The 57,671-nt window shown below is 27.8% G+C and carries 51 protein-coding genes (2 of these 51 only partly in view); 27 read left to right on the forward strand and 24 right to left on the reverse strand.

Going from position 1 to position 57,671, the window contains the following annotated elements; translation table 11 throughout:
- From I1A51_RS10045 to I1A51_RS10105, 14 genes are all read left to right on the forward strand, one after another.
- On the forward strand, positions 1-784 hold the 3' portion of the coding sequence (locus I1A51_RS10045) for an AAA family ATPase (RefSeq protein ID WP_196893502.1). The gene continues 737 nt to the left of window position 1, outside the view; 784 of the gene's 1,521 nt are visible here — the last part of the coding sequence; its start codon lies off the left edge, out of view; the stop codon is at positions 782-784.
- Positions 774-2,015: an McrC family protein gene (locus I1A51_RS10050; RefSeq protein WP_196893504.1), complete on the forward strand. Its 1,242-nt coding sequence runs from the start codon at positions 774-776 to the stop codon at positions 2,013-2,015. Before I1A51_RS10045 ends, I1A51_RS10050 begins: the two co-directional genes overlap by 11 nt.
- A 153-nt stretch (positions 2,016-2,168) precedes the next feature.
- Entirely contained in the window at positions 2,169-3,797 is a 1,629-nt protein-coding gene (locus I1A51_RS10055; RefSeq protein WP_196893506.1) for a DUF4836 family protein, read from the forward strand.
- 8 nt (positions 3,798-3,805) lie between these two features.
- Positions 3,806-4,438: an ATP-binding cassette domain-containing protein gene (locus I1A51_RS10060; RefSeq protein WP_231374012.1), complete on the forward strand. Its 633-nt coding sequence runs from the start codon at positions 3,806-3,808 to the stop codon at positions 4,436-4,438.
- Between the two features lie 2 nt (positions 4,439-4,440).
- Complete coding sequence (locus I1A51_RS10065) at positions 4,441-5,622, forward strand: ABC transporter permease (protein ID WP_196893508.1); 1,182 nt, start codon at positions 4,441-4,443, stop codon at positions 5,620-5,622.
- Between the two features lie 117 nt (positions 5,623-5,739).
- Positions 5,740-6,573, forward strand: coding sequence for a helix-turn-helix domain-containing protein (locus tag I1A51_RS10070; RefSeq protein ID WP_196893510.1), 834 nt, complete (start codon positions 5,740-5,742; stop codon positions 6,571-6,573).
- Positions 6,574-6,789: 216 nt separating this feature from the next.
- Positions 6,790-6,915 carry a hypothetical protein gene (locus tag I1A51_RS17705; RefSeq protein ID WP_262895826.1) on the forward strand — a complete coding sequence of 42 codons (126 nt, stop codon included), beginning with the start codon at positions 6,790-6,792 and terminating at the stop codon, positions 6,913-6,915.
- Positions 6,916-7,022: 107 nt separating this feature from the next.
- A complete protein-coding gene (locus tag I1A51_RS10075) occupies positions 7,023-7,385 on the forward strand; it encodes a cupredoxin domain-containing protein (protein ID WP_196893511.1) in 363 nt (120 codons plus the stop codon).
- A gap of 183 nt (positions 7,386-7,568) precedes the next feature.
- Positions 7,569-8,771 carry an exonuclease SbcCD subunit D C-terminal domain-containing protein gene (locus I1A51_RS10080; protein WP_196893513.1) on the forward strand — a complete coding sequence of 401 codons (1,203 nt, stop codon included), beginning with the start codon at positions 7,569-7,571 and terminating at the stop codon, positions 8,769-8,771.
- 54 nt (positions 8,772-8,825) lie between these two features.
- A complete protein-coding gene (locus I1A51_RS10085; RefSeq protein WP_196893515.1) occupies positions 8,826-12,488 on the forward strand; it encodes an SbcC/MukB-like Walker B domain-containing protein in 3,663 nt (1,220 codons plus the stop codon).
- 71 nt (positions 12,489-12,559) lie between these two features.
- The gene (locus I1A51_RS10090; RefSeq protein WP_196893517.1) at positions 12,560-13,240 is read left to right on the forward strand and encodes an SH3 domain-containing protein; all 681 of its coding nucleotides are present in this window, start codon (positions 12,560-12,562) and stop codon (positions 13,238-13,240) included.
- 15 nt (positions 13,241-13,255) lie between these two features.
- Positions 13,256-13,903 carry a GPP34 family phosphoprotein gene (locus I1A51_RS10095; protein ID WP_196893519.1) on the forward strand — a complete coding sequence of 216 codons (648 nt, stop codon included), beginning with the start codon at positions 13,256-13,258 and terminating at the stop codon, positions 13,901-13,903.
- 111 nt (positions 13,904-14,014) lie between these two features.
- Complete coding sequence (locus I1A51_RS10100; protein WP_196893521.1) at positions 14,015-16,114, forward strand: type IA DNA topoisomerase; 2,100 nt, start codon at positions 14,015-14,017, stop codon at positions 16,112-16,114.
- 7 nt (positions 16,115-16,121) lie between these two features.
- A complete protein-coding gene (locus I1A51_RS10105) occupies positions 16,122-16,598 on the forward strand; it encodes a tRNA (cytidine(34)-2'-O)-methyltransferase (RefSeq protein WP_231374013.1) in 477 nt (158 codons plus the stop codon).
- Positions 16,599-16,663: 65 nt separating this feature from the next.
- On the opposite strand, the gene I1A51_RS10110 is transcribed toward I1A51_RS10105, so the two are convergent.
- The 3 genes from I1A51_RS10110 to I1A51_RS10120 all read right to left on the reverse strand — a co-directional run bounded on the left by I1A51_RS10110 (position 16,664) and on the right by I1A51_RS10120 (position 19,769).
- Positions 16,664-16,825, reverse strand: coding sequence for a hypothetical protein (locus tag I1A51_RS10110; RefSeq protein WP_196893523.1), 162 nt, complete (start codon positions 16,823-16,825; stop codon positions 16,664-16,666).
- A gap of 235 nt (positions 16,826-17,060) precedes the next feature.
- Positions 17,061-18,839: an AMP-dependent synthetase/ligase gene (locus I1A51_RS10115; RefSeq protein ID WP_196893525.1), complete on the reverse strand. Its 1,779-nt coding sequence runs from the start codon at positions 18,837-18,839 to the stop codon at positions 17,061-17,063.
- 198 nt (positions 18,840-19,037) lie between these two features.
- Positions 19,038-19,769, reverse strand: coding sequence for an SDR family oxidoreductase (locus I1A51_RS10120; protein WP_196893527.1), 732 nt, complete (start codon positions 19,767-19,769; stop codon positions 19,038-19,040).
- Between the two features lie 112 nt (positions 19,770-19,881).
- On the opposite strand from I1A51_RS10120, the gene I1A51_RS10125 reads away from it, so the two are divergent.
- Entirely contained in the window at positions 19,882-20,706 is an 825-nt protein-coding gene (locus I1A51_RS10125; RefSeq protein WP_196893529.1) for a LysR family transcriptional regulator, read from the forward strand.
- 86 nt (positions 20,707-20,792) lie between these two features.
- On the opposite strand, the gene I1A51_RS10130 is transcribed toward I1A51_RS10125, so the two are convergent.
- Complete coding sequence (locus I1A51_RS10130) at positions 20,793-21,659, reverse strand: SDR family oxidoreductase (RefSeq protein WP_196893531.1); 867 nt, start codon at positions 21,657-21,659, stop codon at positions 20,793-20,795.
- 104 nt (positions 21,660-21,763) lie between these two features.
- On the opposite strand from I1A51_RS10130, the gene I1A51_RS10135 reads away from it, so the two are divergent.
- From I1A51_RS10135 to I1A51_RS10145, 3 genes are read left to right on the forward strand one after another with little or no spacing between them, the layout of a single operon-like run.
- Positions 21,764-22,150 (forward strand): winged helix-turn-helix transcriptional regulator, encoded by a 387-nt coding sequence (locus I1A51_RS10135; RefSeq protein WP_196893533.1) that lies wholly within the window; start codon positions 21,764-21,766, stop codon positions 22,148-22,150.
- Positions 22,137-22,358 carry a helix-turn-helix domain-containing protein gene (locus I1A51_RS10140; protein WP_196893535.1) on the forward strand — a complete coding sequence of 74 codons (222 nt, stop codon included), beginning with the start codon at positions 22,137-22,139 and terminating at the stop codon, positions 22,356-22,358. Before I1A51_RS10135 ends, I1A51_RS10140 begins: the two co-directional genes overlap by 14 nt.
- Before the next feature lie 13 nt (positions 22,359-22,371).
- Positions 22,372-22,587, forward strand: a complete 216-nt coding sequence (locus I1A51_RS10145) for a helix-turn-helix domain-containing protein (protein WP_196893537.1) — start codon at positions 22,372-22,374, stop codon at positions 22,585-22,587.
- Positions 22,588-22,602: 15 nt separating this feature from the next.
- On the opposite strand, the gene I1A51_RS10150 is transcribed toward I1A51_RS10145, so the two are convergent.
- The 5 genes from I1A51_RS10150 to I1A51_RS10170 form a co-directional block, all read right to left on the reverse strand.
- Positions 22,603-23,415: an alpha/beta hydrolase gene (locus I1A51_RS10150; protein WP_196893539.1), complete on the reverse strand. Its 813-nt coding sequence runs from the start codon at positions 23,413-23,415 to the stop codon at positions 22,603-22,605.
- 92 nt (positions 23,416-23,507) lie between these two features.
- A complete protein-coding gene (locus I1A51_RS10155; protein ID WP_196893540.1) occupies positions 23,508-24,779 on the reverse strand; it encodes an adenylosuccinate synthase in 1,272 nt (423 codons plus the stop codon).
- 30 nt (positions 24,780-24,809) lie between these two features.
- Positions 24,810-25,271, reverse strand: a complete 462-nt coding sequence (locus I1A51_RS10160) for a Fur family transcriptional regulator (protein WP_196893542.1) — start codon at positions 25,269-25,271, stop codon at positions 24,810-24,812.
- A gap of 144 nt (positions 25,272-25,415) precedes the next feature.
- Positions 25,416-25,736 (reverse strand): antibiotic biosynthesis monooxygenase family protein, encoded by a 321-nt coding sequence (locus tag I1A51_RS10165; RefSeq protein WP_196893544.1) that lies wholly within the window; start codon positions 25,734-25,736, stop codon positions 25,416-25,418.
- 92 nt (positions 25,737-25,828) lie between these two features.
- Positions 25,829-27,418, reverse strand: coding sequence for a peptide chain release factor 3 (locus I1A51_RS10170; RefSeq protein WP_196893546.1), 1,590 nt, complete (start codon positions 27,416-27,418; stop codon positions 25,829-25,831).
- A 322-nt stretch (positions 27,419-27,740) separates the two neighbouring features.
- Between I1A51_RS10170 and I1A51_RS10175 the strand changes: the two genes are divergently transcribed.
- From I1A51_RS10175 to I1A51_RS10205, 7 genes are all read left to right on the forward strand, one after another.
- Positions 27,741-30,851 carry a T9SS type A sorting domain-containing protein gene (locus I1A51_RS10175; protein ID WP_196893548.1) on the forward strand — a complete coding sequence of 1,037 codons (3,111 nt, stop codon included), beginning with the start codon at positions 27,741-27,743 and terminating at the stop codon, positions 30,849-30,851.
- Positions 30,852-31,290: 439 nt separating this feature from the next.
- Entirely contained in the window at positions 31,291-34,338 is a 3,048-nt protein-coding gene (locus I1A51_RS10180; RefSeq protein ID WP_196893549.1) for a T9SS type A sorting domain-containing protein, read from the forward strand.
- A 127-nt stretch (positions 34,339-34,465) separates the two neighbouring features.
- Positions 34,466-35,950 carry a cysteine--tRNA ligase gene (cysS, locus tag I1A51_RS10185; RefSeq protein ID WP_196893551.1) on the forward strand — a complete coding sequence of 495 codons (1,485 nt, stop codon included), beginning with the start codon at positions 34,466-34,468 and terminating at the stop codon, positions 35,948-35,950.
- A gap of 241 nt (positions 35,951-36,191) precedes the next feature.
- A complete protein-coding gene (gene yidD, locus I1A51_RS10190; protein WP_196893553.1) occupies positions 36,192-36,464 on the forward strand; it encodes a membrane protein insertion efficiency factor YidD in 273 nt (90 codons plus the stop codon).
- Between the two features lie 26 nt (positions 36,465-36,490).
- Complete coding sequence (lgt, locus tag I1A51_RS10195) at positions 36,491-37,309, forward strand: prolipoprotein diacylglyceryl transferase (RefSeq protein WP_196893555.1); 819 nt, start codon at positions 36,491-36,493, stop codon at positions 37,307-37,309.
- A gap of 63 nt (positions 37,310-37,372) precedes the next feature.
- Entirely contained in the window at positions 37,373-38,068 is a 696-nt protein-coding gene (locus I1A51_RS10200) for a hypothetical protein (RefSeq protein WP_196893557.1), read from the forward strand.
- 3 nt (positions 38,069-38,071) lie between these two features.
- Positions 38,072-38,887 (forward strand): DUF1853 family protein, encoded by an 816-nt coding sequence (locus I1A51_RS10205; protein ID WP_196893559.1) that lies wholly within the window; start codon positions 38,072-38,074, stop codon positions 38,885-38,887.
- A 4-nt stretch (positions 38,888-38,891) separates the two neighbouring features.
- Here the strand turns inward: I1A51_RS10205 and I1A51_RS10210 are convergent, their stop codons facing one another.
- The 10 genes from I1A51_RS10210 to I1A51_RS10255 form a co-directional block, all read right to left on the reverse strand.
- A complete protein-coding gene (locus I1A51_RS10210) occupies positions 38,892-39,389 on the reverse strand; it encodes a hypothetical protein (protein WP_196893561.1) in 498 nt (165 codons plus the stop codon).
- A 126-nt stretch (positions 39,390-39,515) separates the two neighbouring features.
- Positions 39,516-40,094, reverse strand: a complete 579-nt coding sequence (locus I1A51_RS10215) for a hypothetical protein (protein ID WP_196893563.1) — start codon at positions 40,092-40,094, stop codon at positions 39,516-39,518.
- On the reverse strand, positions 40,078-41,139 hold the full coding sequence (locus tag I1A51_RS10220; RefSeq protein ID WP_196893565.1) for a DNA polymerase beta superfamily protein: 1,062 nt from the start codon (positions 41,137-41,139) through the stop codon (positions 40,078-40,080). The genes I1A51_RS10215 and I1A51_RS10220 overlap by 17 nt, the downstream gene beginning before the upstream one ends.
- Positions 41,136-41,627 carry a hypothetical protein gene (locus tag I1A51_RS10225; protein WP_196893567.1) on the reverse strand — a complete coding sequence of 164 codons (492 nt, stop codon included), beginning with the start codon at positions 41,625-41,627 and terminating at the stop codon, positions 41,136-41,138. The genes I1A51_RS10220 and I1A51_RS10225 overlap by 4 nt, the downstream gene beginning before the upstream one ends.
- A gap of 116 nt (positions 41,628-41,743) precedes the next feature.
- Complete coding sequence (locus I1A51_RS10230; protein ID WP_196893569.1) at positions 41,744-42,235, reverse strand: hypothetical protein; 492 nt, start codon at positions 42,233-42,235, stop codon at positions 41,744-41,746.
- Positions 42,236-42,276: 41 nt separating this feature from the next.
- A complete protein-coding gene (locus tag I1A51_RS10235) occupies positions 42,277-44,064 on the reverse strand; it encodes a vWA domain-containing protein (RefSeq protein ID WP_196893571.1) in 1,788 nt (595 codons plus the stop codon).
- A 23-nt stretch (positions 44,065-44,087) separates the two neighbouring features.
- Positions 44,088-45,077, reverse strand: coding sequence for a T9SS type A sorting domain-containing protein (locus I1A51_RS10240; protein WP_196893573.1), 990 nt, complete (start codon positions 45,075-45,077; stop codon positions 44,088-44,090).
- A gap of 71 nt (positions 45,078-45,148) precedes the next feature.
- Positions 45,149-47,101: an elongation factor G gene (locus tag I1A51_RS10245; protein ID WP_196893576.1), complete on the reverse strand. Its 1,953-nt coding sequence runs from the start codon at positions 47,099-47,101 to the stop codon at positions 45,149-45,151.
- A gap of 314 nt (positions 47,102-47,415) precedes the next feature.
- Positions 47,416-48,093 (reverse strand): response regulator, encoded by a 678-nt coding sequence (locus tag I1A51_RS10250; protein WP_196893578.1) that lies wholly within the window; start codon positions 48,091-48,093, stop codon positions 47,416-47,418.
- Between the two features lie 381 nt (positions 48,094-48,474).
- Entirely contained in the window at positions 48,475-49,710 is a 1,236-nt protein-coding gene (locus tag I1A51_RS10255) for an exo-beta-N-acetylmuramidase NamZ family protein (RefSeq protein WP_196893580.1), read from the reverse strand.
- A gap of 8 nt (positions 49,711-49,718) precedes the next feature.
- Here I1A51_RS10255 and I1A51_RS10260 point away from each other — a divergent pair, with 8 nt between their 5' ends.
- Entirely contained in the window at positions 49,719-50,957 is a 1,239-nt protein-coding gene (locus tag I1A51_RS10260) for an ABC transporter permease (protein ID WP_196893582.1), read from the forward strand.
- Between the two features lie 153 nt (positions 50,958-51,110).
- A complete protein-coding gene (locus tag I1A51_RS10265) occupies positions 51,111-52,850 on the forward strand; it encodes an ABC transporter ATP-binding protein (protein WP_196893584.1) in 1,740 nt (579 codons plus the stop codon).
- Positions 52,851-52,920: 70 nt separating this feature from the next.
- Here the strand turns inward: I1A51_RS10265 and folE are convergent, their stop codons facing one another.
- From folE to nadC, 5 genes are all read right to left on the reverse strand, one after another.
- Positions 52,921-53,589: a GTP cyclohydrolase I FolE gene (folE, locus tag I1A51_RS10270; protein ID WP_196893586.1), complete on the reverse strand. Its 669-nt coding sequence runs from the start codon at positions 53,587-53,589 to the stop codon at positions 52,921-52,923.
- A 34-nt stretch (positions 53,590-53,623) separates the two neighbouring features.
- Positions 53,624-54,994 (reverse strand): histidine--tRNA ligase, encoded by a 1,371-nt coding sequence (hisS, locus tag I1A51_RS10275; RefSeq protein WP_196893587.1) that lies wholly within the window; start codon positions 54,992-54,994, stop codon positions 53,624-53,626.
- A gap of 158 nt (positions 54,995-55,152) precedes the next feature.
- Positions 55,153-55,884, reverse strand: coding sequence for a 3-deoxy-manno-octulosonate cytidylyltransferase (gene kdsB / locus I1A51_RS10280; protein ID WP_196893588.1), 732 nt, complete (start codon positions 55,882-55,884; stop codon positions 55,153-55,155).
- A 17-nt stretch (positions 55,885-55,901) separates the two neighbouring features.
- A complete protein-coding gene (locus I1A51_RS10285) occupies positions 55,902-56,831 on the reverse strand; it encodes a YihY/virulence factor BrkB family protein (protein WP_196893589.1) in 930 nt (309 codons plus the stop codon).
- Positions 56,832-57,012: 181 nt separating this feature from the next.
- Positions 57,013-57,671 carry the 3' portion of a carboxylating nicotinate-nucleotide diphosphorylase gene (gene nadC / locus I1A51_RS10290; RefSeq protein WP_196893590.1) on the reverse strand. 199 nt of this gene lie beyond the right edge of the window, so only the last 659 of its 858 coding nucleotides appear in the window; its start codon lies beyond the right edge, outside the window; it ends in the stop codon at positions 57,013-57,015.

The raw sequence follows: 57,671 nt of genomic DNA on the forward strand, positions 1-57,671 counted from the left end.
TCCAGAAAGGTTTTTACACAAAAAAATTTCACAGCAAACAATTTATAAACTAAAAAAAGAGAGCATCAAGTTTAAAGCTTTTCAGCAGTTGACAGATTCGGGAGAGAATGTAACTGAAAAGTATGTTTTAATAATTGATGAAATTAATCGTGGAAATGTTTCTGAGATTTTTGGTGAATTAATCACATTAATAGAAGATGATAAACGTCTTGGGAATTCGGAAGCTTTAAAGATTACATTGCCTTATAGTAAAAAGGTTTTCGGTGTTCCTAACAATCTTCATATTATTGGAACAATGAACACAGCAGATAGAAGTGTGGAAGCGTTGGATTCTGCTTTGCGAAGACGTTTTAGTTTTAAAGAAATTGCTCCAAAATCATCACTTTTAAAAAAGAAAATAATTGTGGGAATTTCTTTAGAAGAACTTTTAGAAATAATTAATAATAGAATTGAAGTTTTATTAGATAGTGATCATAAAATTGGACATAGTTATTTCTTTTCTGTAGAGAATTTAGAAGATTTAAAAGCTGTTTTTCAGAATAAAATAATTCCTTTATTACAAGAATATTTCTTTGGAGATTATGCCAAAATTGGATTAGTTTTAGGAGAGAATTTTGTTTCTAAAAAAGAAAATAATCATTCTGTTTTTGCCAACTTTGAAGACGATGAACATCATTATTCTGATAAAAAAATATATCAGATTGCTAAAGTGGATTCTATGAATGTTGCTGAGTTTCAAAATGCTGTTGAATCTTTATTAAATAAAGTTTTAGTTGAAAACTAATAAGATAATCACAGTTTATGAACATGAAAAATTGTTTGTTCATAAAGGAAAGAAGCAGTTAGATCCAAATCTGTATAAAGAATTAGTGCAAATTTATGGAGATGAATCTGTTCCATATTTTTCATTGTTGCATAATGGTGTAAAATTCAATTCTTATGTTGGTGTTTTGCAAATTGGAAATACAACGATTGAAATTTTACCAAAAATGGATCAAATTCATGGAGAAGATTTTTGGCGAAATAAACTAATTGAAATGTTACAATATGTTGGTGTTTTTAATATTAAAGCACCGACAAATGCTTCGTTAAAATTGAAAAAGAATTCGATTTTAGAATTATACATTTCTTATTTTATTCAAGAAATTGAATATTTGTTACATTGTGGTTTAGTGAAAAAATATCGTAAGGAAGTTAAAAATTCCAAAGCTTTAAAAGGGAAATTATTACTTTCTAAACAACTTCAGAAAAACTCTATTCACAAGGAAAAGTTTTTAGTTTCTCATGCTGTATATGATACGAAACATGAAATTCATGCTATTTTGTATCAAGCATTATTTTTAATTCAAAATTTGAATTTAGAAAGTGTACACGGAAAAGTAAAGCGAATTTTATTAGAGTTTCCAGAATTTCCTAAAACGAAAATTACGGAAAAAACATTTGCGAATATTATTTTAGATAGAAAAACAAAAGTGTATGAAAATGTTCTTCAGATTGCAAAAATGTTGTTGTTGAATTTACATCCAGATATTCGAAATGGTGGAAATGATGTTTTAGCAATCATGTTTGATATGAATATGCTTTGGGAGAAATTTATTTTCAAAGTTTTAAAGAATCATCTTTCTAAAACACATGAAGTGATTGCACAAGATTCAAAAAAGTTTTGGAAATCGGAAAAGAGAACAACTTCTACAATGCAACCAGATATTTTAATAAAAGGAAAAAGTGGTGAACTTTCGATTGTCTTGGATACAAAATGGAAAAATACAATGAATTCGCCTTTGTCTGTACATGATTTACGACAAATGTTTGTATATAAGCATTTTTATAAAGCAGAAAAAGTTGCATTAATTTTTCCACATATTGTAAGTGAAATTGATAAAGGACATTTTTTTCATCCAAAAGAAGAAATTGGAAAAGAATCCTGTGATTTAATCTATATAAACTTACAGGAAAAAGGAAATATCTCGATGCTTGAAAATCATGAAAAGTTGCTTCATTATATTAAAAATTAGATAACAATATTTTTAGATTAAAAATGTATAATTAATAATATTTGCAATTTTTAATTAAAGTAAATTGTGAATTTTAATAAAAAGAAAGATATTTGTAGTCGAAAATTTAAAAGATTTCTTTTAAATAAAAATTGTTAATTAAAAAAAATAAAAATGAAACAGTTAAAGAAATTGAAGTTTCTAGGAGTAATCCTAGTGGGAATTAGTATGCTATTTTTGACCTCGTGTTCAAGTACTCCAGAAAATATTAAAGTGATTCCAAAAGATGCAGATGTTGTATCTGTGGTAGATGTTTTATCTCTTGCAAAAAAAGGAAAAGTACATGAAATGCAAGAATTTAATTTCTATAAAACTTTAAGTAAAGAAATTCAAAATGATAATTCACAACCTTCTAAAGTTCTTCAAGAAATGCTTGAAAATCCGTTGAGTTCAGGAGTGAAATTGACAGGTGATTTGGTAATGTTTACAAAAATAATATCTAGATATAATTATGTTTTTGCTTCAATTGAATTGTCAAATGGAAAATCTTTTGGTTCTTTTATAGAGAAAGTTTTTAAGGATAGTGATAAAGAATATGTTTTAAAGAAAGAAGATAATTACACTTACATTTTATTTAATGATATGTTTGCAATAAGTTGGGATGATGATAAAGCAGTTTTTATGGTACAACCGATATTTTCTGATTCTGAAAAATTTATTGCAGAAATTGGAAATCTTTATAATAAATCAGAAACGGAGTCAATTACAAAAAATGAAAAGTTCAATAATTTCTATGAAGATAGAAAAGATATAAGTGTTTGGATTTCTTCAAATTTATATATGGATTCAAGAGAATTTAAATCTTTCCAACGAGAATTTAATTTAGATTTTTCAGATAATTATTCTGCTTATTTTGTTGATTTTAAAGATGGAGAAATTGCAGTTTCTACAAAGTCATATTTAAACAAAGAACTTGAACAAAAAATAAATGAGTTGAAGTTTACAGATAATAAAATGAATGCTGATTTGTTGAAGTTTTTACCAGAAAATGAATATTTTTTAGCAAGTACAAGTATAAATCCTATGGCAATTTATAACTTTTTAAGTTCTGGAGGGAAAATGCAAGAAATAAATAAAACATTCAAAAAAGAATTAGGATTTGAGATTCAAAATATTTTTGAAGAGCTAAACGGAAACATTGTTTTCGGAATTTCTGATTTTAAAAAAATAAAATATTCTTATAAGCCTTATTATTCAGAAACCGAAAGAGAAAAAGAAGAAACTCTACCAATAATTGGATTGGCTTTTGAAATAAATGGGAATAAAATTATTAAAGAATTATTGGATAAAGATTCTAAAAATATTTTTGTAAATAAAGGAGATTATTATGAGTTTAAATTCGATGGAAAAGTACCAGCGTATTTTGCATTTGATGAGAAGTTTGCATTTTTTACAAATGATTTAACAAGTATTAAAGCTTTCAAAAATGGAGGATTTCCTTCAAATAGTTTAGATGATTCAACTTTAGCAAAAGGAATAAAAAATAATTGTTCTTTTGCCTTTTTAAATTTAAATTTTGATGAATATCCAGAAGATTTACAAAATGAAGTTGGTGTAAATCGTGATTCAAAATTAAAAATTGGTGTAGATATTTGGAATTCTATTATGAAAGATGTTGAATTCAAACAAAAAGATGCATTTAACGGAGAAATGATTATTAAATTAAACAAAAATGAAAACAATAGTTTATATACAATAATCAAAACAATTGATGATAATTATAACGAAATTACATCTTTATAATTCTTGAAATGCAAATTGAATTAAAAAATATAAAACCACAATATATGTCAGAAGCTGAGGTAAAAGCTTCTGACATTTATCTTCAAAAAAGTGTGGTTTTTGAAAAAAGGAAAAAATATTTAATTAAAGCAAATTCAGGAAATGGTAAAACTTCAATTTTGAATTTTATTTATGGAAGTAATTTAAAATTTGATGGAGAAATTTTTTATAATAAAGAACGTAAAGAAAAAGAAGTTTTTACATACAGAAAGGAACATATTAGTTATGTTTTTCAAGATTTTAAATTGTTTCCTAGTTTAACTTTATTGGAAAATATTCAATTAAAAAATCGATTGACAAATTATAAAACAGAAGAAGAAATAATTGCATTAATTAATCGTGTACAGCTTGGAGAAAAGAAAAATGACTTGCTAGAAAAATTTTCTTTAGGACAAAAACAACGAGTTGCAATTATTCGAGCGCTTTGTCAACCGTTTGACTTTTTATTATTGGATGAACCTTTTAGTCATTTAGATAATGAAAATATTGAAATTTTGATTTCGATTCTTAAGGAAGAACTAGAAAAACAGCAAGCTAGTTTATTGATGACTTCATTGGGAACTGTTTCTTGTTTTGAATTTGATCGTGTTTTAAATCTTTAATTATGCTTTTAAAACTTCAAAAAAAAACACTGATAAAATCTCAAATTATCGGTTATGCTTTTACTTTATTAATTGGAATGTCTATTCTTTTGACAGTTTTTCAATTGTATATAGATGTAAATCCGCTTTTGACAGAACAAACGGATATTTTTAAAAAGCAATCAGCGATTATCAGTAAAAAAATATCTCTTTTTAAAACTTTAAATAAAGAGAAGATTTACTTTAAAGAAAAAGAAATTGAAGAGCTAAAAAAACTTGATTTTATTGAGAATGTTTCCGTGTTTCAAAATACAAATTTTAAAGTACAAGCTTTTACAAGCGGATCGAGTAATTTTCCAATGTTTCAAACAGATTTGTTTTTTGAAAGTATTCCAGATATTTATTTAGATATCAATCCAGAAGAGTGGAAATGGAATGCGTCAGAAAATTTTATTCCAATTATAATTCCAGAAAATTATTTAAATCTATATAATTTTGGCTTTGCAGAAAGTCAGGGTTTACCAGTTCTATCTAAGAATACGATTTCAAATTTGACTTTTAATTTACAGATTACAGGGAATTATACTTCTCAGAATTTTAAAAGTAGAATTGTTGGATTTTCAAGTAAAATAAATTCGATTTTAGTTCCAAATGATTTTTTGATTTGGGCAAATAAAAAATTCTCCGATTCCAATAATTCAAATAAAATAAATCGAGTTTTATTGGAATTTAACAAACCAGCAGACGAACAGATTTTAAACTTTTTCAAATCTAAGGATTATGAGATTAATAAAGAAAAACTGGAATTTAGTAAATTGTTTTTCTTTTTTAAATCAGCGATCATTTTTGTGTTTATAATTTCTTTAATAATCGTGATTTTATCCATTGCATTTATCTTTTTGAGTTTAAATTTAATTATTCAGAGAAACAAAGAAATGTTATTGAATTTAGCTAATATTGGTTATACATATCAACAAATTGCAAAGTTTTACCAAATTATGATAAGCGTTGTAACTGTTTTTGTTTTGTTTTTTGCAGGAATTTTAAGTACAACTTTTAGAAATATGTATTTAGTAAAGATTTCCGAATTATTAAATTTTAAAAGGCAAGAGAATTTTATATTTATTGGAATGTTTTTGGTTTTAATTTTATTATTAGGAATTTATAATACAATCATTATTAGGAAAATTAAAAAGGTTGTTTAAATACTAGAAAAATTCAATGTTTTAGTCGAAATTTGATTGTTTCTAAATAGAAGTAAATCAAAGAGGAAATTGTTAGCAATAATTATATTTTCCGACAAAAAACAAAACTAGATTTATATGGCCATTCAAGAAATAAAAACATATACTTACCAAAATAAATTTACATTACAAGTTGTGCAATTTGAGAAAGCATGTGTTGTTCATAAACCAACACAAGTGGATGCTTATTCAATTTATTGGATTAAAGAAGGAAAAGGAACGTATCAAATCGATTTTGAAAGCTATGATTTTGATGGAGGAGTTTTATTTTTTCTTTCTCCTGGACAAATTTTTACTGTGGAATCTGAGAAAATAAAGGAAGCGTATCAATTGACATTTAATCCAGATTTTTATTGTATTCAAACACATGATGCAGAAATTGCTTGTAATGGAGTTTTGTTTAATAATATTTATGAATCTCCTTTTGTAAAACCTTGTAAAAAAGATGTTTTAAAATTAGATTTTATTGTAGAGAATTTAATGGAAGAATTTTCTAATTCAAATACAGCAAAATATGATATGTTACAATCTTATTTAAAACAATTTATTATTCTTTCTGTACGAATTAAAAAAGAGAATCATATTGTAAAAGATGATAATGAAACAAAACTATTTAAAGATTTTAGTCTTTTAGTGGAGCAGAATTTTAGAAATTTACATAGTGTAACAGAATATGCAAATCGACTTGGACTTTCTCCGAAATCTATTACGAAGCATTTTCAGAAACTCGGAACGACGACACCAAGTGATTATATTAAAAATAGAATTGTTTTAGAAGCAAAACGACAACTTTTATATTCGGATGCTACAATTAAACATATAGCATTTGATTTAGGATTTAATGATCCAGCATATTTCTCAAGATTTTTTACAAAAGCTGTTGGGAAATCTCCTGTACAGTTTCGAAAATAGTTATTGAAATAAAATGATAAGATATATCCTCTCTTTTTTAAAGGGAGGTTTTTTGTTTTAAAAGAGGATATTTTTCGCTTTTAAATTAAAAATGAAGGATGATTTATAGCAAAAATCCACCAAAAACTTCACCAGTCCAAACCTTAGGAACTTTTGTCCATTTTTTAGCACTCCTAACTGTCGCATCTTTGTAATGTAAAACAAAAACAATGAATTATGAAAGATAAAGAAACAAATAATATAGAGTGTTCAAAATGTGGAACCACCTATGAATCTGGAAAAGAATGTCCAAATTGTTGGGGATATCAAGAGTACGGAAACGAAACAAATGAAAAAAAGTAGAGAGTTTAAATAATTTATAATTATAGTAATTCCCTTCTTTATTTATGGAGGAGGGAACTTTTTCTAAATCAATTAATCTAATAATAAATAATTCAAAACAATTTAAGATGAAAAAATTTTTAGCAATTTTAGTAATGGTATTAGGTTTTACTTTTACTGCACAAGCACAAAAAGCTAAAAAAGTAGCTTTAGAACAAACAAAAGGAGAGTTTACACAAAAGAGTTTGACACTTTCAGAAGGAACGTATGTTTTTGAAATTGAAAATGCAGGTGTAGGACATGATGTAGGATTTGTTTTAGCTCCAAAAGGAAAAACTTCTGAAAAACATCATATTAAAAATGCATATGTTACTTCTTTAGTAAAGAATAATAAGAAATCAAAGTCTAAAAAAGTTACATTAACTAAAGGTGAATATGTTTATTTCTGTCCACTAAATCCAACTCCTCAGTATACCCTGATAGTGGAATAAGTTTATAATGATTATTAATGGGGGAACCTCGCTTTGTAGCGAGGTTTTTTTGTTTTGTAAACATAAAAATTGCAAGAATAAAAGAAGAAGTAACACTTTTCAATTTTACTTTATAGTTTTGTGAAATAAAATGATTTTCTCAATTAATTTTAATAAATTCAGATAATCAAAAATCAATTTCACATGAAACTATTACACACTTCTGATTGGCATTTAGGACATCGGCTTCATGAGCAATCACAATATGAAGAACAGAAGCTTTTTTTGGATTGGTTATTAGAAGAAATAGAAAAACAGCAAATAGATATTTTATTAATAGCTGGAGATATTTATGATACAGGTGTTCCTGCAACACAAAGTCAGAAGCTGTATTACGATTTTTTAATTTCACTTCGTAAAACAAATTGCAAGGAAGTTTTTATTATTGGAGGAAATCACGATGCTCCAGGAACTTTAAATGCACCAAGAGCTTTGTTAGAAGCATTGCAAATTCATGTGGTTGGAAAAGCAAACGAAGATGTAGAAAAAGAAGTTTTTATTGCGGAAAAAGAAGATGAAAAAGTAATTATTGCTGCTGTTCCTTATTTAAGAGACCAAGATATTCGTAAAGCTGTTGCTGGTGAAACATTTGATCAAATTGGAGATCGTTATAAAAAAGCATTGATGAATCATTATCAAAAAGTAGCAGATTATTGTGATTCTATAAATAAAGAGAACGTTCCAGTAATTGCAATGGGACATTTGTTTGCAATTGGAGGAACAACTTCAGAAAGTGAGCAAAGTATTTATATTGGAAATTTAGGAGATATTGGTTCTGGAGATTTTTCAAAATCATTCGATTATATTGCTTTAGGACATCTACATAAACCACAAAAAATTGATAAAAATGAAAAAATTCGGTATTCAGGTTCCCCAAATATTTTAAGTTTTAGTGAAATTGGTTATACGAAAAAAGTATTGGTGTTAGAATCCTCAAAACATACTATTGAAAAAGTAGAAGAAGTTGAAATTCCTGAATTTCGAAAAGTAGTTCGAGTAAAAGGTGATGCTTTAGAATGTATTTCAAAATTGCAAAAAATAGAATCAAACAATTTTGGTTTACAACCTTGGGCTGAGGTGATTTTAAAAGATAAAGAACATACGAAATTTGGAGAAATTCAAAAAGAAATTAAAGATTTTCCTGTGGAAGTTTTAAAAGTTAGTTATGAAAGAGAACAAAAATTGGCTGGTTTGGAGCAATTAATTGAAACTTCAAAGCATGTAAAAGATTTATCTCCGATGGAAGTTTTTAAACTGAAATGTAAAGAGCAAAATTTTGATTTAGAAGAAAATCAAGAAGTATTTGATGCTTTCAGCGAAGTATTGGGAATTGCTCGAGGAGAATAATATTTTTAAAATTGTTGAGAATTAAAATTAAAACAGAAACAAAAAGTCATTAGAATGAAAATCCTAAAAATTACGCTTCAAAATATAAATTCATTAAAATCCGAAACACCGATAGAAATAGATTTTACAAAAGATCCTTTTTTAGATACAGGATTGTTCGCAATTACTGGTTCTACAGGAGCTGGAAAAACAACAATTTTAGATGCGATTACGATTGCAATGTATCATCAAGTTGCTCGTTTTCGTGGAAATTCATCGATAAATCGTTTGGAACCTGTGGTGAGTTATGGAGCAACAGAAGCTTCTTCAGCTGTTTTATTTGAATGTAAAAATGTAATTTATGAAGCTTTTTGGGGAATTCGTTTGGCTTCGAGTTCTGGGAAAATTTTAGCTACTCCGAAAGAGCAAGTTCGACTTAAAAATGTAACAAAAGAAAAAATAATTGCAGAAAAAAAGACAGAATTTAAAAAGGAAATAGAAGAAATTACACAATTAAATTTTGATCAATTTTTACGTTCAGTTTTATTAGCTCAAGGAGAATTTGCAGCGTTTTTATCTGCGAAAAAAGGAGATAAAGCTGCTTTGTTGGAACAAATTGCAGGAGAGGAAATTTATAAGAAAATCGGGGAAGCAATTAATTCGAAATTATATTCAGAAAGGAAGAAATTAGAAGCTTTACAAGCAAAAATTAATAGCGATGATTTGCTTTCGGATGAACAAAGAGAAGCATTGAGAAAAGAAGAAAAAGAAATTGATATTCAAGAGAAAGATTTAATTAAAGAAATTGAAAGAAATTCGACTTTTTTACAATGGTTTGAAAAGCAAAAAGTTTTACAGAAGAAAGAAGTTGAAATTGCATTTGAAAAAGAACATTTAAAGAAGCAAAAAGAAGTAAATAAATACGATTTAGAATTATTAGAAAAAGACAAACTTGCAAATCCTTTTAAAGAAAATTTAGAAAAAATTCAGCGAGGAAATCAGCAAATAAATGAGAAGAAAATAAAAGCAAAAATATTGCTTCCTGCATTAGAAACTTTGGAAAAAGAAGTAGAGAAATTAAAAAAAGAAAATAAAAATGCAGAAGAAACTGTTTTAAAACAAGAAAAGAAAATCCAAGATTGGCAACCGAAATTAGAGAAAATATCTTCTTTAGATAGTCAAATAGAAATTGGCAAAAAGCAGTTTTTAGAAAAGAATGAAAAATTGAAAAGAATTACAGAAGAATTAGAAAAAAATAAAGAAGAATTAGAGAAAAAACGATTCGAAATAAAGAAAAATAAAGAGAAAGAAGATGATTTGAATATTTATATATTAAATCATAAATATCTTGAAGAAGTTTCTGAACAATGGACAGATTTTCATGCGAAATTAATGCTGAGAAAAACAAAATTTGAATCTTTTCTAGAGATGAAATTAGAGCATTTTTCGAAAGAAAGAAAATTGAATGAAACAGAAGAAAAATTACAAATAAAAGAGAAAGTTTTAGAGGAATTAATGAAAGAAAAAGAGACTTTAGAAAAAGAAGTTTCAGAATTAATTTCTGTATTAGAAGAGAAAAATGTAAAAAAAATACGAGCAAAAAAAGATAAAAAACAACAAGAATTAGAAGTTTGGAAAGAGATGAATTCTTTTTCGGATAATTTTGTGAAGTTACATCATGAAAAAAATCAATTAACCCAAAAAAAGAAACAACTTAATCCAGAAATTTCACAAATAAAAGAAGAAAATACGCGATTAGAAAAGCAAGTTTTTCAAGCAAAAAAATCGTATGAAGATCAGGAAAAAATATATTTGTTAGAGCAAAAAATTAAGAGTTTTGAAGAAGAAAGAAAGAAATTGCAAGTTGGAGAACCTTGTGGTTTGTGTGGATCTTTGGAACATCCATTTGTGAAAACGTATGAAACATTAGAAATTTCAGAATCAGCGAAAGAATTGCAACATCGAAAAATAATTTTTGAAGCTTTGCAAAAAGAAAAAGAACAGAATTCATTGCTTTTAGCAAAAGAAGAAGAATCGATGAAAAACCTTTTAAATCAACTGGATTCTGTGATGAAAGAAATGGAAGATATTGTGTTTAAAACTTCTAAATTTAAATTAGAATTTTCTGTTTCTGAACATCAAAAAATAGTGAGAGAAGTTGAAGAAAGAAGAGAAGAGTTAGAGCTGTTTCAGAAGCAAATAATCGATTTAGAACGATTTGAAATTTCTAAAGAAGAAAAGCAAAAAGAATTATTAGAGAAGCAAAAAGAATTTTCGAATGTAGATAAAGAAATTGCAAGTTTAAAAACTGAAAAAGAAAGTTTAAAAAAAGCAGTTCAAGAAGTTTTTACTAAAAAAGAAAAACAAATTCATGAAATTCATGAGATGACGAATGATTTACAACATGGATTTTCACAGTTTAAATGGCAAGTTCCAGAAATTGAAGATTCACCAAAATTTATAGAAGCAAAAGAAACTTTATTAAAAGAATTTGAAAAAACTGAAAAAGAGCTTTCCAAATTGAAACATGTTTTGGAAGGTTTCGAGAAAGATGTGGTTTTTTTAGAAAAAAATGACAAAAAATTATCTTTAGAAAAAGAAGAAAGAACAAAAGAAATAGAAAGTTTACGAGAAAAATATGGAAAGATAAAAGAAGAAAGAATTTCTATTTTGCCATTGCGAGAAACGACTGAAATCAAGCGTAAAGAATTACAGGATATTTTAGAGAATTTGCAAAATTTAAAGAAGCAAATTGAAATAAGATTACAAAAATCAGAGAAAGAATTTCATCAGAAAACAAAAGAAAAAGAACTTTTACATTCGGAGTTAGAAAACTTAGAATTGGAAATTAAAAAAGAAAGAAAAACTTTAGAATTATTATTAGAAAAAAGTGAATTTCCTTCTTTTGAAACTTTAGAAAAATCTGTTTTAACAAATGGAAAAAGAAAAGATTTAGAAGAAATTCAAAAGAAATTTAGAGAAAAAGAAGTTGAGATTCAAACATTAGAAAAAGAACAAAAAGTTGCTTTAGAGAAATTAGAAAAAGAGAAAAAGTTTGAAAAAACAGAAGAAGAATTACAATCAGAACTTCGAGAAAATCAAAGATTTTTTAAAGAAATTCATTCTAAAAAAGGAGAGATAAAACAGAAATTTGCAAATCATGATAAAGTAAAACAGCGAAATGAAAAAACATTTGAACAGATAGAAATTCAAGAGAAAGAATTGAAACGTTGGATGAAATTGATTGATTTATTAGGAGGATCTAAAGATGCGTTTAATACATATGTTCAGCGATTAACATTACAGAATTTGATACAATTGGCAAATGTTCATTTAGCGAAATTAAATCCGAGATATTCTTTAAAAATGCCTGAGAAATATGGAAAAGGAGAAGAATTAAATTTCCAATTAATAGATCATTATCAAACAGATGAAATGCGTTTGGTAGATACTTCTAGTGGAGGAGAAAAATTCCTAATTAGTTTGGCTTTAGCATTAGGATTATCTGATTTGTCTAGTAAAAATGTAACGATTGGTTCGTTGTTTATAGATGAAGGATTTGGAACTTTGGATAACAATACATTGGAAACAGTTTTAGCAACTTTAGAGACATTGCAAGCGCAAGGAAAAATGATTGGTGTGATTTCACATGTAGAAAGTTTGAAAGAGCGAATTCCGACACAAATTCAAGTACAAAAGAAAAGTAATGGTGTAAGTGAAGTTTTAGTTGTTGGATAATTTTTCAGGATAATTTTTTGTTTCTAAATATATAAACCTGTTTTATTGTTTTAAAAAACAATAAAAAAGATATGAAAATAAGATTATTAGTAAACCTATTTTTTATAACAACCTTCACTTTTGGTCAAAAAATACAAGATGATTCTTATTTAGATGAAGCGTTTTTTAAATTTAAAAATTCATTAGTACAAAGTATCATCGATAAAGATAAAGTAGCGTTTTCAACACATTTGGCAGAGAAAGTTTATACACCAAAAGATTTATGTGATTCGCCAATTTGTAGAAAAGAAGAGGTGATGAATTATTTTTTTTCAGAAGGAGATGACACTTTTTGGAAAGAATTGTTAATGCTTTTTAGATTTGGATTTTTAAGACAAAAGTCTGAATATAGTACGATAATAGAAAAGGTTGATGAAAACATAGTTTTTAAAGCTCCAAGTTTTACGAAGAATTTAGATATAGAAAATGAATTATTGATATTAGGAGAAAATGTAAATATTCGAAGTAAGCCAAGTTTAAATTCAAATATTATAAAAACGGTTTCTTATGAAATTTTTAAATGTGATTGTGGACTAGGAAAACCAATCACAACAAAAGATAATATCGTTTGGATTGAAATAAAATTAGGAAATGGCAAAGTTGGATATGTTGCAGAAAAATTCACATCATCTTATTATTTAAAGGAAATTGAGATTGGAAAAATAAATGGAGAATGGAAAATTGTTGCAATTGTTGAACCTTGGGGATGTTAAAAAAGAAATTAAATTATGGAATTAGGAACAAGAGAAAAGTTATTATTATTGAAAATTCAAGCAAACAAACGAAATTATTATAGTTCATTTAAAGTTTTAGAAAGAACACTTTTGCTTTTTGAAGTTTTAGAAATGTTTCGAGATAAAGAATTCGTTTTAGAACAAAAAAGAATTACAGCAGGGAAATTTATTTCAGAAAATGCTAGGAAAAAAATCTTTTTTGAAATGGTGAAAAATGCTACTAGAAAAAGAAAATTATATAGTTGGGTAGAACGATTTTATCGAAAGAAAAATCAATATGTTGAAAAGAGTTTACAAATTTTAGAGAGAGAAAAAATTATAAAAATTGAAAAAGCAAAAATATTGAATTTATTTCCTTCTAAAAAAATAGAATTATTGAAACCAAATGTGAAAATTCAATTAGTAAATTCTTTAGAAAATATAATAGTAAATGGGAAAGTTTCAGATAAAGAAACCATTTTGCTTTTGAGAGAATTGGATAATAAATTTTATTATCAAGTTGCTTTTGAAGCGAAAGATTGGAGAGAAAGATCAAAACTTAGAAAGCAAAATCGAAAAATGTTGAAAAAAATCACGATGGAACCTTATGAAAAGGTTGTAAATGATTTGTCACTTCATTTGAGTTATAACGGTTTTGCATAATCTTTTTTTTTATCAAAAAATCAAGAATTATTTAAGAATATTTGAAGCATATTCTTGAATAAAAAACAGCGAATTCCTACTTTTGCATTTACTTAAAAAAGAAAGGAATTTATGAAAGTATGTATTGCAGAAAAGCCGAGTGTAGCAAAAGAAATAGCGACAATTATTGGAGCTAATACCAGAAGAGATGGATATTTTGAAGGAAATGGATATTGTGTAACTTGGACTTTTGGGCATTTATGTACTTTATTTATGCCAGATAATTACAAGCCTCACTGGAAGTTTTGGAATTTAAATACTTTACCGATGCTTCCAGAGAAGTTTGAGATTAAATTAATTGAAGATTCTGGAGTTGAAAAGCAATTTCAAACAATTAAAAATCTTTTTGCAAAAGCAGAAGTTGTTATAAATTGTGGCGATGCTGGTCAAGAAGGAGAATTGATTCAGCGTTGGGTTTTAAAACATGCAAATTATTCAGGAAAAGTACAAAGGCTTTGGATTTCTTCTTTGACACCAGAAGCGATTAAAGAAGGTTTCCAGAACTTAAAAGATGCAGAGGATTATGACAATCTTTATTATGCTGGAATGTCCAGAGCGATTGGAGATTGGCTTCTAGGAATGAATGCGACACGATTGTACACATTAATTTATGGAAGAGATAAAAAAGTGCTTTCTGTAGGACGTGTTCAGACGCCAACTTTAGCAATGTTAGTTGAAAGATATAAGGAAATTCAAAATTTTGTTCCAAAACCTTATTGGGAATTACAAACTATTTATCGAGAAACTATTTTTAATTGTGAGGAAGGAAAATTTGAAAAGAAAGAAGAAGGAGAGAAGTTTTTAGAAAAAGTAAAAGATGCACCTTTTGAAGTTACTTCAGTTACAAAGAAAAAAGGTAAAGAACATCCACAAAAGCTTTTTGATTTAACAGGTTTACAAGTTTATTGTAATACAAAGTTTGGATTTTCTGCGGATAAAACTTTAAAAATCGCACAAAAACTTTATGAGCAAAAATTAATTACTTACCCGAGAGTAGATACAACTTTTTTACCAAATGATATTTATCCAAAATCTTCTGGAATTTTAGGGAAACTTTCAAAATATGCACATTTTACAGAAAAGGTTTTAGGAGCTTCTTTACGAAAATCAACTAAAGTTTTTAATGATAAAAAAGTAACAGATCACCATGCGATTATTCCTACAGGATTTGAAATGGAATTAGGTTGGGATGAACAAAGAGTTTATGATATTGTTACAAGAAGATTTATTGCTGTTTTTTATCCAGATTGTATTTTTTCAACAACAACTGTTTTAGGAAAAGTTACTTCGGTTTCTTTTAAAACTACAGGAAAAGAAATTTTAGAAAAAGGTTGGCGTGAAGTGATTTTCCTTCCTAAAAAAGAAAGTGAAGAATCAAAAGATGCAAAGAAAAAAGCAGAAGAGGTGATTATGCCTACTTTTGTGAAAGGAGAATCAGGAGAACATAAACCGAATTTTGTAGAAAAGAAAACAACAGCTCCGAAAAATTACACAGAAGCTTCTTTATTACGTTCGATGGAAACTGCTGGGAAATTGGTAGAAGATGATGAATTGAAAGATGTTTTAAAAGCAAACGGAATTGGTAGACCTTCTACGCGTGCGAACATTATTGAAACACTTTTTAAGCGAAATTATATTACAAGAAATAAGAAAAATATTGTTCCTACATCGATGGGAATTCAATTGATTGATACAATTGAAAATCAATTATTGAAATCGGCTGAATTAACTGGACAATGGGAAAAAAAGTTAAAAGAAATTGAGCAAGGAGAACATAATGCATCTGTTTTTATAAAAAATATGAAAGGAATGGTTTCGCATTTGGTGGATGAGGTTCGTATGTTACAATCGAAATCGAAAGGAATTACAGAGCAACCAATTCAACAAAAACAAAAACCCAAAAAAGAAGATAAACCAGAAATTTGTCCAAAATGTAAGAAAGGAAAAATTTTAAAAGGAAAAGAAAATTATGGTTGCAGTGAATGGAAAAACGGTTGTGAGTTTAGAATTCCTTTTGTGTTTTTTGGAAAAAAGATTTCAGATACACAGTATAAGAAACTAATGAAATCAGGAAAAACATCTGTATTGAAAGGATTTGTTTTAAACGATGAAAAGTTTGATGGAATTATGACTTTAGATGAAAATGGTTTATTGAATATAGAAAAAGCATAAATAGAATATGGAACAAAAAGAAATGAATTTTAATATTGTATTAGTAGAACCTGAAATTCCAAATAATACAGGGAATATTGGAAGACTTTGCGTTGGAAGTAATAGTAAATTACATCTAGTAAAACCATTAGGGTTTGAAATTACAGACAAACGAGTGAAAAGAGCAGGTTTGGATTATTGGGGTGAATTGGAATTACAATATCATGACAATTTTGAAGCTTTTTTAAATCAAGTAGAAAATAAAGATAGAATGTTTTTTTTCTCATCAAAAGGAGCAAAAACATATTCTGAATTAGAATTACAAAAAGGGGATTGGTTAATATTTGGAAAAGAATCTGTTGGTTTGGGAACTAACATTTTAGAAAAATTTTCTAAACAAACAACGACAATTCCATTTCCTGGAAAAGTAAGAAGTTTTAATATTTCTAATGCTGTAGCAATGGCTTTGGGAGAAGGTTTAAGACAATTAAATTATACTAAATAAAAAAGGGAGAAAAAAGAAGGGGGAATGTATAGATAAAAGGCAAAGTGGGGGTGATTTCTCAGAAATTAATAACCTGTAATTGGTTCATTTCTTACAATTCTTCCAACATAGACAATACTAATATTATACTTTTTGGCTAGTTGACGATAATTCAATTTACTTTTTTTGATTTCTCTTTTTTCAATTTCTGTAATTGATTCGTAATTTCTTAAGTTTTGTTTCTCCATAATATTCTTTTTTTAATAGCTTACTTATTTAAAGTTAAAAAAAATATTCCTTTATTCCTCTATCAAATATATATTTTTTGAATACAAAACACTTTTATAAGAAATTATTTTCTATCAAAATACCCAGTTATAGTGATATAATTAACTGAAAGAGAGTATTTAATTGCTTTTGTTTAAAAATAAAAAAACCTGACATTTTTTTTGTCAGGTTTTTTTTATTTTGATAGGTTTTTTATTATCTATCATATAATTTGTTATATAAATCTTGGAATTTGCTCAAAATAACAGCTCTTTTTGGTTTTAGTGTTGGAGTTAATAAACCGTTGTCAATACTCCATACAATTGGTGTCAATTCAATTTTCTTAATTTGCTCCCATTTTCCAAAAAGTTGATTTCTCTCTTGAATTTCTTGAAAAATTCTGTCTTTAACTTCCAGGTTATTAGCCATTTCTTCAAAAGAATTTCCAATATCCAAATCGTGTCTTCTTGCCCATTCAAGAACGAATTCAAAATTTGGTTGTACAATTGCAGCTGGCATTTTTTCACCTTCTCCAACTACCAAAATTTGCTCGATAAATCTAGATTGTTTCATTTCATTTTCAAGAAGCGCAGGAGAAACATATTTTCCTCCAGAAGTTTTGAAAATTTCTTTTTTACGACCTGTAATTTTTAAGAAACCATCTTTATCAATTTCTCCTTTATCACCAGTATGGAAATAACCATTTTTTAAAACCTCAGCAGTTTTTTCAGGATCTTTGTTATAACCAAGCATAACATTTGGTCCTTTTACAAGAATTTCACCATCGTCAGCGATTTTCACTTCAACATGTGGAATTGGTTTTCCAACAGTTCCAATTCTAAACATATGATCTTTTACCATATTAACAGAAATTACAGGAGAAGTTTCAGTTAAACCATAACCTTCCATAATTGTTAATCCGGCAGCAGTAAAAATTCTAGTTAATCTTGGTTGTAATGGAGCACTTCCAGAAACCATTGTATTGATTTCTCCACCTAAAGCTTCTCTCCATTTAGAGAAAATTAATTTATTAGCAATTTTAAGTTGTAAATCATATAACTTTCCATTTACATGATAAGGCTCGTATTTTTCTGCAACAGAAATTGCCCAAAAGAAAAGTTGTTTTTTAGGAAAAGAAAGTTGCGCTCCTTTTGCAGTAATTGCATCGTATATTTTTTCCAAAAGTCTAGGAACAACACTCATAAAATGAGGTTTGATTTCCTTTGCATTATCTGCAATTTTATCAATTCCTTCTGCAAAATAAATGGTAGCACCTTCATATTGGTATAAATAATGGAGCATTCTTTCAAATATATGACATACAGGTAAGAAGCTTAAAACTCTAGTATTTCCTTCTACAAAAGGAAGACGAGTATGACTGTCTAAAACATTACTTACAATGTTTTTATGAGAAAGCATTACACCTTTTGGAGTTCCTGTAGTTCCAGAAGTATAAATAATTGTTGCTAAATCATCTGTATGAACATTTTCTTTTCTTTTTTCAATCTCTGGTTGTAAATTTTCATTTGCTAATCCTAATTCAATTAATTCATTCCAATTATTACAATCATCAATTTCTTCAAAAGAATAAACTCCTTTTAAAGTAGGAACATTATGTTTTATTTGATCTACTTTTTCTAATAAATCTTTATCAGATAAAAAACAATATTTTACTTCTGCATGATTAAAAATATATTCAAAATCATGATGTGAAATAGTTGGATAAATTGGAACGTTTTGCGCACCTGTTTGCAAGATACCAATATCGACGATATTCCATTCTGTTCTATTTGTTGTGGAAATGACAGCAATTTTATCGTTTGGTTGTACGCCTAATTTAATTAAAGCTCTACTTATTGCATTTGCTTGATAAATATATTCTTCAGTAGAAATTGCGCTCCAAACATGATTTCTCTTCATAACCAAAGACTTAGAAAGGTTGTGTTTTTTAAGTTGGTGATGAGGAAAATCAAATATCCTTTTTATTTCATTCATGGTCTATTCTATTTTCAGTAATTGCAAAATAGAAAAATAAATACCATTAAACAAACAGTGTTTTTTAAATTGTTGGATTTTTTAAAGATTTGGGTGAAAATTTATTGTAGTTTTAAATAAAAAGAAATAAAAATAAATTTACAATAGAATTATAACAAAAAAGGAGAACATAAAGCGATTCTCCTTTTTTTCATTTTTTTATGGTTGTTGTCTTGTTGCTGCAAGCACAATTTCACGAATATTTACATTCTGTGGTTGGCTAAAAGCAAACCAAATGGTGTCTGCAACAGTTTCTGGTTTTAAAACTCCACCCATATCTTTTCTCCAAGCTTCATAATCTTCTTTTATTTGTTCCGAAGTTGTATGTGATAATAATTCTGTTTCTACTGCTCCAGGAGCAATTGTAATAATTCGAACATTATCATCAGCAGCTTCTTCACGTGCATTTTCTGTTAAACCATGAACAGCAAATTTAGTTCCTGTATATGCTGTATGATTCGGAAAAGTTTTCTTTCCAGCAATAGAACTAATATTAAAAATAGTTCCACCTTTTCTTTCTCTCATTTTAGGTAAAACGATTTGCATTCCATTTAATAAACCTAAAACATTTACATCAAACATTTTTTTCCATTCTTCTGCATTTTGAATAGAAATATCTCCTAAAAGCATTAAACCTGCATTGTTTACCAAAACTTCTACTGGACCATAAGTTACTTCTGCTTCTGCAATCGCGTTTTGGAAAGCATTATAATCTATAACATCTACTTTTCTACACATCGTATTTGGTAGATTTAATTCCTTTAATTTTTCTATTCTTCTTCCTAAAAGTAAAAGTGGATGCCCTTTTTCAGAAAATAATCGTGCTGTTGCTGCACCAATTCCTGAACTTGCTCCTGTGATGACGATTAATCCTTTGTTATTAGTTTTCATAATAATAATTTTATTGTATTGTAAATCAGTTTATTTGTTTTGTTAGCAAAAGTAAGTTAGGATTTAATTTGTTCAAAATACTATTTTTGTATGTTTATTATAAGTTAAAATTATGGATGAAAGATTGCTTCGTTTTTTTGTAGCTGTTTATGAAGAAAAAAACCTGTCGAGAGCAGCTGAAAAATGCTTTGTTTCCCAGCCAAATATTTCTAATGGAATCAAGCAATTAGAAGAAATTATTGGTAAAGAATTATTCACAAGACATAAAAGGGGAGTTGTCTTAAAAGAAAGTGCACATTATTTATATCCAATCGCAAAACGAATTTTAGGTGAACTACAATCGATTCCAAGTATTTTTAAGGAAGAGAAATTTCATCAGAAAGTGGTAATTGGAATTGCAGATAGTTTGTCACAGCAGTTTAAAAGTGAATTTTTTCAAAATGTTTCAGAGAAAATTCAAAATATTGAATGGGATGTTCGTGCGATGCATCGCGATTGTGAATTGAATTTATTGGTTCGAGAGTGGAAATTTGAAGCACATTTATTTTTGCCAATTTGGAAAGAAAATTATGTTTTATGTGTTCCGGATTCGCATCCTTTGATTGAAAAAGAAGAAATTCATTTGAGCGATTTAAGTGGAGAACCTTTTATTCATTGTCCGCCTTGTGAAGCACATCAGCAAAGTTTGTCGATTTTAAATAGTTCTGATAAAAAATGGAATACAGTTGCAAATTGTAGTACAAAAACAGAAGTTTTAAGTTTGTTAATGGCTGGTTTAGGAATTTCTTTTCTTCCTGAATATTTTGCTAAAAATTGGAATGGATTTCAAATTAAAGATTATGTTGGTCCAAAATATTATCGTGAAATTGGACTTTCTTATTCTAAAGAAAGTTTAAAAAACGAGGCTGTTAAAGAAATTGTGGAATTATATTCGTGAGAAGTAAAAAACTCTAAAAAAAAAATTAAATAGATGATTAAATTATTAAAACACCTTTAATTATTATCCAATTAAAGGTGTAATAATTAGTCTCTAAAATTTTCAATAGTAAATTTTGGTTCACCTAGCTCTTTCCAAGTTTGTTCAGCTTTGAACTCTTCTTTATAGTTAGAGAAAAATGTTCCTATTTTACCTGCTAATCGTGCTTCTTTATTAAAAATTCCAATAAACTTTAATAAAGAAATTGGAGCTAATTGTACTTTTAATTTTGGATTAAATGTATTTGCATATCTGTTTAAAGCATTTTCAAAAGTAATTGCTTCTTTTCCTTGCATGATATAATCTTTTGTAAGGTCATGGTTCGAATTTAGAATTGCTGTAGAAATCATTCTGCCTAAATCTTTTCCTGCTAACCAATACATTGGAAATTGAATTGGCTTAAAAGCTTGTAAAGTATCATTTTTTCTCATTGTAAACTCCATCACATCCATAATCCATGAACAATGGAAAAATGTCACTGGGATTCCAGAATTTTTTAATAATTGATATCCTTTTTTTCTAATTTTATTTATAAAAATATCTTTTCCTTGTGCAAATTCAGGAAATGGAACTGAGATAGCAGAAACATGAAAAATTCTTGAAATATTATTTTCTTTTGCAACTGAAATAACATTTTTAATCCCATCAATTTCTGGTTGAAAATTTGCTTTTTCATTCTGCGTTGATAAATTAAGGTAAATTGCGTCTACATTTTTAAAGACTTTTCTTAAGCTATCAATGTCATTTAAATCACCTTTAATGATTTCAATTTCAGTAGGAAAATTTTGTATTTTATTGATTTTATCAAAATTTCTAACTAATGCTTTAATTTTAATTCCTTTCGCTAATAATTCGTTATAAGTAAAAGGAGCGAGGTTTCCAGTTACCCCTATGAATGCTATTTTTTGTATCATTTTAAAGATATTTTTTTTCAAATGTATTATATTTGATATATAAAGTATAGTAAGTTTTTATTAAATAGTACTATACAATTGTATAGTGAATTAATTTGAAAATTATGAATCCTAGTAATATTCCAGAATGTCCAGCAACAACAATTCTAGCTTTAAAAGATTGTCTAACAATTTTGAATGGTAAATGGAAAGTTCCTATTATTGGAACTCTATTATTTGGACCTAAAAGATTTAAAGATTTAGAAAATACAATTCAAAAAATAACTCCAAGAATGCTTTCCAAGGAATTGAAAGAATTAGAAATTAATAATATTATTCAAAGAAAAGTTTATGATTCTAGACCAATTTTGATTGAGTATGAATTAACTGAATCGGGTAAAACTTTAAAACCAATTTTAGAAGCAATGGTTGAATGGGGAATTCAACATAGAAAAGAGTTTATAAAAGAATTTGAAAAAGAGGAAGTCAAAAAAAGTAATGAACACAAATGAAAAGAAATATTTCCAAAAATTAGGTTCTAGAATAAAAGAACTAAGAGAAGAAAAAGGTATGGATCAAAAATCTTTTGCTTTTGATTGTGAAATTGGTAGAACACAATTATACATGATTGAAAATGGAAGAACAAATCCACGTTTGCTTACTTTACTTAAAATTGCAGAAGGTTTAGAAATTCCTTTAAAGAAATTAGTTGATTTTTAATTAAAATTGTAAAATGAATAAAGAAGAACTTAAAAAGAAAGTAGGAAAACGCATCATTACGCTAAGAAGTCAAAAGGGATGGAGTCAATCAGATTTGGCTCGAGCTTTTAATAAAGATAGGCAAGCAATTGAAAAACTTGAAAATGGAAAAGTCAACCCAACAGTTTATTCATTATTAGAAATAGCAACTGCTTTAGATGTTTCTTTAAAAACTTTAGTTGACTTTTAACCCGAAATTTCCAATTTATTTTTTCTTAAATATTTTCTCAAAAGCATGATAAACAGCTTCATGTAAAGCATCACCATGAGATTTGTTTTCTAAAAATTCAAAATAAGTTTTAGGGTTATTGAATGCCAATTTTGTATAAAGTTCTTTTGCTGTTCGTTCCATAATATTTCCTTCTTTTCCAACAGCAATATAAATCGATTTTTTAGTAGAAATAACCATTTGTTTGTAATCTAAAAGTTTTTCGTCATCCCACCAAAGACTTGGACTTACAATGATATAATTATCAAATAAATTAGGCTTTTTTAAAAGAATTTCTGTAGTTAAAAGCCCGCCAAGTGATTGTCCAATAATTGTTTTTATTTTATTTGTTTTAAAGTTTGAATTCACATAAGGTTGTAATTCTTTTTCGATAAATTGAATGAAACTTTCTGATTTTCCAGAAGTTGGATATTCTTTTTGATCTAATTTATTTTCGGAAGGATAGGTAAAATCTCTTTTTCGATCCACATTCCCAATTCCAACAACAATAGATTCAGGAAGCATATTAATCCAAGGAAAAGAACCAAACTGTACAATTCCAGAAACATGAATAAAATCTTCGTCTTTAGAACCATCTAAAAGATAAATTACAGGGAAAGATTTCGCTTTTTCTTCAGAATAACTAGGAGGTAGGTAGATGTTTATATTTCTATTTTCATTTAGAATTTTGGATTCAATAATAATAGATTTTCCAATTGAAAATTCATTTTCACTTAATTGTTTTGGAAGTTGTCCAAAGATTAAAAATTGATTGAAAATCAGAAGAATGCAAAAGATGAGTTTTTTCATTTCTAAATGAGTTTTTTAAAATTTCCTAAATATAGGAATTTGTTTTAAACTAAAAGAAACAAAAAAGCCGCTTAAAAAAGCGGCTTAAAATATTATCTCATAATTGTTTGATTTCTATCTGGACCAACAGAAACAATTTTGATTGGCACTCCAACTTCGTCTTCGATATATTTGATATAATCTTTTAAGTTTTTTGGAAGTGTTTCATCAGAAGTCATTTTTGTTAAATCTTCTGCCCAACCTGGAAATTCAGAATAAATAGGAGTAACATTTGCTTCTTCCACATTGTATGGGAAATGTGTGATTTGCTCTCCTTTATAGTTGTAAGAAGTACAAATTTTAATTTTGTCAAAACCAGAAAGAACATCTGCTTTCATCATCATTAATTCTGTAACTCCATTTACTTGTACAGCATATTTTAAAGCAACTAAATCCAACCAACCACATCTTCTTGGTCTTCCAGTTGTTGCTCCGAATTCGTTTCCAACTTTAGCCATTCTTTCTCCGTCCGCATCGAATAATTCCGTTGGGAAAGGACCAGAACCAACTCTTGTTGTATACGCTTTGAAAATACCTAAAACATCTCCAATTTTATTAGGAGCAATTCCTAATCCAGTACAAGCTCCAGCAGCAGTTGTATTTGAAGAAGTTACGAATGGATATGTTCCAAAATCAATATCTAATAAAGAACCTTGCGCACCTTCAGCTAAGATTTTTTTATCATTTTTGATAGCATTATTTAAATATTCTTCACTATCAATAAAACGTAATTCTTTTAATTTCTCTACTCCAGCAAAGAATTCTTCTTCTAATTCTTTTAAATTATAATCTAACTGCACATCAAAGAATTCAATCATTTTGATGTGTTTATCAATTAAAGCAGCATAACGCTCTTTCCAGTCAGCTAATTCTAAATCTCCTACACGCATTCCATTTCTACCAGTTTTGTCCATATAAGTAGGACCAATTCCTTTTAATGTAGAACCGATTTTTGCTTTTCCTTTAGAAGTTTCACTTGCAGCATCTAAAAGTTTGTGTGTTGGAAGAATTAAATGTGCTTTTCTAGAAATTAAAAGTTTTGATGTATAGTCTACAGATAATTTAGATAAATTATCTAATTCTTTTTTGAAAATAATAGGATCGATTACCACACCATTTCCTACAACATTCATTGCTGTTGGGTGAAAAATTCCAGAAGGAATTGTGTGTAATACGTGTTTTTGTCCATCAAATATAAGAGTGTGTCCAGCATTTGGTCCACCTTGGAATCTAGCGATGATGTCGTATTCTTTTGTAAGAACGTCAACAATTTTACCTTTTCCTTCATCTCCCCATTGTAGACCTAATAATAAATTAACTGCCATTTTAATTGTGTTGTATTGTGTTGTTGTTAATTAAGATTCAGATTCGTTTTCATCTTTCTTTGTAGCATAGAAATACAGAGAGTGTGAATGTATTTTTATGTCGAAAGTTTCTTCGATTGTCTTTTTGATTGTCTGAATTCTTGGATCACAGAATTCCATCACATCACCAGAATCTGTCATGATTACGTGGTCGTGTTGTTTATCAAAAAAACTTTTCTCAAAATGTGCTTGGTTTTGACCAAATTGGTGTTTTCTAACCAAACCACATTCTAATAATAATTCAATAGTATTATATAAAGTTGCTCTACTAACACGATAATTTTTATTTTTCATGTTAATGTAAAGTGATTCAATATCAAAGTGATCATCTAAATCATAAATCTCTTGAAGAATTGCAAATCTTTCTGGAGTTTTTCTATGTTTATTAGATTCTAAAAACTTAGTGAATACGTCTTTTACAACTTTCTGATTTTCGCTATTGTTATTACTCATTTTCTCTATTATATTTTAAGCAACTACAAATTTAAACTTATTTTTTGAATAGCAGAATTTATTTAGTTTATAATAGTTTTAAATATGAATAAAAAAACAAATTATAAGCTATCAATTTTTAGAAGAATTTAATTTTTAAGAATTTTAATCAGCAATTACTTCATACGTTTTAAAAGTAGATTTCATCGGTGGTTCTTTTCCTTCTTTTTTCGCTTTTTCAATATCAGCAAAACCACGTTTGTGTCCTTCGATAAAAGCTTCTGAATGTGTCCAGTTTTTAAAATTATTTTCCGATTCCCAGTAGCTTACCACTAGAAAATCGCTTTTTCCATCTGTTGGTTCTAAAACATTCATGGAAACAAATCCAGGCATTTTATCAATTTCTCTTGCTCTAGTATCGAACAAATCACGAAAACGTTGTTTATACTCTTCTTTACACGTAATATAATTTATGGCTACAAACATATTCAAAGGATTTTATACTTAAAATTAATAAAAAAACCACTTTCATTTGATTTTGAAAGTGGTCTATATTGTTAAATTTATATAAAATATCTTTATTTAAATTCACTTGTAAAATGAAGTTTTACACTAGGATATTTTGATTGTGTCATTTGAATTGTAAATGGAGAATCTGCTAAGAAAACTAATTGTCCTTCTTTATCTTTCGCTAAATAACGTTGTTTTGTACGTTTAAAATCTTTGAATTCTTCACTTTTTTCATCTTCTGCTTCTACCCAACAAGCTTTATGAACAGGTAAATTTTCATAGGTACATTTTGCACCGTATTCATGTTCTAAACGATATTGAATAACTTCATATTGAAGTGCTCCAACTGTTCCGATTACTCTTCGTCCGTTTAATTCTAACGTAAATAACTGCGCAACACCTTCATCCATTAACTGGTCAATTCCTTTATATAATTGTTTCGATTTTAAAGGATCTGCATTATTAATATATCTAAAGTGTTCAGGAGAGAAACTCGGAATTCCTTTAAAGTTTACTTTTTCACCTTCCGTTAAAGTATCTCCAATTTTAAAGTTTCCAGTATCGTGTAAACCAACAATATCTCCTGGGAAAGATTCTTCTACAATTTCTTTCTTTTCAGCAAAGAAAGCATTTGGACTAGAGAATTTCAATTTCTTTCCATTTCTAACATGTAAATAAGGAGTATTTCTTTTGAAAGTTCCAGAAACAATCTTCACAAAAGCAAGACGATCACGGTGTTTTGGATCCATGTTTGCATGAATTTTAAACACAAAACCAGTCATTTTTTCTTCTGTTGCACTAATTGTTCTTTCTTCCGCTTCTTTTGGTTGTGGAATCGGAGCAATTTCAACAAAACAATCTAAAAGTTCTTTAACTCCAAAGTTATTTAAAGCTGAACCAAAGAAAACAGGTTGTAAATCTCCTTTATAATATTCTTCTTGATTAAAATTTGGATAAACTTCTGAAACTAATTCTAATTCTTCTCTTAAAGTTTCCGCAGAAGTTTCACCAATTTTTTCATCTAATTCAGGAAGATTAATATCTGTAAATTCTTCTCCTTCAGAAACAGTTTGTTTATTTTCCGAAGAGAAAATATTAATTTTTTTCTCCCAAATATTATAGATTCCTTTAAAGTCATAACCCATTCCAATTGGGAAACTTAAAGGAGTTACTCTTAATCCAAGTTTTTGTTCTACTTCATCTAAAAGATCAAATGCATCTTTTCCTTCACGATCTAATTTATTGATAAATACAATCATTGGAATCTTACGCATACGACAAACTTCTACCAGTTTTTCTGTTTGTGTTTCAACTCCTTTTGCAACATCAATTACAACAATAACACTATCAACAGCCGTTAATGTACGGAAAGTATCTTCAGCGAAATCTTTGTGACCAGGTGTATCAAGAATATTGATTTTTTGACCTTTATAATTAAAAGCTAACACAGAAGTTGCAACCGAAATTCCACGTTGACGCTCAATTTCCATAAAGTCAGAAGTAGCACCTTTTTTAATCTTATTATTTTTTACAGCACCCGCTTCTTGAATTGCACCTCCAAAAAGTAATAATTTTTCTGTCAATGTAGTCTTTCCTGCATCAGGGTGTGAAATGATACCGAAAGTTCGTCTTTTCTTTATTTCTTCTAAAAAACTCATGGATTCAATTTTGAGTCGCAAAGATAAATTTAATTAAGAAAAGAACAAAAGAGGAAAAATTAATTCTAAAGAAGTGAGTCAGAGGATGAAATAATTTGTAATCATTCTATGAATTATTGATTACACAATTAATGATATTTATTTTTATTTATTATTTATAAAATAAATTTATTATTTATGAATAATAAAATGAAACCCCAGAATCCCTATAGGGTTTTCCCTAAATATTTAAAAGCTAAATGTTTAAGTTTTTTTCTTGTTTTGTAATAATGTTAAAATTTTTATATTTGCACTGCGAAAAAAACAACAAAACGTCATTAAAATGAATAAGAGTTCAATTTTATTAACATTTGCATTTTTAACTTTTTCATTGTCTATAGCCCAATCTGGACCAGGTGGAGTGGATAAAACTTATTTGGGACCATCTACAAATATGATTGGTTGGTATCGACCAGATGGAATGAAAGCGAATTCGAGTGGAACACAAACTCCGACGGATGGACAAGAAGTTCAATATTGGGAAGATAATAGTTATTTAAATAATCATTTGACAAGACAAAACTCAGGTGATTCTTATATTTCAGGAACGGGGAGATATGAAAGTTCAGAAATGGTCAATTCTAATCCAATTTTTAGAACCAATGATTATTCTAGAAGAATGATGTCTGGTCAAAAAATTCAAGCACAAACAATTTTTGCAGTTTGTAATCCTAAATCTAGAAATAGTTTTGAAGGTGTTGTAGGATTGGATAGAGATAAAGGAATTCGAAGACCAAGTGGAACGGATAATACATGGCAATCTGCTTATCCAAGTTCAGGTTCATGGACTTCTGGAGCAAATAATGATACTTGGGCAAAATCTGGAGGAGAATCTTTTGTAAATGGAAAAGCAGGAGGACAACATAATAATACATGGCATGTTGTGATGCAAGATAGAGGAGCTTTATTTCCGACTTCTTCATCAGATGCGAGAAACTTATATATAGGAGGATATTTTAAATTAAATGGACACAGTAAAAGATCTTACACAGGTGATATTGAAGAAGTAATTGTTTTTAATAGAGCTTTAGAAGATTTTGAAAGAATTATCATTGAAAATTATTTGTCTGCAAAATATGGAATTGCATTGTTAGAAAATGATTTTTATACAATGGATAAAGCTTCAAATGGAAATTTCGATTTTCATGTTGCTGGTTTAGGAAGAAGTTCTTCAAGAATTCAAAATAGAGCAAGAGGAACAGGTGTTGTGAATATTAAAAATCCTTCAGATTTAGATGTAGGAGAATATTTTCTTTTTGGATCTAATAATAATGATTTGGATTTAGAATTTGTGTATAATACCAATACAAAATCGAAATTATTAAGTCATGTTTGGAGAGCAAATGAAAGAACGGTTGATGGAGATATTGGGAAAGTTACTGCGAAATTATTTTTAAAGAAAGCAATTGAAAAAGTAGTAGAAGAAGATGAAACTTTAGATGCGCCAGAAGATTTTGATCCTTGTAAAATTAGATTTATTGTAAGTCATAATGCAGACTTTTCAAATAAAACAATTTATGAACTAACATTTTCAAATGCTTCAAATGGTGTTTTTGAAGCAGATGGAGTAGAAATTAATGATGGAGACTATTTTACTGTAGAATATGTTGATCAAGTTGTTTGGGATGGAAATGCTTATTTCCACGGAGGAAATGATGATGATTCACCTTCTATGATGGATACTTGTATGAAAATGTTAGTAGATTCTGATAATCCAGATGGAATGACAGCAACTGTTGAAGCTAGTGCAGAAATTAAAAAATTAGAAGTAAAAGCTGGAAATACTTTAGTAGTTGAAGATGGAGTTGTTTTATATATAGAAAATGGAATCCATTTAGACGGTGATGTTCGTTTAATAGGCGATGCACAAATTGTACAAAAACACTCAGGAGTTTCAAAAGTTACAGGAACCGGAAATTTATATAGACAAAGAGCATCAGAGCATCCAACAAAATTTACAGTACAATATTTAAGTTCACCAGTTTCAGTTCCTGGAACGGATTCCCATGATGTATTCGATGTTTTACATACAGGAGGGAATTTTGATATGAGTTTATATGGCGGATATGAAGGAATCACTGCGATTTCTGTTCACCCAGAATATGCTTATACAGAAGATCCTTATGAAGCAGGAACAAGTCCATTACAGTTGAGTAATTTCTGGATGTGGAAATTTGTAAATGGATCTACTTATAACGATTGGAAATTTGTTAGAGATGCAGGCGTGAAAGTAAATGCAGGGGAAGGATTTTCAATAAAAGGAACGGGAAGAGATGAAACGTATGTATTTATTGGGAAGCCAAATGATGGTACTTATACAACATTCATTTCAGCAGGAAATGAGAGTTTATTAGGGAATCCTTATCCATCGGCATTAGATTCTCATAAATTTATCACAGATAATTTAGGATCGATTGATGGAACTTTATATTTCTGGGATCAAGTCTCCGCAACAGATCATACGATTGATGCTTATGAAGGAGGCTTTGCAACGTTGAATTTATTGACATCTGTAAAAGCAACACATGTTACAACAGGAGCAGTTTTATCAGGGGCAAAAACACCACAGAGGTATTTACCAGTTGGACAAGGATTTTTTGTAAAAAGTTCTTCAAGTGGAGGAACAATAACATTTGATAATAGCCAAAGAATTTACAAAACAGAATCAAGTGATGAAACAACTTTATTAAGAACAACAAATTCAGAAGAAACAGAATTTGGACTTTTAAAATTAAGTTTAGGACATTATACAGAAGCAGGGAATTTAGGTGAGCGTCAGATTGCAGTTGGATTTAAATCAGGATTAACAGATTCTTATGAGAATGGATTTGATAGTAAAATCATTGATATGCAATCGACAGATTTCTACTGGCAATTGGAAGAAGAAGAATATGTAATTGCAGGAGTTGAAGCATTTGATGTATCAAGAGAATTACCATTAGTAGTTCAAGTAGAATCAGATGGAGTTGTTCAATTTAAATTGGATGAGTTGTCAGGAATTTCAGCAAAAGTATTTTTAAAAGATTTAGAATTACAAACACAATATGAATTAACAGAATCGGCATTAGAATTAATCTTAGAAGAAGGAGTTTATGGAGATAGATTTAAGATTGTATTCGAAGCAACAGAAACATTGGATTTAGAAGATGTGGAAGTTTTAGATTCTACAATTTATTATGCAGCATCAAGCAATGAATTAGTGATAAGAACAGAAAAGAAAATTAAAGAAGTGATGTTGTATAACTTATTAGGTCAAAGAATTTTTGAAAAAGAAATTGACAGAAAAGAATCAGAATATAGAATACCTATTCATAAAAATTTAACAAAAGGAGTTTATATTTTAAATCTTTCTACAAAGAAAAAAACTGAAAGTTTAAAAATAAGTATAAAGTAACTTTTTGAAATATGTAAAAAAAACACTCTTTTATGGGTGTTTTTTTATATAATAAAATGAAGATTCGTAAAATTATTTAAATTTTATGTAAAATTTTACTGATTTACTGAAAAATACATGTGATAGTGTAAGTGATAAATAAACAGTAAGTTATGCTGAAATTTTAACATTTCTTCGTATATTGCGCCCCGAAAACAACACACAATAAAAAACAATAACAGAATGATTAAAAAAAATGAAAGTTTTTAAGAAAACCAGTAAAATATTTTGAAATTTGATAAATTTTTATTAAAATTCGGAATATCAGTATAAAAAAACAATATTTAATATTCAAGATGTAATTTTTATCATAAAATTCCGTCTTTCTTTAGAAGATAATTTATTATTTTCTCAATTAGCTTAAATCATTAATAATAACTAGAAAAATCTGAATTAATATATGAAGAAATTAATACTCCTATTATTTCTTTTTACATTTAATCTTACAATGGGACAAAGAGGTCCTGGTGGAATTGAAAATACAAATGGATCGAGCGACTTAACCCTTTGGTTAGATGCAAACAGAAATATTTTTAATGATGCGAATGGAAATAACCCATCAAATAACAACAATTCCGTTTCACTATGGAGAGATGCTTCTGGAAGAAACATCAAATCTGAAGCGAGTGGAGGAAATAGACCAAAATATAAAACGAATAGCCTAAACGGTTATCCTACTTTATATTTTGATGGAAGCAATGATTTCATGTCATTTGCTAAAATTTTAAATCCAAGATCAATATTTATTGTTTATAAAGATCAATCTACAAATAGTTGGATTAGCCCTTTTACAAATTATAAAAATGTACATGGTTTTGGACATGGTTATAGTAATGATTCAAGATTATTTCATAGTTCTTATACTCCGAGTGGTGTAATGAATGGGGATAACTATGTTAATGGAACAGATATAGGAAATGGAAATAATCATGATAGGCCAGATAATTTCGAAATACATTCTAGAATTTTCCAAAGTAATATGGAAAATTATACAAATTACAGTCATATTTGGGGAGGTTCAACGTATAGTCATCACAGATATTTTGTAGGAGCAGATAGGTATTTTTATAGAGGAATCAAAGGAAATATTGCCGAAATCATTACCTTTGATAGAGTTATCAATCTTGCAGAAAGAATTATTATTGAAAATTATTTGTCAGCAAAATACAACCTTCCTTTAAATTCAAATAATTACTACAAAATGGATAATTCTAGTAAAGGGAATTATGACCATCATGTAGCAGGAATTGGTAGAGCTTCAAATGGATCAACACATTTACAATCTAGAGGAACTGGAATTGTTGAGATGAAAAATCCAAGTAATATTTTTACCTCTGGAAATCAAGCACAATTTTTATTTTGGGGATCAAACAAAAGAAGTTTAGATGATTTAGCATTTGAGCAGAATGGAGATTATGCACATATGTTAAATGCAAAATGGAGAGTTGATAAACAAAAAAACGTTGGAAATGTAACGGTTTCTTTCGATTTATCAGAAATGGATTATGAAGCTTTTGAATGTACACAATTTAAATTATTAGTTTCAAACTCTTCTAATTTTACTTCAAATGTTGATGTTTATGATTTAACATTAGAGAATGGAGTATATACAGTTGACAATGTAGATTTTAGTGACCAAGATTATTTTACAATTGAATACGCTTATGAAATTAATTGGGATGGAGCTAGCTATTATAATGGTTCAAATTCTGATTATTCACCTTCTATGGCGGATGGTTGTATGAAAATGACAGTTGATAATCAAGTTACTTCAGGTGGAACATATGCAACATTATCTGAAGATGCAACTGTAAAAGAAGTAGAAATAAAATCAGGAAATACTTTAGTAATTGAAGATGGAGTTGTTTTATATGTAGAAGATGAGATTCATTTAGATGGAGAAATTCGTTTAATAGGCGATGCACAAATTGTACAAAAACACTCAGGAGTTTCAAAAGTAACAGGAACCGGAAGTTTATACAGACAACGAGCATCAGAACATCCAACGAAATTTACAGTACAATATTTGAGTTCACCAGTTTCAGTTCCTGGAACAGATTCACATGATGTATTTGATGTTTTACATACAGGAGGGAATTTTGATATGAGTTTATATGGAGGATATGAAGGAATCACAGCGATTTCAGTTCACCCAGAATATGCTTATGCAGAAGATCCATATGATGCAGGAACAAGTCCATTACAGTTAAGTAATTTTTGGATGTGGAAATTTGTGAATGGTTCAAGTTATACGGATTGGCAGTTTGTTAGAGATGCCGGTGTGAAAGTAAATGCAGGAGAAGGATTTTCAATAAAAGGAACAGGAAGAGATGAGACTTATGTTTTTATAGGAAAGCCAAATGATGGAACTTATACAGCATCCATTTCAGCAGGAAATGAGAGTTTATTAGGGAATCCTTATCCATCGGCATTAGATTCTCATAAATTTATCACAGATAATTTAGGATCGATTGATGGAACTTTATATTTCTGGGATCAAGTCTCCGCAACAGATCATACAATTGATGCTTATGAAGGAGGCTTTGCAACGCTGAATTTATTGACATCTGTAAAAGCAACACATGTTACAACAGGAGCAGTTTTATCAGGAGCAAAAACACCACAGAGGTATTTACCAGTTGGACAAGGATTTTTTGTAAAAGGTTCTTCAAGTGGAGGAACAATTACATTTGATAATAGCCAAAGAATTTACAAAACAGAATCAAGTGATGAAACAACTTTATTAAGAACAGTAAATTCAGAAGAAATAGAATTTGGACTTTTAAAATTAAGTTTAGGACATTATACAGAAGCAGGGAATTTAGGAGAACGTCAGATTGCAGTTGGATTTAAATCAGGATTAACAGATTCATATGAAAATGGATTTGATAGTAAAATCATTGATATGCAATCGACAGATTTCTACTGGCAATTGGAAGAAGAAGAATATGTAATTGCAGGAGTTGAAGCATTTGATGTATCAAGAGAATTACCATTAGTAGTTCAAGTAGAATCAGATGGAGTTGTTCAATTTAAATTGGATGAGTTGTCAGGAATTTCAGCAAAAGTATTTTTAAAAGATATCGAATTACAAACACAATATGAATTAACAGAATCGGCATTAGAATTAATCTTAGAAGAAGGAGTTTATGGGAATAGATTTAAGATTGTATTCGAAGCAACAGAAACATTGGATTTAGAAGATGTGGAAGTATTAGATTCTACAATTTATTATACAGCATCAAGTAATGAATTAGTGATAAGAACGGAAAAAGAAATTAAAGAGGTGATGTTGTATAACTTATTAGGACAAAGAATTTTACAGGTGAACATAGATAATAAAGAGTCAGAATATAGAATTCCTATTGGGAAAAAAGTAACAACTGGAGTTTATATCGTAAATATTTTGACAGAGAATGGAAATGAAAGTTTGAAAATCAAAATGTAATTTGTAAAAACATATTTCTTCAAAATAGCATAAAAAGCTTTATTGTAAATTTAACAATAGAGCTTTTTTTATTTGCTAAAATTTTAAGAAAAACTGCTATCTTTACAGCTTAAATTAGGTACAAAAAATGGAATTATATAAAGAAAATCAAATTAAGATTTATAACTCTTTGTCTAAGAGTAAAGAAGTTTTTACACCAATTGTGGAGGGAAATATTGGAATGTATGTCTGTGGTCCAACAGTTTACAGTAATGTCCACTTAGGAAATGTAAGAACTTTTATGTCTTTTGATTTAATATTTAGATATTTCAAACATTTAGGATACAAAGTTCGCTATGTAAGAAACATCACAGATGCAGGGCATTTAGAAAGTGATGCAGATACAGGAGAAGATAAAATTTCAAAAAAAGCTCGATTGGAACAATTGGAGCCAATGGAAGTTGTACAAAGATATACATTGGATTTTCATGATATTTTAAGAAAATTCAACAATCTTCCTCCAAGTATTGAGCCAACTGCAACAGGGCATATTGTAGAGCAAATTGAAATCATCAAAGAAATTTTAGATAAAGGATTGGCTTATGAAGTTAATGGATCTGTGTACTTTGATGTAATGAAATATAATGAATCGGAAAACTATGGAATACTTTCAGGAAGAAATATGGAAGATACTATAGAAAATACAAGACAATTAGACGGACAAACGGATAAGAAAAATCCACAAGATTTTGCATTATGGAAAAAAGCTTCTCCAGAACATATCATGCGTTGGCCATCTCCTTGGGGGGATGGATTTCCAGGTTGGCATTTAGAATGTTCTGCGATGAGTACAAAATATTTAGGAGAAGAATTTGATATTCACGGAGGAGGAATGGATTTAAAATTTCCACATCATGAATGTGAAATTGCACAATCAAAAGCTTGCAATGAAATAGATCCTGTTCGTTATTGGATGCATGCAAATATGTTGACAATGAATAGTCAAAAAATGTCTAAATCAACTGGAAATAACATTTTACCGAATGAAATATTTACAGGAGAAAATGATATTTTAAGTAAAGCATTTGCTCCAAATGTTGTTCGATTCTTTATGCTACAAGCTCATTATCGTTCTATTTTAGATTTTTCAAATGATGCTTTAGAAGCTGCTGAAAAAGGATATCAAAAACTTTTTGAAGCTTTAGATACTTTAGAGAAGTTAGAAGCTGGAAATTCTTCAAATTTTGATGTGAAAGAATGGAGTGAAAAGTGTTATGAAGCAATGAATGACGATTTTAATAGTCCGATTTTAATTTCTCATTTATTTGAAGCGGTAAAGCAAATCAATTTGATGAAAGATGGAAAAGCTACTTTAAATAAAGCAGATTTTGAATTATTTAAATCGACTCTTCATGCATTTGTTTTTGATGTATTAGGATTGAGAAATAACGCTTCTTCTGAAGAAAATGATGCAGAAAAAATTAACGGAGTTGTAGAATTATTAATTAAACTTCGTAAAGAAGCAAGAGATAATAAAGATTGGGCACTTTCTGACCAGATTAGAGATGAATTACTTGCATTGGGAATTCAATTAAAAGATGGGAAAGAAGGAACAACTTTTACACTGAATTAAACCCTTTTATATTCTAAAAAAGAATATTATATTTTGAATAAAATCGAAATGCATTAGGGATTGAAATAAAAAGCCCGTAAGATATTTTTGTTAGTTTTTCTTTGTTGGCAGAGGCGACTTTAGAAGCCCACGTACAAATTAGAAAAACTTGCAAAAATATTGCGGACTTGAAATGAAAAGCCCGACCTGCTTTTTCGGATGAAGGAGAAAAACAGGGAATGCCCAAATTAAATTAAAATTCATGAAAACTTTTCAAAGAATTATTGCTTTTCCTTTTATTTTACTTGTAAGATTTTACCAAGTAGCAATTTCGCCATATACACCAGCGACATGTCGATATTCGCCAACTTGTTCGCATTATACAGTAGAAGCTTTGCAAAAACATGGTTTGTGGAGAGGAGGATATTTGGCAATAAAGCGAATTTTAAGTTGTGGGCCATGGGGAGGAAGTGGTTACGATCCAGTGCCAGAACCGAAAGATTTTCATGAAAAAGAAACACAAAAAGAGAAATAACTTTTATATTTACGAAAACGATAAAAATGACATTATTAGCAATACAATGGGATCCTTCTTTGGGGATTAATTTGGGTGTATTTACGCTGCGTTATTACAGTTTGATGTTTGTAGTAGCATTTTCATTAGGATTATTCTTGATGAAGAAAATTTATAAAAATGACAAGATTCCATTAGAAAAATTAGATTCACTATTTATTTATACAGTGGTTGCGACATTAGTGGGAGCGAGGTTAGGACATTTTTTATTTTACGAACCAAAATTTTTAATTGAAAAACCATTAGAAGTAATTTTACCATTTCGATTTTCACCAAATTTTGAATTTACAGGATTTAGAGGTTTAGCAAGTCATGGAGCTGCAATCGGAATTATTGTTGCAATGTATTTCTATAGCAAAAGAGTTTTAAAAAAACCGATGCTTTATATCTTAGATCGAGTTGTAATTCCTGTTGCTATTGGTGGAGTTTTTGTTCGTATAGGAAATTTTATGAATTCTGAAATTATTGGTAAACCTACTAATTCAAATTTTGGAGTTGTTTTTACACAATTAGGAGAAGATTTTCCTCGTCATCCAGCTCAATTATATGAAGCTTTTGGATATGTAATTGTGTTTATAGTTTTATGGTATACCTATTGGAAAACAAACAAAAAAGAGAAAATTGGATATATTTTCGGGTTATTTATGGTATTACTTTGGACAGTTCGATTTATTGTAGAATTCTTTAAAGAAGCGCAAGTTGATGAGAGAGCTGAATGGAGTTTAAATACTGGTCAATGGTTAAGTATTCCGATGATTTTAGTTGGTTTTTATTTTATGTATAGAAAAACAAAAACTGTAAAATAAATTAAAAATAAATATTAAAATATTTAAAACTATGTTTCAACTTTGAAGCATAGTTTTTTTCTTATGGGTGTTATTTTAGAAGATTTTCCAATTGCTTTATTAGGAATATTAACTTTTTTCTTACCATTTAAATTTAAATATCTTTCAAAGAAAGATAAATTACTTTGTTTGTATATCATTACTACTTTTATAAATAGTATTTTGATGGCTATAATGGCTGAAAAAAAATTAAATAATGTAATGATTGCTCATGTACAAATTATTACAGAGTTAATTACATTAATTTTATTTGCAAATGAGTTTTTTAAAAATAAAAAGATAAGATTCTTTAATCTTTGTTTTATCCATCTTTTTACATTTTGTATAATAGTTTATTTTGTTTTTCTTCCAAATGAATTAAAGAAAATAAACCTGATAGAAATCACTTTTGCTTTTTTATTTAAGATAATTATTTTTTCTATTTTAATTTATAAATCCTATACAAATAAGAAATTATTTAAATATAGTCCGATTTTCTTTACAATTGTAATTTATTTTACAGTTTGTTGGGTGATATTTTTTTCATTTAATTATTTTATTCAGAAAGAAATGTTTGATATTTTATTAGATTTATTAGTAATTAATGATGTTCTTTTTTTCTCCTTGGTTATTATTTTTACATATTTTTTATTGAATGTAGTTCAAGAAAATGAAAATAAATTAATACCTATTTTTGGGAAATTAATACAAAAAATAAATTCTAAATTTAAAATTGAATAACGAATGCTTTCTTCAAAACATATTCAAAAATTATATGAGGGTTATTTAAAAACTTCTATTATTGATTTTGAAAACTATGGGATTTCTATTCAACAACTTTTATTGAAAAATCAAAAGACAAATCAATTTGATAAGATTCTAAATAAAGAAGTAAATAGACTTGGAAAATTAGTTGAAAAATTTGTTTTACATCAGTTAAAAACAGAACAAGAAAATATTGAAGTATTAGCTGAAAATATTCAAATAAATAAAAATAAAATTACTTTAGGTGAAATTGATTGTATTTTAAAACAAAAAGAAACTCCAATTCATGTGGAAATTGCATATAAATTTTATTTATATGATCCGAATAAATCGGAAAATGAAATTGAAAATTGGATTGGTCCAAATAGGAGAGATAGTTTGCTTTTAAAATTGCAAAAAATGCAAGAAAAACAATTTCCACTTTTATTTAAAGAAGAAACGAAAAATCAATTAGAATATTTAAATCTAAACTTTGAAAAAATTGAGCAAAAAGTAATTTTTAAAGGACAACTTTATGTTCCTGCAAATTCAGATTTAGATTTAAAATTATTAGAAAATAATAGAGTTGAAGGATTTTATTATAGAATTTCAGAATTAAAAAAATATAAAGAAGCAAAATTTTATATTCCAAAAAAAATTGATTGGCTTTTAGAACCTACGGCAAATGTAAATTGGATAAATTTTATAGAATTTCAAGGAAAAATAAATGAATTTCACCAAGAAAAGTCTGCACCACTTTGTTGGATGAAGACTAGAAATAGTGAAATTCATAAAATTTTTGTGGTTTGGTGGTGATTTTTTATTGAATTAACTTTTGAATTTTTTGTTTTAAAACACCTTTCTTCTGGTATTTTTTAAATTTTTCAATAGTTTTATTCTTTTTTGAAATTGCTTCATTATTTTCATAAGTTTTAATAATAGCTTGAACTCCAGCTACATTTCCGTTTAAAACATTTTGATCTTTTGTTTCTATAATATGTTTCGCCCATCCTCCAATAAAAATGATTAAATTTTCACCTTTAAAATTTGTTACATATTCTTGAATTTCAAAAGAATAAGGCGATCCACTAGCCCATGCAAAAACGAATGCTAAAACTTTTTTTCTTTTTTCAGTTTCTTGATTTATAGGTGTTTCTATAAGCCAATTGACAGCTTTAAGAACATCTTGTTCATGTTTTATATAATCATTTTTTTCTTTTAAATCTTTGATATTTGGTACATCAAAATTTTGAGAAAATGAAGTAAATGAAATTAATAAAATAGTAAAAGTTAGACTAATTTTTAAAATGTTTTTCATGATAAATTATGTATTGATTGAAATTGTTCTTTGAAGTTGATGATTTTTTAGATAATCTTTTATGAGAAATCTTTATAATTCATAAATATTATGTTTTATTCTAAACTATATTTTTGTATTAATTCATTAAAAAAAGAAATAATAGACAAATGCATAACTTAATATAATGATAGAAACAAGAATACTTATCTTTTTCCCATTTTTAATTTTATATTTAAAAGATTCTTTATTCCTAATAATCTCAATATTTTCGTCAAGAATTTGAGAAGCATCCCTTTTAAAGTTTTCTAAGTTGCTATAAATAAGATCTGTTGATGAGGAAGTATCTATCAAAAATTTAGTTTCCCAAGAAACAATTTTTACTTGATGTTTAATTATAAATTTGTTTGTATAACAAAATACGTCTAGTAAATCGTCCTTTTGAACTATTAATTTTTGAATTCCTTTTAAAAAGGAATAATAGATGAATGTAAACTTTTCTTCATCATTCTTAATTTTCAAAATATAGAGATTTTTATATACCACTTTCCTGATATATATAATTATAGAAAGAATAGAATAAAAAAATAGAATACTTCTTTCCGTTTTTTCTATATAATTAAATAATAAAAAAGCAGCGACTAAATAAAGTAATAAAAGCTTAGATATATCTAAAATTATCTTTTTCTTCCATTTTTTTGTTCTCTTTTCAAATTCTTTTTTCATAAAGCTTTTTTCTTATTTCAAAAGTCAATCGATTGATTTTTTCAAAATTTGGTTTTTCAGGTAAATTAGAAGTTTCAAATGCAATCTCTAGCTCTTTTTGTTTTTCATTTGCCAAATTTAGTAAATAATCATAATCAAATTCACCTGATTTGATTTTTAATAGAAAATCTCTGTTAGGTCTTTTTACATTTACTTTTTTTTCTTTTGCGATTTCAATTGCCATTTCTAATAAACGAAATACATGCATCATATTTTTTGCATCATAGTTTTTACCATGATGTTGCGTATTTTCATATCTACTTTCATTTCTTTTTTCTACCCAATCCCAATATTCTCGATATTCTCGACAATAAGAAGAATAGCCATCTTTATTAAAATAAAATAATGCTTCTTGTTTAGCATTTTTAGGAATAGAACTTAATGAAATTTCATTTGCAATCTCACTTTTCATAATTCCTTTATATATTTTTTCATCAGAATAATACAAACCGAAAATATTTTGCATATGTGGAATATTTACCAAACCACAATTTTCTTGTTTCCAGTTTTTAATTTCTAAATACTTTAAAAGAGAAATAGAACCTTGTTCATGATTTATAAAACAAAAATGTAAAATACTTTTACGTTCTTTTGCAACAGGGTTTACAATTTTTTTCTTTAATCCTTTCGCTTTTTTAATTTGAGATAAAGCAAATTTTCCAAAAGTTTTACTACAGATTTTTGATAAAAAATATTCAGATTTTAACTTATCAAAAACAGGACTTTTATAAATAGTTGATTCGCTTGGAGTATTTAATAATTCCAAAATATTTGGATTGTTTACAGAAAGTAATTCCATAAAACGATTGAATTCGTAAAAAACAATATCGTTGGTTTCATTAGCAATTTGTGGAATATAATTTAACCCATAAAATTCTTCTTTTGGAAGTAGAAAAACACCTTTTATATCTGTATCAGAAGTTGGTGTATTTAATCCATAAGCTTTGCTACCACTAATGCATTCTAAAATAATCCAACCTTTTTCTCGCAATTCTTTAATTGTCATTTATTATGTTTTAGTTTGTTGTATTTTTTATAACCAAGTACGATATTTATTCCAAGAAAAACAGTTGTAAGTAATTGAAACCAAAAGAGAATTTTTATTTCTTTTTTAGTGATTGGAGAATTTGTAAATCCTTTAATTCGATTAATACTCGGGTCTGAAATTAAATATTCTACTTTGACTTTTTGATTTTTTTTAAAACTATTAATTTCAGAAAAAGAAACCCAAAAATATTTTTGATTATTCAATTCAAAACTATATTCAAAAGCAAAAATTTCATCATGAAAAAAAGAAGTATCAAAAGGGTTGATATAATCAATTTTACCCTCAATAGTTTTTGAATTTTCGTCATTCAATTTTAAGATTAGAAAATCAGAATCTTGGAAAACATAATAAGTACATGCAAAACTGAAAATAAATATTAACAAAGCCCAAGCTCCTATAGAACCATTAATTATAATAGCAAATTTATCAAATAATTTTCCTCTCATTTTGACTTTTATTTTTTACAATTTCTTTTTTGCAAATATAGAAAAGCAAAAATTATTTTATTCGTATTCACTGATTTTTCAGTAGCTGAATGGAAAAAAATCTTTTTCAATAAAAATTAAATATTCCAATTCTCATAAATAGATTCTATCCAATTATTCATGTAATTAATAAGATTAATTAAATGTTTTTTTTCATCAGAATCAATTGAAAAACACTTTAGATTCATATAAAGAGAAACTTTTGTAGTATCTTTTTCTAAATTGACTAAAATTTGATGTCTTTCAGTACTAGAAACCATAAAATTTTCATAATCATAAAATTCATTTAGATTTAAATAATCTGAATAGATAAAGTTTTCAAAAAGCTTTAATAATTCTCCATCTAATTTTCCTTTGATTTCATGGTTTTTCTTGTTTGAATTTGGAAAATTGTCATGATGAAAAATAGATATTTTCATATAGAAATTATAATTAAAATCTATTAAAACTTCTCCTTGTAAAAGTCGACAAGTAAAACCATCAGATTTTGAATAAGCAAAAACATAATTAGAATCTAAATTTATTTTATTTGTTTTTGGATTGAAATGTAAATGTTGATATTTCCCCATAAGTAGTTTTAAAAGCGAATCTAATGATTCGCTTTACTATATTATTTATTCTCAGAAAGGGATTCTGCAATTTCAATTAATTTTATAAATTCACTTCGATAACCTTCTTTATCATCTCCTTTTCCTTGTTTAGCTAATTTTAAAGCAGATTTCCAAGTTGCATTTTTCTTGAATTTTGAATCTTTTAAAAGCATTCCAAACTCTGCTATTGCAGCTGAAAATTTAAAATTTGAACTTGTTTTAGCAAATGGAATAGGATTAAATTTTACCGTTGTTTGAATTAATTTACTTTTCTGTTTTTTAGGATTTTTATATCGTAATTTTAATGTAATTAATTCTTCACTTTTTAAAGCTTCTTCCGTATAATTTATTTTTTGATATTTAAGTTTGGAAGTAATTTTTCTTTTAGAATTAGGAATGATTTCATAAATAGCAGTTACCGTATGACCTGAACCTATTTCTCCAGCGTCTTTTTTATCATCTTCAAAATCTTCTTCATTTAAAATTCTATTTTCATAACCTATTAAACGGTATTTTGAAACAAAAAGAGGATTAAATTCTAACTGAAATTTTACATCTTTTGCAATCGTATGGAAAGTACCGCCAAATTCTTTAACCAAAACTTTTTTGGCTTCTAAAATATTATCAATATATGCGTAATTTCCATTTCCTTTATCTGCAATAATTTCCATTTTATCATCTTTATAGTTTCCCATTCCAAAACCTAAAACAGAAATTCCAATGCCTTTTTCTCTTTTTTGCTCAATTAATTTTTCCATTGCTTCATTGCTACTTTCTCCAACATTAAAATCTCCATCCGTTGCTAACAGAATTCTATTATTTCCATTTTTAATGAAATTTTCTTCAGCAATTTTATATGCAAGTCTTAAACCTTCTCCTCCTGCGGTAGATCCACCAGCTTTTAGTTTACCTAAAGCATTGATGATTTTTGCTTTTTCATGACAAGAAGTAGAAGGTAATACAACACCAGAAGAACCAGCATAAACAACAATTGCGACTTTATCATTTGAACGTAGATTTTTTAATAACAATTTTAAAGAAGATTTTAAGAGAGGTAATTTATTATGATCAGACATAGACCCTGAAACATCTAATAAGAACACTATATTTGAAGGAGGTAAGTTTTCAAGTTCAATCGATTTTCCTTGTAAACCAACATGAAGTAATAAGTTTTTTTCATTCCAAGGACAAGTTGAAAGTTCGGTGTTTATACTAAAAGGTTGTTTTCCTGAAGGTTTTTTATAATCATAATTGAAATAATTAATCATTTCTTCCACTCGAACAGCATCAGAAGGCGGCAGCATATTATCATTTAAAAATCTTCTAACATTACTATAAGAAGCAGCATCAACATCTACCGAAAAAGTTGAAAGCGGATTAGAAGTTACTTTTAAAAATTTATTACTTTTAAAAGTAGAATAACTCTCTTCAGACAATTCAATTATTTTAGAGCTAACGGTTGAAATACCTGCCGATGTTGCTCCTTTTTTCTTCTTAACATATCCTAAATTGACTTCATCAATTAAATTAACAGATTTTAATTGAACATTGATTGTATTTGAATCTCCAACTACAACTTCTTTACCATCTGTTCCAGTAAAACTAAAAACTAAAGTTTGACCTTTTTCAACTTGAATAGTATAATTTCCATCAAAATCAGTTTCCGTACCTGTATTTGTACCTTTAATCAAGACAGTTGCTCCCAAAAGAGGTCCCGTCTCATCTGAAACTGTACCAGTAACAGTCTTTTGTTGGGCAAAAATTAAATTTGTTATAAAAAAAATAGCGATTAAAATTCTTTTGTTCATTTTCATATAATTTTTTTAGAATATTATTTTTTCATTAATTGTATTGAGTTAGATTGTTTAGAAGTTTTAATATTTAATATATAAATCCCTTTTTCTAATTTTTTTAAATTAATAGTTTCCAGAGGTTTTGCATTTCCTTTTAAAACCGATTTTCCTTGAATATCAAATATTTCAAAATCAAACTTTTCTTGAATAGAAATTGAAATAAAGTTTTCAATAGGATTAGGGAAGGCATTAATTTCTAAATTAGTTTCTGAAAAATCATCCACATCTAAAACTTTAGCTTCACAATCTGATCCATCAAAGTAAAAACCATTATAATAATCATGAGGATTTGTATATGTTGTATTTTCATCAGAATAACAACGGATAGGATAATTTAATGTGTCTTCATTTGGATAAGGTTGATCAATATCGTCATTATATGAATAAAGTTCAAGTGGATTTCTTTCAATATTTCCTAAACCTGAAATAAATGTTCCCTCAACAAAAGTATAAGAATCATAATCATCAGTACTAAATGTAGGCTCTTTAACTTTCCCAGAAACAGCCATTTTTATTCTTTCTTCACCATCAATTATTACCGTTTCCTTAGATAAAACTTTTAATTCCATAGAATCTATAGTTTCATCTGATGTCGGAGCAAATGGTAAAGTGAATGTTTCATTTACTTCTAAATTAAAATCAACAATTGTATACCATCCATTTATTTGATCAAGATATACATAAATCTTATTATCCTGTTCATACGTGTATTTTGAATTAATTATACTATTTTCATCATTATAAAAATCCACTTTCTTACAAGTTTGTCCTGCAAATTCTAATTCTTCTGAAACTACATGTTTATTATAACTAATTTTTGAATAATAAAAAGTTACATCTGTTCCAGTTGTTTCATGAACAACTTCAACATCACTATAATACCAAGTCGCACCAATTGGAGCAAATTCTTGTGCTTGAAGATTAGATAATGCGAAAATAGACGCAATTGCTAGCGTAATTTTTTTCATAGTTTATATTTTTAAAGATTCATAATCAATTTTAGCGAATGAAATATAAGTAAACTACTCAAATAAACAAATTATTGGATTGCCTTTCTAGCTTTTAAAATGTATTTAGCTCTATCAAGTGGACTAATTCCTCTGTAATCTTGCGAAACACCATATTTCTCTTCACATTTTTCATAGCCATAAAATTGACTTGTGAAAATTGCTTTTCCTTTGCAAAGTGAATTAATTTTTATAGGAAAATCTAAAGAAGTCGAAACAGGAAGAGTTCCTTTTAAAATAAATTTTTCATTTTCAATTTCAGGAGATTCTAAAGTTCCACGCATTTGAATAATTTCACTTGTAATTTGCCCTAGAAATTCTTCTGGAGCAGTAATTTTATAAGAAATAAAAGGTTCTAAAAAAGTAGTTCCAATTTCTTTTAATCCTTCCATAATTCCCATTGGTGTTGCAATTGTGAAATCTCCAGCTCTTGAATGTACATTATGATCTTCACCTTCAATAAGTGTAATTTTAAGATCTGTAACTTCCCAACCTTTAATTCCTTGTTTTAATGCAAATGGAATCGCTTTTTCAACTTCATTTTGATATTTTTGTAAAACATCATTTACGCCAATTTTACTTTCATAAATCACTCCACTTCCAGTTTCTCCTGGTTCAATTTTAAATTTCATAATTGCCCAACAAGGTTTGGGCATCCAATAGCGAACATAACCTTGTCCAGATTTAGTAGGAGTTTCTTTAAAAATTACAGATGGATTCTCAAAAAATGCTTCTACTTGATATTGTGATACTAAAATATTTTGTAGAATTTCAATTTGCATTTTTCCAAGAATTTTTATGTGTAATTCTTTTTCATCTTTTAACCATTCTAAATCTAAAGTTGAATCTTCTGTAGCTAATTTTTGTAAAGCTGTAACCAAATTTGGAAAATCTTTTTCATATTTTGGTTTAACTTGTACAGTTAATAAAGGTTTATTTAATTCTACTTTCTCTGTATGATGTTTTGGTTTTGTTCCTAAATAATCATCAATTTTAGCTTGTTCAAATCCACAAATTGCAACAATTTCATTCGTAAAGGCTTCTTGTGCATTTTCGAATTTTGCTCCTGAATTAATTTTTAATTGCCCGATTTTTTCCTCAATGTTTTGAGAACAATTTTTAATCATACTTCTATTTTTGATAGAACCAGAAAAAATTCTAACAAAACAAACTTTTCCTAAATCTTTATGATAGATGATTTTGAAAATTTGAGCTGATAATTCCTTCTCATTTTCGTTTTTATGAATTGGAAGAAAATCAGTAATTGCATTTAATAAATTTTCAATTCCTAATTCTAATTTTGCAGTACCTAAAAGAATTGGAAGTGTATTTTCTTGAATAATAATACGTTGTAATTCTTTTTCAATATCTGAAGAACTAATTTTATTTCCGTCAAAATATTCTTCTAGAAGTTCATCATTATGTGAAATAACTTTTTCTAAAAACGGAGTAGAAGGTGCTAAAATTTCATTTTCGATAGAAACATTGTCCAGACCTTCGTTTTCCAATTTTTGAAGTAAAATATAATTTGATGTAAATGTTTTTTGGATTTGTTGTAAAATTGTTTCAATTGATGCTCCAATTCTGTCAATTTTATTAATGAAAATAATTGTAGGAATATTCATTTTTTGAAGTGCATTCCAAATTGTTTCTGTGTGACCTTGAATTCCTTCAACAGCAGAAATTATTAAAATAGCACCATCGATCACAGAAAGAGATTTTTCAACATCAAAAGCAAAATCAGTATGTCCAGGAGTATCAATTATATTAATTGTTTGATTTTTCCACTCAAAAGAAGAAATAGAAGATTTAATAGAGATTCCTCTTTTTTTCTCAATTTCTAAGAAGTCAGTATGTGTCGTTCCAGTATCAACACTTCCTAAATTTCTAATTTTTCCTGATTTGTATAATAAATTTTCAGTAATCGAAGTTTTTCCTGCGTCTACATGCGCAAAAATTCCTATATTTAATATCCTTTTATCCATTTACATAGTTTTCATAAAAAGACAAAGGTAATAAAGTGTAAATGTTATAAAAAGTGAAGTTAAAAAGTAAGAGAAGATCTGTGTGTAAAATATGTGTTATTTTTTATAAGGTAAAAATCCCAAGAACCCTTTTTTATATATAACAAATAATTTGTATTGTAACGCTATCTAAAATTTTACAAATATTGAACTTATATTTTACACTAGATCTTCTCAAAACTTGAATGAACAAAAAAATATTTAGTCTAGCTATTAATCATTGTAAAAATACAGAATTAATATATACGGAAATTACGGTTTTACCGTAAACTTTTCTAGATAAATCCTTTTTCTAATGCTTTGGAAATAAGTGATTTGTCGTTTTTCTCTTTTAATTCTAAAACTTTTTTTAAGTTTAGTTTCCTCTTTTCTATTGCACTTAGTGATAATGGGATGTAATCCACAAGGTTTTTTGTCTTCACACCTTTAGACAAATGATACAAGATACTTCTATCAATTTGGTCGATTAAAACACTTGCATTATTATTCATTTTATGAATTTTTAGAACACTTTCACTATAAAAAGGAGGATCATTAAAAACTTTATGAAAAGCAGTTTTTAAAACTTTTGATGTAAGATCACTTTTAATAATGAATCCATCTGGCTCAATAGATTTAGAAATATTTATAATTCGTTCCTGTTCGCTTAACATTGTAAGAATTATAATTTTTGTATCAGGAAAATTTCTCCTAATATGAATTGCTAAATCTTCACCAGAAGTAACGTGATGGTTTTTTTGAGATGGAGGAAGTTTGATATCAAGTAAAACTAAATTCGTATTCGCAGCACTTTTTAATTTTAAAGTTTTTAGAGCATCATCGCAATTAGAAGCTTGTCTAAAAAAATAGTCATACTCATTGCTTGATTCGTCGCTTAGTAAGGCATTTTTATACCCTTCTATAATTATAGGGTGATCCTCAATGATTAGTACATTTAGTCTCTTTTTTGGCATAATACTTATGTGTTGTTGCTTTACAACCAATTTTCAATAGCTAGAATAAAAAATGGTCGTATTTACATATAGTTTTTTCGTAATTAGTAATTTAACCTAGAATAATTTTTTTAAAGTTTTCCATTTCAAATATATAACTTATACTTGAATATTTATGCTAAAAACGAATGAATTGAAGATGTATTGTTAATTTAATTTTAAAATTATGACTTTATTAACAAATCTGATTTTAATTAATATTATCATTTGAGAAAATACTTCTATTTTATTACTTTAAAGCATGAAAAATTACAAATAATTAGATTAACTATTTGATAATTAGTATGGTAAATAGAATTTTAAATGTTAAAATTTAAGTTTAAAGTACTGAAATACATTTAATTATTCTAATTCTGTTGATTTAAAATCTGGATATAACAAGTATTTTTGTCTTGTTTTTTTAAACTTTCTGGTTTTGACAATCCAAGATGCTTTAATGTCTCTTATAGGATCTTGATCGATTACTTGTTTCATTAAAATATCATTTCCAGCCAATTTATTAAAGAACTTATTTTTTAAGAAAAATTCATTTTTATTCATCGTTGAATAATAGGCATTCAAAAGCCAATCTAACTTAATTTCACTTAAATATTCAGTTGAAGTTAAATCTTCACCAAAACAAACTTCTCCATTGTGTTTTGGATATTTTGCTCCAGCATTTGGTTTTGGCTCAAAAGAAAAAGAATATCTTGTTACAGGTAAAAATGGCGAACCATAAATTTGAAACTGTTGGTCTGTTCCACGTCCACAACTCACATTTGTTCCTTCAAAAAAACATAAACTAGGGTATAGGTTGATTGATTTTTTATTTGGTAAATTTGGCGAAGGTTTAATAGGCAACTCGTAAATTGAATCTCTATTATAGTTTGTAAGCGGAATAATCGTTAAATCACATTTATAATCACTTTCTGTCCAATCTTCTCCATTTATCATTTTAGCATATTCTCCAATTGTCATTCCGTATACAACAGGAACAGGATGCATTCCAACAAAAGAAGAAAATCCTTCTCGTAAAACAGGACCATCAATATAATGTCCGTTCGGATTTGGACGATCTAAGACAATAACTTGTTTGTGATTATCAGAAGCAGCTTCCATTATATAATGTAAAGTAGAAATATATGTATAAAAACGAACTCCAACATCTTGAATATCGAAAAGTAAAATATCAATATCACTCAAATCTGCATTAGAAGGTTTTTTATTTTTTCCGTATAATGAAATAATTGGCAAATTTGTTTTCTGATCAATACTATTTGAAACTTTTTCTCCAGCATCTGCTTTTCCACGAAATCCGTGTTCTGGTGCAAATACTTTTTTCACATTTACATGTAAACTCAATAAAGAATCTACAAGATGTGTATAATTTCCTTTAGTATTTTTAATCACGGAAGTTTGATTGGCGACAATTCCGATTTTTTTTCCTTTTAATAAAGGTAAATATTGTTCTAAATTATTGGCTGCACTAATAAGTTCTGGCTCATTTTTTTTTGAATTTTGTGCATTACACGAAATCAACAGAAAAAATAATGAGATAACCAACAAGAAATATGTATTTTTGAATTTAAATTTAAGCATTACTGAAATTGAATTACGAGTTATTTTTAGCAAAAAGAATCATAAAAGATAAAAAATATAAAAATAGTGTATCTACACCAATTATAAAAATAGCAATTTTAGCAATTATACTGGGTATGACTATTATGTTAATTGCTATTGGAGTTGGTTTAGGATTACAAGAAAAAATTAGAGAAAAACTTTCTGGTTTTAATGGTCATATTCAGATTGTTAACTTCGATGCAAATAATTCTGATATCACTTTAATTCCTATTTCAAAAAATCAAGATTTTTATCCAAATTTTCCTACAATCGAAGGAATTAAAACAATTCAACCTTATGCAACAAAGCCAGGAATTATTCGAACAGAAACTGATTTCGAAGGAATTTTAGCAAAAGGAATTGATAGCACATATAATTGGGATTTTTTCAAAGAAATTTTAGTTGAAGGAAGATTACCGAATTATTCAGGAAAAAGAATGAATCAAGAAGTTTTAATTTCTAAGAAAATTTCGGATAGATTAGGAATAAATCTTGGAGAAAAATTCAATACTTTTTTTATCAAAGAAAACTTGAATAAACCACCAAATGTGCGTGTTTTTAATGTCGTAGGAATTTATGAAGCAAATTTAGAAGAATTAGATAAAAATGTAATTATTACAGATATTCGACAAATTCAACGAATGAACAAATGGAAATCTGATGAGGTTGGAGGATTCGAAGTTTTTGTAGATGATTTTAATACATTACAACAAAAAAATAATGAAATCTACGAAACAATTGATTCTGATTTAAATGCGATTAGTATCATTGATAAATACACAAATATCATTGAATGGATTGAACTATTTGATAAAAATATTATTGTTCTTATCAGTATCATGATTCTGATTGCTGGAATTAATATGATTACAGCTCTTCTAGTTTTAATTCTTGAAAAAACAAGTATGATTGGTGTTTTAAAAGCTTTAGGTTCTACAAATTGGAGTATTAGAAAAGTCTTTTTATACAATGCTACTTATCTTATTTTAATTGGTCTTTTTTGGGGAAATGTAATTGGTCTAGGAGCACTTTTTATTCAAGAACAATTTCAATTAATTACACTTGATCCAAAAACGTATTATGTAAAATCTGCGCCAGTTTTTATCGAATGGTATCATATTTTACTATTGAATGCAGGAACACTTTTATTATGTTTTATCATGATGCTTTTACCTTCTTATATCATCACTAAAGTAAATCCAATTAAAGCAATTAAATTTCAATAATTATTTAAAAATATATTCAGAAAACACACTTAATTTTAGTGTGTTTTTTTATGCTTTTAATTTAAATAATAGGAAATAAATTAACAGATTGAAAGGGAAAATTGCGCTCTATTTTTAGTAATTTATAATGTATTTCAAGCGAAATTTTATAAAATGAAAATAGATAAATCAATATATCCTTATATTTTAAGAGAAATTGTTTGGCCAAGAAGAAGTTTGGTTTTCTTTGGGATGTTATTGATTATTATTGGAAAACTTGCTGCTTTAGTAACGCCTTGGGCAAGTAAAAGATTATTAGATGATGTATTTCCTGAAAAAAACCAACAATTACTTACAGAGTTAATTATTTATGTAATTATCGCTGTTTTAATCCAGTCTATCACTTCTTTTTTATTAACTCGTTTATTAAGTGTTGAAGCGCAATGTATGATTACAAATATGCGAATCAAAGTTCAAAAACGTGTCTTATCACAACCTTCGAAGTTTTTCGATAGACATTCTTCTGGTGAATTGGTTTCAAGAATTATGACCGATGTTGCTGGAATTAAAAATATTGTAGGAACTGGTTTAGTTCAACTTGCTGGTGGATTTGTAACTGCAGTTTTTTCAATTGCAATTTTATTGACTATAAGTGTAAAACTGACTTTATATTCTTTAATTCCATTGATTCTTTTTGTTTATTTAACACTAAAGGGCTATAAAATTATTCATCCTTTTTATATTGATAAAAGTAAAATTTTAGCAAGTATTTCCTCTCGATTGGTTGAATCTATAAATGGAATTCGTGTGATTAAAAGTTATAATACAGAAGAACATGAAGTGGAAGTTTTTGAAGAAGGAGCAATGCGCCTTTTCGAAAATATCAAAAAAACATTGACTGCTTCTGCTTTAGTTACAAGCTCTGGAAGTTTATTAATGGGAATTGCTACTGTGTTTATTTTTGGCGTTGGTGGAAGTATGGTGATTAAAGGAGGAATTACGCTTGGTGATTTTGTTTCTTTTTCCTTGTATTTAAGTTTTATGATTTCTCCGATTATTCAAATGAGTACAATTGGCACAAAAATGACGGAAGCACTCGCAGGATTGATAAGAACTAGAGAATTTTTACAAAAAAAATCCGAACAAGAAGATGAAGAAAGATCAATGAATCTTCCAGAAATTCAAGGAAGTTTTGAAATCAAAAACATTAATTTTGCTTACAATAAAAATATTCCAATTCTAAAAAATATTAATTTTTCTGTTCCTCAAGGAAGTGTTACTGCTTTTGTTGGGCCTTCAGGTTCTGGAAAATCTACTTTAGTAAATTTAATTGCTACTTTTAATAAAATTCAGACTGGAGATATTATTTTAGATCATAAATACCATTTGAATAAAATTCATTTAAATAATTATAGAAAGAATTTAGGAGTTGTACTTCAAGATGATTTTTTATTTGATGGAACAATTTCCGAAAATATTCTTTATTCTAAACCTGAAGCATCTTTTTTAGAACTTCAAAATGCTGTTAAAAGTGCTTTTGTAGATGAATTTACAGATCGTTTTAAATATGGATTAGATACTGTAATCGGTCAAAATGGAATGAAATTATCTGGTGGACAAAAACAACGTATTTCAATAGCAAGAGCAATATTAAAGAATCCGAAAATTTTAATTTTAGACGAAGCCACTTCTAATTTAGATGTGAAAAGTGAAAATTTTATCAAGAAAAGTTTAGAAAATTTAATGAAAAATAAAACAACTTTTATTATAGCACATCGACTTACAACTATTGAAAAAGCAGATCAAATTTTATTCATAGAAGACGGAGAGATTAAAGAAAGAGGTACACATGAAGAATTAATTGCTAAAAAAGGAAAATACTATCAAATGTATAATTATCAGAGTCGAATGTAAATTAAACAAATAAAAAAAGAGATTCCTACACTTAGTAAAAATCTCTTTTTAATTGATTCAAAATTTATAATTAATCAAATGATGTATTCATTTTGATATAATCTAAAAATTCTCTACGAACTTCTTTTTCTTTAAATTTTCCTCCAAATTCAGCAGTTACTGTACTACTTTCAATATCACGAATTCCACGAGAATTTACACATAAATGCTTTGCATCAATTACACAAGCAACATCTTCTGTTCCTAATGCTCTTTGTAATTCTTGTACAATTTGCATTGTCAAGCGCTCTTGTACTTGTGGTCTTTTCGCAAAATGATCTACAATTCTGTTCATTTTTGAAAGTCCAATCACTTTTCCTCCTGAAATATATGCAACGTGAGCTCTACCAACAATTGGTAAAAAATGATGCTCACAAGTAGAGTAAACCACGATATTTTTTTCTACTAACATTTCACCATAATTATAGTGATTTTCAAAAGTAGAAGCTTTAGGCATTCTTTTCGGATTTAATCCTCCAAATAACTCTTTAACATAAGCTTTAGCAACTCTTCGTGGAGTTCCTTTTAAGCTATCATCTGTTAAATCTAAACCTAGAGTTTCCATGATTTCTCTAACGTTTTCTTTTATCTTCTCTATTTTTTCGTCATCAGAAATATCAAAAGCATCTGGACGTAATGGTGTCACCGCTGATGTACTGATGTGGTTGTCTCCAATATCTTCTATTTCTTCTGGATTCATTTTATCAATATGAGTTTAAAACCGCAAAGTTAATTTATTTTACAATATCTAATAACTCTTCTAAAGAACATTCTTTCTGTGTTCCATCCTTCATGTTCTTCAATGAGAAGCTATTATTTTCCATTTCTTTCTCTCCAACTAATACAACAAAAGGAATTTCTCTCTTGTTTGCATAGTTCATCTGTTTTTTCATTTTTGCGCTATCAGGAAACAATTCCGACTTAATTCCAGCTTTACGAAGTTCTTTGATTGCTTTCATACAGTAAGCAGCTTCTGCTTCACCAAAATTGATGAAAGTAACTGTTGGTTTTGGTAAAATCACCTCATCAAACAATCCTAATTCTTCTAAAACTAAATAAATTCTATCTAAACCAAAAGAAATTCCAATTCCACTAATTCCTTTTAATCCGAAAATTCCAGTCAAATCGTCATAACGACCTCCACCACCAATCGAACCAATTTTTACAGTATCAGGTGCACTTACTTCGTAAATTGCTCCTGTGTAATAATTTAATCCTCTTGCAAGTGTTACATCAATATCAAGTTTTGCAGAATCTAATCCTAATTTCTCAATATTTTCGATGACAAATCTTAATTCTTTTACACCATTTAATCCTTCTTCTGAATTTTCTAACATCGCTTGTAGTTTGTCTAACTTTTCGATGTTTGAACCTTCAAAGCTAAATAGTGGTGTTACTTTTTGAATTGCTTCTTCTGAAATTCCTTTAGAAAGCATTTCTTTTACAACACCTTCTTGACCAATTTTGTCTAATTTATCTAAAGCAACTGTAAAGTCAATTAATTTATCTTGCGCATCAATAACTTCTGCGATTCCTGATAAAATCTTTCTGTTATTTAATTTAATTGTTGTTCCTTCTAGGCGAAGTTTAGTAAAAACAGCATCGTATAATTGTACAAATTCTACTTCTTGCCAAAGTGAAGTACTTCCTACAACATCAGCATCACATTGACGGAATTCTCTATATCTTCCTTTTTGTGGTCTGTCTGCTCTCCAAACAGGTTGCATTTGATATCTTTTAAATGGAAATACTAAATCATTTTGGTGTTGCACTACGTAACGAGCAAACGGCACTGTTAAATCGTAACGTAAAGCTTTTTCTGAAATAGCAGATGTAACTTTCTTACTATCTTTATTTTCTAATAAAGTTGGATCTACTTTTTTTAAGTAATCTCCAGAATTCAATATTTTAAAAATCAATCTATCTCCTTCTTCTCCATATTTTCCCATTAAAGTTGAAGAGTTTTCAAAACTTGGAGTTTCAATTGGTTGAAATCCAAATGTCTCAAATTCTTCCTTGATAATGTTCATGATATAGTTGCGTTGTGCAACTTCTTTTGGAGAAAAATCTCTCGTTCCTTTCGGTATACCAGGTTTTTGTGCCATGATTTATATAAAATAGTTTGCAAATATCTGAAACAATGTTGATATATGTAAACTCTGTTTTAATAATTTTTAATTCGATTTACTAATAGTTGTATAAATTTAATTTATCTAACCGTTTTTATCTCTTTTTTGTTTTATAAAAAATAGGATAGGAGTGGTTACATATTTTTTAGAATCTCTCTCGCTTTTTCTAAATCTTCAGGAGTATCAATTCCAATAGCAGCATGCGAAGTTTCCACCATTTTCATTGTTTTTCCATGTTCTAAAAAACGCAAATTTTCTAATTTTTCTGTAGCTTCCAATTTTGTCATTGGTGTATTTGAAAAATCTAAAAGCGCTTGTTTTCTAAACGCGTAAATTCCGATATGTTTAAAATAAGAAGCCAATTCTTTTTCTCTTGGAAAAGGTATAGGGGAACGAGAAAAATACATTGCTTCATTATTCTTATTTACAACTACTTTTACATTATTTGGGTTTTGAACTGCTTCTAAGTCAGTTAATGGAAACATTAAAGAAGCAACATCTACTTTTTTATCTGCATCTTCTTTAAAAACTTGTAGAAGTTTTTCCAATGGTTCTTTTTTTGTAAAAGGTTCATCACCTTGAACATTTACCACAACATCTACATTCATATTTTCAACTGCTTCTGCAATTCTATCTGATCCACTTTCGTGTTGATGTATGCTCATGATTGCTTTCCCGCCATGATGGACAATTTCATCAAAAATTACTTGGCTATCTGTTACCACATAAACAGCATCGAAAAGATGTGTTTCAACAGTAGCTTCATAAGTTCTTAAAATGACTGTTTTTCCGCCTAAATCTTGCATCAATTTCTCAGGAAATCTTGTTGCCTGAAGTCGTGCAGGAATCATTGCTATACATTTCATATTTATATAAAAATTAATTATTTCTTAGGTAATTGCCTTTTTCTAAGTCGGTTTAAACTTGCATTTAATTCAAATCCAAGAAGAAGAATAATGGAGTTTAACCAAACAAAAAGCATTAATATTAATAAGGTTCCGATAGAACCATAAAGTTCATTGTATTTAGAGAATTTAATAACATAAATTCCGAATAAATAAAACATTAAAAGCGTTAAAAGTGTTGTAAGTAAAGCTCCAATTGAAAAGAATTTTAAATGTTTTACTTCTTTTGTTCCAAAGTGATAAAGAATAGAAACAGAAAGGTAAATCATAAAAATAAACAGAACAATACTTCCATTTTGAATCCAAAAACCATCGTTGGTTACCCAACCGGATTCTTGTAAATTTCGAACACCAATTTCTAAATAAGCGATAAAAGCAATCGTTGTCAATAATAAGATAGAAAGCATTATGGATGTTCCAAGTGCAATTAAATATTGACGAATGACACTTCGCATTTCTTTAATGTGATATGAATATTCAAAACCACCAAAAATAGAATTGACACCATTTGTCATTAGAAAAATAGACGTTAAAAAACCGAAGGAAAGTAATCCTCCATATTTGTTTTTAGCAATATCTTCAATAACAGATTGAACTGCTTCACTTGTATTTGGAGGAAGCCAATTTTCGATTTGTGCAATGAAATCTTCTTGGAATCCTTCAATTGGGACATAAGGAATCAGTGTTAAAACAAAAAGTAAAAAGGGAAAAAGTGCCATAAAGAAACTAAAAGCAATTCCTCCAGCTCTGGAAGTTAAAGCTCCTTTTACAATACCGATGATGTATAATTCTAATAAATCATACAAAGTCATTCCGTTCAATCCAGGGATTGCGACTTTTTTCCCAAGTTTTACCAAAAGGTTTAAAACTGGAACTTTCATTAGATTTTGTTCAATTTCCTTGGTCATAGCTATGAAAATATAACTTGTTTCTAATTACTTAGATTGCTGATTTTTAATCTATAATTGGCTATTTAATGTTTTTTAGATATTCTTTTTGATATAATCTAACGCACTTTTGCAAAATGTGTTTCTTGTTTAAAAAAGGACACGAATTTTAAACTCATACCAGATATAGTTTTAATTTATTTTAATAAGCTTTTAAACTTAAATCTAAATTATAAACAGAATGAGTTAAGGCACCAGATGAAATATAATTTACACCACATTCTGCATATTTTCTAATAGTTTCTTCGTTTATTCCACCAGAAGATTCTGTCAAGCATGTATCACCAATCATTTCAACTGCTTTTCTTGTGTCTTCATAATTGAAATTATCAATTAGAATTCTATAAATTCCTTCTGTTTGTAAGATTTCTTTAATTTCTTGTAAATCTCTAGCTTCTACAATGATTTTTAAATCTAAATTGTTTTCTGCTAAATATGCTTTTGTTTTTTCAATTGCTTTTGTAATTCCTCCAGCAAAATCGATATGATTATCTTTTAACATCACCATATCATACAAAGCGAAACGGTGATTTTCTCCACCTCCAATTTTTACAGCCCATTTTTCAATTGCTCTAATTCCTGGAGTCGTTTTTCTTGTATCTAATATTTTAGTGTTTGTTCCTTCTAATAAATCCACAAAGAATTTTGTTTTGGTCGCAATTGCACTCATTCTTTGCATTGCATTTAACACTAATCTTTCTGCTTTTAAAATAGATTGTGAACTTCCGCTTACTGTAAATGCAACATCTCCGTGAGAAACTTTTTCTCCATCTTGAATTTTTACATCTATAACTAAATTTG

Source organism: Aureivirga marina, assembly GCF_015767265.1.
Classification (GTDB): Bacteria; Bacteroidota; Bacteroidia; order Flavobacteriales; family Flavobacteriaceae; genus Aureivirga; species Aureivirga marina.

Bases quoted from the DNA above. Each gene is read 5' to 3' on its own strand.
- I1A51_RS10125 (WP_196893529.1), top strand. From the start codon at position 19,882: ATGGATGAAAGATTGCTTCGTTTTTTTGTAGCTGTTTATGAAGAAAAA.
- I1A51_RS10115 (WP_196893525.1), bottom strand. From the start codon at position 18,839: ATGAATGAAATAAAAAGGATATTTGATTTTCCTCATCACCAACTTAAA.
- I1A51_RS17705 (WP_262895826.1), top strand. From the start codon at position 6,790: ATGAAAGATAAAGAAACAAATAATATAGAGTGTTCAAAATGTGGAACC.
- I1A51_RS10215 (WP_196893563.1), bottom strand. From the start codon at position 40,094: ATGAAAAAAGAATTTGAAAAGAGAACAAAAAAATGGAAGAAAAAGATA.
- I1A51_RS10135 (WP_196893533.1), top strand. From the start codon at position 21,764: ATGAATCCTAGTAATATTCCAGAATGTCCAGCAACAACAATTCTAGCT.
- folE (WP_196893586.1), bottom strand. From the start codon at position 53,589: ATGAATCCAGAAGAAATAGAAGATATTGGAGACAACCACATCAGTACA.
- I1A51_RS10210 (WP_196893561.1), bottom strand. From the start codon at position 39,389: ATGAAAAACATTTTAAAAATTAGTCTAACTTTTACTATTTTATTAATT.
- I1A51_RS10235 (WP_196893571.1), bottom strand. From the start codon at position 44,064: ATGAACAAAAGAATTTTAATCGCTATTTTTTTTATAACAAATTTAATT.
- I1A51_RS10230 (WP_196893569.1), bottom strand. From the start codon at position 42,235: ATGGGGAAATATCAACATTTACATTTCAATCCAAAAACAAATAAAATA.
- I1A51_RS10155 (WP_196893540.1), bottom strand. From the start codon at position 24,779: ATGGCAGTTAATTTATTATTAGGTCTACAATGGGGAGATGAAGGAAAA.
- cysS (WP_196893551.1), top strand. From the start codon at position 34,466: ATGGAATTATATAAAGAAAATCAAATTAAGATTTATAACTCTTTGTCT.
- I1A51_RS10145 (WP_196893537.1), top strand. From the start codon at position 22,372: ATGAATAAAGAAGAACTTAAAAAGAAAGTAGGAAAACGCATCATTACG.
- I1A51_RS10105 (WP_231374013.1), top strand. From the start codon at position 16,122: ATGGAACAAAAAGAAATGAATTTTAATATTGTATTAGTAGAACCTGAA.
- I1A51_RS10090 (WP_196893517.1), top strand. From the start codon at position 12,560: ATGAAAATAAGATTATTAGTAAACCTATTTTTTATAACAACCTTCACT.
- I1A51_RS10065 (WP_196893508.1), top strand. From the start codon at position 4,441: ATGCTTTTAAAACTTCAAAAAAAAACACTGATAAAATCTCAAATTATC.
- I1A51_RS10070 (WP_196893510.1), top strand. From the start codon at position 5,740: ATGGCCATTCAAGAAATAAAAACATATACTTACCAAAATAAATTTACA.
- I1A51_RS10240 (WP_196893573.1), bottom strand. From the start codon at position 45,077: ATGAAAAAAATTACGCTAGCAATTGCGTCTATTTTCGCATTATCTAAT.
- I1A51_RS10180 (WP_196893549.1), top strand. From the start codon at position 31,291: ATGAAGAAATTAATACTCCTATTATTTCTTTTTACATTTAATCTTACA.
- I1A51_RS10085 (WP_196893515.1), top strand. From the start codon at position 8,826: ATGAAAATCCTAAAAATTACGCTTCAAAATATAAATTCATTAAAATCC.
- I1A51_RS10160 (WP_196893542.1), bottom strand. From the start codon at position 25,271: ATGAGTAATAACAATAGCGAAAATCAGAAAGTTGTAAAAGACGTATTC.
- I1A51_RS10120 (WP_196893527.1), bottom strand. From the start codon at position 19,769: ATGAAAACTAATAACAAAGGATTAATCGTCATCACAGGAGCAAGTTCA.
- I1A51_RS10130 (WP_196893531.1), bottom strand. From the start codon at position 21,659: ATGATACAAAAAATAGCATTCATAGGGGTAACTGGAAACCTCGCTCCT.
- I1A51_RS10140 (WP_196893535.1), top strand. From the start codon at position 22,137: ATGAACACAAATGAAAAGAAATATTTCCAAAAATTAGGTTCTAGAATA.
- I1A51_RS10255 (WP_196893580.1), bottom strand. From the start codon at position 49,710: ATGCTTAAATTTAAATTCAAAAATACATATTTCTTGTTGGTTATCTCA.
- I1A51_RS10225 (WP_196893567.1), bottom strand. From the start codon at position 41,627: ATGAGAGGAAAATTATTTGATAAATTTGCTATTATAATTAATGGTTCT.
- I1A51_RS10075 (WP_196893511.1), top strand. From the start codon at position 7,023: ATGAAAAAATTTTTAGCAATTTTAGTAATGGTATTAGGTTTTACTTTT.
- yidD (WP_196893553.1), top strand. From the start codon at position 36,192: ATGAAAACTTTTCAAAGAATTATTGCTTTTCCTTTTATTTTACTTGTA.
- I1A51_RS10200 (WP_196893557.1), top strand. From the start codon at position 37,373: ATGGGTGTTATTTTAGAAGATTTTCCAATTGCTTTATTAGGAATATTA.
- kdsB (WP_196893588.1), bottom strand. From the start codon at position 55,884: ATGAAATGTATAGCAATGATTCCTGCACGACTTCAGGCAACAAGATTT.
- I1A51_RS10110 (WP_196893523.1), bottom strand. From the start codon at position 16,825: ATGGAGAAACAAAACTTAAGAAATTACGAATCAATTACAGAAATTGAA.
- I1A51_RS10205 (WP_196893559.1), top strand. From the start codon at position 38,072: ATGCTTTCTTCAAAACATATTCAAAAATTATATGAGGGTTATTTAAAA.
- I1A51_RS10055 (WP_196893506.1), top strand. From the start codon at position 2,169: ATGAAACAGTTAAAGAAATTGAAGTTTCTAGGAGTAATCCTAGTGGGA.
- I1A51_RS10245 (WP_196893576.1), bottom strand. From the start codon at position 47,101: ATGGATAAAAGGATATTAAATATAGGAATTTTTGCGCATGTAGACGCA.
- I1A51_RS10220 (WP_196893565.1), bottom strand. From the start codon at position 41,139: ATGACAATTAAAGAATTGCGAGAAAAAGGTTGGATTATTTTAGAATGC.
- hisS (WP_196893587.1), bottom strand. From the start codon at position 54,994: ATGGCACAAAAACCTGGTATACCGAAAGGAACGAGAGATTTTTCTCCA.
- I1A51_RS10080 (WP_196893513.1), top strand. From the start codon at position 7,569: ATGAAACTATTACACACTTCTGATTGGCATTTAGGACATCGGCTTCAT.
- I1A51_RS10095 (WP_196893519.1), top strand. From the start codon at position 13,256: ATGGAATTAGGAACAAGAGAAAAGTTATTATTATTGAAAATTCAAGCA.
- I1A51_RS10175 (WP_196893548.1), top strand. From the start codon at position 27,741: ATGAATAAGAGTTCAATTTTATTAACATTTGCATTTTTAACTTTTTCA.
- I1A51_RS10250 (WP_196893578.1), bottom strand. From the start codon at position 48,093: ATGCCAAAAAAGAGACTAAATGTACTAATCATTGAGGATCACCCTATA.
- I1A51_RS10150 (WP_196893539.1), bottom strand. From the start codon at position 23,415: ATGAAAAAACTCATCTTTTGCATTCTTCTGATTTTCAATCAATTTTTA.
- I1A51_RS10060 (WP_231374012.1), top strand. From the start codon at position 3,806: ATGCAAATTGAATTAAAAAATATAAAACCACAATATATGTCAGAAGCT.
- I1A51_RS10170 (WP_196893546.1), bottom strand. From the start codon at position 27,418: ATGAGTTTTTTAGAAGAAATAAAGAAAAGACGAACTTTCGGTATCATT.
- I1A51_RS10265 (WP_196893584.1), top strand. From the start codon at position 51,111: ATGAAAATAGATAAATCAATATATCCTTATATTTTAAGAGAAATTGTT.
- I1A51_RS10285 (WP_196893589.1), bottom strand. From the start codon at position 56,831: ATGACCAAGGAAATTGAACAAAATCTAATGAAAGTTCCAGTTTTAAAC.
- lgt (WP_196893555.1), top strand. From the start codon at position 36,491: ATGACATTATTAGCAATACAATGGGATCCTTCTTTGGGGATTAATTTG.
- I1A51_RS10100 (WP_196893521.1), top strand. From the start codon at position 14,015: ATGAAAGTATGTATTGCAGAAAAGCCGAGTGTAGCAAAAGAAATAGCG.
- I1A51_RS10165 (WP_196893544.1), bottom strand. From the start codon at position 25,736: ATGTTTGTAGCCATAAATTATATTACGTGTAAAGAAGAGTATAAACAA.